Source organism: Acetobacter okinawensis JCM 25146 (assembly GCF_000613865.1).
Lineage (GTDB): Bacteria > Pseudomonadota > Alphaproteobacteria > Acetobacterales > Acetobacteraceae > Acetobacter > Acetobacter okinawensis.
Genome location: NZ_BAJU01000005.1, coordinates 57672 through 115342, shown reverse-complemented (window position 1 = coordinate 115342; position 57671 = coordinate 57672). Strand labels below are relative to the sequence as shown.

The 57671-nt window shown below is 58.9% G+C and carries 36 protein-coding genes, 2 tRNA genes and 11 pseudogenes (2 of these 49 cut by a window edge); 10 read left to right on the top strand and 39 right to left on the bottom strand.

What is annotated here, in order from left to right; all coding sequences use genetic code 11:
* From JCM25146_RS04445 to JCM25146_RS17160, 23 genes and pseudogenes are all read right to left on the bottom strand, one after another.
* On the bottom strand, positions 1–711 hold the 5' portion of the coding sequence (locus JCM25146_RS04445; protein WP_025826178.1) for a type III pantothenate kinase. The gene continues 102 nt to the left of window position 1, outside the view; 711 of the gene's 813 nt are visible here — the first part of the coding sequence; the start codon lies at positions 709–711; the stop codon falls past the left edge of the window.
* Positions 712–713: 2 nt separating this feature from the next.
* Positions 714–1463, bottom strand: a complete 750-nt coding sequence (locus JCM25146_RS04440; RefSeq protein WP_025826176.1) for a biotin--[acetyl-CoA-carboxylase] ligase — start codon at positions 1461–1463, stop codon at positions 714–716.
* Positions 1460–2902, bottom strand: a complete 1443-nt coding sequence (gene nuoN, locus JCM25146_RS04435; protein WP_025826174.1) for an NADH-quinone oxidoreductase subunit NuoN — start codon at positions 2900–2902, stop codon at positions 1460–1462. The genes JCM25146_RS04440 and nuoN overlap by 4 nt, the downstream gene beginning before the upstream one ends.
* Before the next feature lie 65 nt (positions 2903–2967).
* A complete protein-coding gene (gene nuoL, locus JCM25146_RS04430) occupies positions 2968–4908 on the bottom strand; it encodes an NADH-quinone oxidoreductase subunit L (RefSeq protein WP_025826172.1) in 1941 nt (646 codons plus the stop codon).
* A gap of 8 nt (positions 4909–4916) precedes the next feature.
* Entirely contained in the window at positions 4917–5240 is a 324-nt protein-coding gene (gene nuoK / locus JCM25146_RS04425) for an NADH-quinone oxidoreductase subunit NuoK (protein ID WP_035371974.1), read from the bottom strand.
* Entirely contained in the window at positions 5237–5950 is a 714-nt protein-coding gene (locus tag JCM25146_RS04420) for an NADH-quinone oxidoreductase subunit J (protein WP_025826168.1), read from the bottom strand. The genes nuoK and JCM25146_RS04420 overlap by 4 nt, the downstream gene beginning before the upstream one ends.
* A gap of 36 nt (positions 5951–5986) precedes the next feature.
* Positions 5987–6475, bottom strand: coding sequence for an NADH-quinone oxidoreductase subunit NuoI (nuoI, locus tag JCM25146_RS04415; RefSeq protein ID WP_025826166.1), 489 nt, complete (start codon positions 6473–6475; stop codon positions 5987–5989).
* Positions 6472–7502 (bottom strand): annotated as a pseudogene (gene nuoH / locus JCM25146_RS17180) (NADH-quinone oxidoreductase subunit NuoH). The gene nuoI and the pseudogene nuoH overlap by 4 nt, the downstream one beginning before the upstream one ends.
* 5 nt (positions 7503–7507) lie before the next feature.
* The gene (gene nuoG, locus JCM25146_RS04405; protein WP_025826164.1) at positions 7508–9589 is read right to left on the bottom strand and encodes an NADH-quinone oxidoreductase subunit NuoG; all 2082 of its coding nucleotides are present in this window, start codon (positions 9587–9589) and stop codon (positions 7508–7510) included.
* Positions 9590–9594: 5 nt separating this feature from the next.
* Positions 9595–10923 (bottom strand): NADH-quinone oxidoreductase subunit NuoF, encoded by a 1329-nt coding sequence (nuoF, locus tag JCM25146_RS04400; RefSeq protein ID WP_025826163.1) that lies wholly within the window; start codon positions 10921–10923, stop codon positions 9595–9597.
* 11 nt (positions 10924–10934) lie between these two features.
* Positions 10935–11570, bottom strand: coding sequence for a complex I 24 kDa subunit family protein (locus JCM25146_RS04395; RefSeq protein ID WP_025826161.1), 636 nt, complete (start codon positions 11568–11570; stop codon positions 10935–10937).
* Positions 11567–12849, bottom strand: a pseudogene (locus JCM25146_RS17175) (NADH-quinone oxidoreductase subunit D). Before JCM25146_RS17175 ends, JCM25146_RS04395 begins: the two are co-directional and overlap by 4 nt.
* Positions 12849–13508, bottom strand: coding sequence for an NADH-quinone oxidoreductase subunit C (locus JCM25146_RS04385; protein ID WP_025826159.1), 660 nt, complete (start codon positions 13506–13508; stop codon positions 12849–12851). Before JCM25146_RS04385 ends, JCM25146_RS17175 begins: the two are co-directional and overlap by 1 nt.
* The gene (locus JCM25146_RS04380; protein ID WP_025826157.1) at positions 13501–14064 is read right to left on the bottom strand and encodes a NuoB/complex I 20 kDa subunit family protein; all 564 of its coding nucleotides are present in this window, start codon (positions 14062–14064) and stop codon (positions 13501–13503) included. The genes JCM25146_RS04385 and JCM25146_RS04380 overlap by 8 nt, the downstream gene beginning before the upstream one ends.
* Positions 14065–14076: 12 nt before the next feature.
* Positions 14077–14459: pseudogene (gene ndhC, locus JCM25146_RS17170) on the bottom strand (NADH-quinone oxidoreductase subunit A).
* A gap of 197 nt (positions 14460–14656) precedes the next feature.
* Positions 14657–14731 (bottom strand) — tRNA-Val (locus JCM25146_RS04370).
* Between the two features lie 88 nt (positions 14732–14819).
* Positions 14820–15106, bottom strand: a pseudogene (locus JCM25146_RS17165) (HU family DNA-binding protein).
* A 141-nt stretch (positions 15107–15247) separates the two neighbouring features.
* Positions 15248–17749 carry an endopeptidase La gene (lon, locus tag JCM25146_RS04360; RefSeq protein ID WP_025826155.1) on the bottom strand — a complete coding sequence of 834 codons (2502 nt, stop codon included), beginning with the start codon at positions 17747–17749 and terminating at the stop codon, positions 15248–15250.
* 202 nt (positions 17750–17951) lie between these two features.
* A complete protein-coding gene (clpX, locus tag JCM25146_RS04355) occupies positions 17952–19217 on the bottom strand; it encodes an ATP-dependent Clp protease ATP-binding subunit ClpX (RefSeq protein ID WP_025826153.1) in 1266 nt (421 codons plus the stop codon).
* A 120-nt stretch (positions 19218–19337) separates the two neighbouring features.
* Entirely contained in the window at positions 19338–20000 is a 663-nt protein-coding gene (locus JCM25146_RS04350; RefSeq protein WP_025826151.1) for an ATP-dependent Clp protease proteolytic subunit, read from the bottom strand.
* A gap of 171 nt (positions 20001–20171) precedes the next feature.
* Positions 20172–21506, bottom strand: a complete 1335-nt coding sequence (gene tig, locus JCM25146_RS04345; protein ID WP_025826149.1) for a trigger factor — start codon at positions 21504–21506, stop codon at positions 20172–20174.
* A 97-nt stretch (positions 21507–21603) separates the two neighbouring features.
* Positions 21604–21688: transfer RNA gene (locus JCM25146_RS04340), tRNA-Leu, on the bottom strand.
* Between the two features lie 95 nt (positions 21689–21783).
* A pseudogene (locus JCM25146_RS17160) lies at positions 21784–23215 on the bottom strand (NAD(P)H-hydrate dehydratase).
* Positions 23216–23376: 161 nt separating this feature from the next.
* Between JCM25146_RS17160 and JCM25146_RS04330 the strand changes: the two are divergent.
* The 4 genes and pseudogenes from JCM25146_RS04330 to JCM25146_RS23450 all read left to right on the top strand — a co-directional run.
* The gene (locus JCM25146_RS04330; RefSeq protein ID WP_025826147.1) at positions 23377–23832 is read left to right on the top strand and encodes a membrane protein; all 456 of its coding nucleotides are present in this window, start codon (positions 23377–23379) and stop codon (positions 23830–23832) included.
* A 171-nt stretch (positions 23833–24003) separates the two neighbouring features.
* Positions 24004–24237 carry a hypothetical protein gene (locus JCM25146_RS21235; protein ID WP_035371973.1) on the top strand — a complete coding sequence of 78 codons (234 nt, stop codon included), beginning with the start codon at positions 24004–24006 and terminating at the stop codon, positions 24235–24237.
* A gap of 200 nt (positions 24238–24437) precedes the next feature.
* Positions 24438–26015, top strand: a complete 1578-nt coding sequence (locus JCM25146_RS17150) for a DEAD/DEAH box helicase (RefSeq protein WP_081774755.1) — start codon at positions 24438–24440, stop codon at positions 26013–26015.
* Between the two features lie 14 nt (positions 26016–26029).
* Positions 26030–26101 (top strand): annotated as a pseudogene (locus JCM25146_RS23450) (hypothetical protein); the annotation flags it as partial.
* A 1176-nt stretch (positions 26102–27277) separates the two neighbouring features.
* Here JCM25146_RS23450 and JCM25146_RS04315 read toward each other — a convergent pair.
* The 9 genes and pseudogenes from JCM25146_RS04315 to JCM25146_RS04275 form a co-directional block, all read right to left on the bottom strand.
* A complete protein-coding gene (locus tag JCM25146_RS04315) occupies positions 27278–27646 on the bottom strand; it encodes a HesB/IscA family protein (RefSeq protein WP_025826145.1) in 369 nt (122 codons plus the stop codon).
* Between the two features lie 18 nt (positions 27647–27664).
* Positions 27665–28165: an SUF system Fe-S cluster assembly protein gene (locus tag JCM25146_RS17140; protein WP_199897701.1), complete on the bottom strand. Its 501-nt coding sequence runs from the start codon at positions 28163–28165 to the stop codon at positions 27665–27667.
* The gene (gene sufU, locus JCM25146_RS04305) at positions 28152–28610 is read right to left on the bottom strand and encodes a Fe-S cluster assembly sulfur transfer protein SufU (protein WP_025826141.1); all 459 of its coding nucleotides are present in this window, start codon (positions 28608–28610) and stop codon (positions 28152–28154) included. The genes JCM25146_RS17140 and sufU overlap by 14 nt, the downstream gene beginning before the upstream one ends.
* Entirely contained in the window at positions 28607–29854 is a 1248-nt protein-coding gene (locus JCM25146_RS04300) for an aminotransferase class V-fold PLP-dependent enzyme (RefSeq protein WP_025826140.1), read from the bottom strand. Before JCM25146_RS04300 ends, sufU begins: the two co-directional genes overlap by 4 nt.
* Complete coding sequence (gene sufD / locus JCM25146_RS04295) at positions 29851–31110, bottom strand: Fe-S cluster assembly protein SufD (protein WP_051544008.1); 1260 nt, start codon at positions 31108–31110, stop codon at positions 29851–29853. The genes JCM25146_RS04300 and sufD overlap by 4 nt, the downstream gene beginning before the upstream one ends.
* A 17-nt stretch (positions 31111–31127) precedes the next feature.
* Positions 31128–31898: a Fe-S cluster assembly ATPase SufC gene (sufC, locus tag JCM25146_RS04290; RefSeq protein ID WP_025826137.1), complete on the bottom strand. Its 771-nt coding sequence runs from the start codon at positions 31896–31898 to the stop codon at positions 31128–31130.
* 13 nt (positions 31899–31911) lie between these two features.
* Positions 31912–33393, bottom strand: a pseudogene (gene sufB / locus JCM25146_RS17135) (Fe-S cluster assembly protein SufB).
* Positions 33394–33396: 3 nt separating this feature from the next.
* Positions 33397–33861 carry an SUF system Fe-S cluster assembly regulator gene (locus JCM25146_RS04280; RefSeq protein WP_025826135.1) on the bottom strand — a complete coding sequence of 155 codons (465 nt, stop codon included), beginning with the start codon at positions 33859–33861 and terminating at the stop codon, positions 33397–33399.
* Positions 33862–34123: 262 nt separating this feature from the next.
* Positions 34124–35422 carry a DUF445 domain-containing protein gene (locus JCM25146_RS04275; RefSeq protein WP_025826133.1) on the bottom strand — a complete coding sequence of 433 codons (1299 nt, stop codon included), beginning with the start codon at positions 35420–35422 and terminating at the stop codon, positions 34124–34126.
* Positions 35423–35577: 155 nt separating this feature from the next.
* Here JCM25146_RS04275 and JCM25146_RS17130 point away from each other — a divergent pair.
* Positions 35578–38368, top strand: a pseudogene (locus JCM25146_RS17130) (phosphoenolpyruvate carboxylase).
* 239 nt (positions 38369–38607) lie between these two features.
* Here the strand turns inward: JCM25146_RS17130 and fusA are convergent.
* From fusA to JCM25146_RS04250, 4 genes are all read right to left on the bottom strand, one after another.
* Positions 38608–40695, bottom strand: a complete 2088-nt coding sequence (fusA, locus tag JCM25146_RS04265) for an elongation factor G (protein ID WP_025826131.1) — start codon at positions 40693–40695, stop codon at positions 38608–38610.
* Positions 40696–40922: 227 nt separating this feature from the next.
* Positions 40923–41228 (bottom strand): 50S ribosomal protein L28, encoded by a 306-nt coding sequence (rpmB, locus tag JCM25146_RS04260; RefSeq protein WP_025826129.1) that lies wholly within the window; start codon positions 41226–41228, stop codon positions 40923–40925.
* 119 nt (positions 41229–41347) lie between these two features.
* A complete protein-coding gene (locus JCM25146_RS04255) occupies positions 41348–41662 on the bottom strand; it encodes a hypothetical protein (RefSeq protein ID WP_025826127.1) in 315 nt (104 codons plus the stop codon).
* Between the two features lie 64 nt (positions 41663–41726).
* Positions 41727–43469: an ABCB family ABC transporter ATP-binding protein/permease gene (locus JCM25146_RS04250; protein WP_025826125.1), complete on the bottom strand. Its 1743-nt coding sequence runs from the start codon at positions 43467–43469 to the stop codon at positions 41727–41729.
* Positions 43470–43651: 182 nt separating this feature from the next.
* Here JCM25146_RS04250 and JCM25146_RS04245 point away from each other — a divergent pair, with 182 nt between their 5' ends.
* A complete protein-coding gene (locus tag JCM25146_RS04245; RefSeq protein WP_025826123.1) occupies positions 43652–44530 on the top strand; it encodes an NUDIX hydrolase in 879 nt (292 codons plus the stop codon).
* On the opposite strand, the pseudogene JCM25146_RS17125 reads toward JCM25146_RS04245, so the two are convergent.
* From JCM25146_RS17125 to JCM25146_RS04230, 3 genes and pseudogenes are all read right to left on the bottom strand, one after another.
* Positions 44518–47508: pseudogene (locus JCM25146_RS17125) on the bottom strand ([protein-PII] uridylyltransferase). The gene JCM25146_RS04245 and the pseudogene JCM25146_RS17125 overlap by 13 nt on opposite strands.
* Positions 47509–50178: a DNA mismatch repair protein MutS gene (mutS, locus tag JCM25146_RS04235; RefSeq protein ID WP_025826120.1), complete on the bottom strand. Its 2670-nt coding sequence runs from the start codon at positions 50176–50178 to the stop codon at positions 47509–47511.
* Positions 50179–50193: 15 nt separating this feature from the next.
* Positions 50194–52011 carry a tetratricopeptide repeat protein gene (locus JCM25146_RS04230; RefSeq protein WP_025826118.1) on the bottom strand — a complete coding sequence of 606 codons (1818 nt, stop codon included), beginning with the start codon at positions 52009–52011 and terminating at the stop codon, positions 50194–50196.
* A 204-nt stretch (positions 52012–52215) separates the two neighbouring features.
* Here JCM25146_RS04230 and JCM25146_RS17120 point away from each other — a divergent pair.
* The 4 genes and pseudogenes from JCM25146_RS17120 to JCM25146_RS04195 all read left to right on the top strand — a co-directional run.
* Positions 52216–53720: pseudogene (locus tag JCM25146_RS17120) on the top strand (carboxypeptidase M32).
* 159 nt (positions 53721–53879) lie between these two features.
* Positions 53880–55030 (top strand): annotated as a pseudogene (locus tag JCM25146_RS25120) (L-dopachrome tautomerase-related protein).
* A 65-nt stretch (positions 55031–55095) separates the two neighbouring features.
* Positions 55096–56496: a threonine synthase gene (gene thrC / locus JCM25146_RS04200; RefSeq protein WP_025826110.1), complete on the top strand. Its 1401-nt coding sequence runs from the start codon at positions 55096–55098 to the stop codon at positions 56494–56496.
* 63 nt (positions 56497–56559) lie between these two features.
* Positions 56560–57671, top strand: partial view of a M16 family metallopeptidase gene (locus tag JCM25146_RS04195; protein WP_025826109.1) — the 5' portion only. The gene runs 154 nt beyond the window's last position; only the first 1112 of its 1266 coding nucleotides appear in the window; the start codon lies at positions 56560–56562; its stop codon lies beyond the right edge, outside the window.

Genomic DNA, 57671 nt, shown 5'->3' with positions numbered 1-57671 from the left:
GTCAAAAACCGTCGTCCCTTCCGAGAAGAGCGGAGCCAGACCGCCAGTTGCAAGCACCTTCATGGAAGGCCCCACTTCACGGCGGATCCTCTCAACGATCCCCTCGATCAACCCTACATACCCCCAGAACACACCTGAGCGCATGGCAGCAACCGTATTCCGCCCGATGGCGGATTCCCCCACCGGACGGCCAATGCCAATACGTGGAAGCCTTGCTGCTGCCTGATGCAATGCCTCGACCGACAGGTTAATGCCGGGCGCAATAACACCCCCGCAGTAGCTTCCCTCCTGATCCACCACATCAAACGTGGTGGCCGTTCCAAAATCAATCACCGTCAGCGGGCCACCATAGGTGTAATGCGCGGCAAGCCCGTTGAGCAGACGGTCCACCCCGACTTCATCAGGGTTGTCCATCTTGATGGCGAACCCCCAGTCCAGCCGGGCCGAGGCAAGCAGAGGTTCCACCGCAAACCACTGACGGCACAATGTGCGTAGATGGTACAACGCGGCAGGCACCACCGTGCCAATGACCGCTCCCTCAACATCATCCGGCGTCAGACCCTGCGTTCTGAGCAGCGCCTGCAACCACACACCATATTCATCCGACGTGCGCTGGGCCTGCATGGTAATACGCCAGACACCACGCCACTTCTCACCATCATGCACGGCAAACACAACATTGGTATTCCCTGCGTCAATGACAAGTAGCACTCCTAAGCGCCCTTTTCCATAAGCAGAATATCCCCTGTTGCGATTGTCTTCATTCCACGTTCCGTATCCAGCAGCAGGCGCCCATCCTCGGCCAGCCCAGCAAACAGCCCCTTCTCATAAGTATTCCCGCCCTGAACGACAAGGGGGGTCCCCAAAGGATGCGCCCTTTCCAGCCACGCAGCCCGGATGGAAGCAAACCCTTTTTGTCGCCATTGCCTGCACCACAGGGCCAGCCCATCGAGCACGTGGTGGGCCACAGTCTCCACATCCGGGACCATGCCACACTGCGCCAGACAGGCTACTGGCCGCTCCAGCTGACTTTGCTGGGGAGCCGTTGCCAGATTGGCCCCAAGCCCCACAAGAACATAATCACCTTCCCGCTCAATGAGGATTCCCCCCATTTTCCGCCCATCCAGCAGAATATCGTTAGGCCATTTGATCATCAGGTGGCCCTGTGCTGCGGGAACAGCGCGTAACAGCCCTTCGTAAAAACCCAGAGAGGCGACAAAGGGCCAGCCCCCCAGAGCGTCCGGCCCAGCCTGGGCCGCAGCCTGCACAACGCTCAGCGCAAGCCCCTGCCCTCCGTCCAGCCAGCTACGGCCCCGGCTGCCGCGCCCTTTGGTCTGGCGGCGGGCCAGCACAGCAAGCCCAGTAACATCTTCCTCCGTGCGGCAAGCATTCAGGCAGTAATCGGAGGTCGATGGCAGCTCGTCAAAACAGGTCAGCCGCCATGCGTCACTTTGCCCGCTCATCCCGCCAGAGCTAGGGCAGCCTGATGCGCAACCGACATAAGCGGGCCAAGCACGATGGCAAAAACAACAGTGGCAACACCCATCCCGCCCGACACAAACAGCAGACTGGGGGCCGGGCGGTCCAGCGTAGGAGCTGGCGCATCAAAATACATAACTTTCACAACCCGCAGATAATAATAAGCACCGACTATGCTGGACAATGCGCCAATGCTGACCAGCGCGTAAAGACCAGATTGCCAGGCGGCTGCAAAAACCATGAACTTGCCAAAAAAACCGGCAAGTGGTGGTGCTCCCACCATGCTGAACATGAAAATAGCCAGAGCAAGCGCCATACCCGGATCAGTGCGGCCAAGCCCGGCAAGGTCTGCAATGGAATTGACCTCCCGCCCGTTCCGCCGCATGGCCGTAATGCCTGCAAAAACACCTGCATTCATCACAAAATAGGCGGCAAGATAAATCAGGGTAGCCTGTGTGCCTGCGGTGCTGGCCGCGGCAAGCCCCATCATGGCGTACCCCATATGCCCGATGGAGGAATAGGCCATCAGTCGCTTGATGTTGGTCTGCGGGATTGCAGCAAAAGCGCCATAGACCATGGACAGCACAGATACAGCCTCAATCAGTATCTGCCAGCGCGGAGCAACCGAACCGAACGGCCCTGCCATAACGCGCAGGAATAGTGCAAATGCCGCAAACTTGGGTGCACCGGCCATGTAAGCTGTAACCGGTGTGGGAGCACCCTGATAAACATCGGGCGTCCACATATGGAACGGCACAGCGGAAAGCTTGAAGCACAGCCCCACCACAACAAACACAATACCAACAACCAGCCCCATGGGGGGCAGCCCGGAAGCACGCACGGCCTCAACCAGTCCGCCATACTCCATGGTTCCCGCATACCCGTAAACGAGCGAAATACCATAAAGCAGCAGGCCAGATGCCAAAGAGCCCAGAATAAAATACTTCATCCCCGCCTCGGAGGAGAGGACATTGTCCCGCTCCACCGCACACAGGATGTAAATGGAGAGGGAAGATAGTTCCAGCCCGACAAACAGTGTCATCAAATTGGCAGAAGACGCCATAAGCATGGCCCCGAGCGTGGAAAACAGCATGAGCACCGGTGTCTCAAACGGCAGGGACTGCCGCTCAGGCGTGCGGTAACTCACACTCAGGGCGACAGCCACAAACCCGCCCGCCAGAATAAGCTCCTTCATGAACCGGGCAAAACCGTCATTCACAAATGTTGCGGCATACCCTGCCCCTGAAGGCGCAAGCACAACCAGAAAGCCACAGAGCACAAACGCAGCAAGACTGAGTATGGCAGCGAGGAAAAAACCTTCCCCCTTTTTGCAGAGCACACCAGCTACAAGAATGATGATACCCGATACAGCAAGAACAATTTCGGGCAGGGCCACAGCCCAGTTGAACACTGTCACACTCATCGCGCGGCACTCCGCTGAGGATAGAAAGAGAACAAGGTCGGAATGGTGGCGTTGGTCATGTTAGATCACCCGCACAGCGCAACAGTCAGCAGCACCACAAGCCCTGCCAGCATGGTAAAGGCGTAAATGGCAATGGAGCCGCTCTGGAGCCTGACAGCCTGCAACGCGCTGTCATGCGTGGCACGCACGATGTCCAGCGGCAGACCTTCCACAACACCTTCGTCCGCCCCTTTCCACAGCACACGTGCCAGCGCTGCATAGGGACGCACGAAAATCCTGTCGTACAGCTCATCAAAATACCATTTATTGAGCAGGAACCGGTAGATTGGCCCAAAGCTGCGGGCGAGTGCCGCTGGCACCTGCGGCGCACGCACATACAGGACAAAAGCCAGCGCAATCCCCGCGAGCCCGGCAATGCTGGGCAACAGGGCAATCAGGGACGGCACGTGCTCAAACGCTTCCATGATATGGTTAGTCGGCGCATTTACGATAGCGCCGTTCCAGAAAGCACCCTGATGTGCGCCAATGTAGAATGGTGCCAGCACCGCGCCAGCCACAACCGCCCCCACTGACAGAACCAGCAACGGCACAGTCATGACTGCCGGGCTTTCATGCGCGCCATCATGCGCATGGGCGTCATGCGGTGTGCCATGAAAAACCAGAAACAGCAGTCTCCAGCTATAAAACGCTGTCAGAAAAGCCGTAATACTGCCCAAGGCCCATGCATAATGGCTGTAGGAGGCATCGGACGCCCACAGCGTGTTAAGAATGGCATCTTTGGACCAGTATCCGGCAAACGGATAAACCCCGGCCAGCGCCAGACTGCCCAGCCACATAACCACATAGGTTACGGGCAGTTTTTTCCATAAGCCCCCCATGCGGAACATGTTCTGCTCGTCGTGCATGGCATGAATCACGGAGCCTGCGGCCAAAAACAGAAGTGCCTTGAAAAAAGCATGCGTAGTCAGGTGGAAGACAGCAGCCTGATACGCCCCCACCCCAACGGCTGCAAACATATAGCCAAGCTGCGAGCAGGTGGAGTAGGCAATGGTCCGCTTGATGTCTGGCTGCACCATGCCAACGGTTGCTGCAAAAAAGCAGGTTGTTGCACCAATCAGAATAACAAAGCAGCGTGTGCCGGGGGCAAACTCCAGCAAGGGAGACATGCGCGCCATCAAAAACACACCTGCGGTTACCATGGTTGCAGCGTGGATCAGAGCCGATACAGGCGTTGGCCCTTCCATCGCATCCGGTAGCCATGTGTGCAGGAACAACTGGGCCGACTTGCCCATAGCGCCCACAAATAGCAGGAAGCAGATGACCTCCAGCATACGGATGGATACGCCACATATGGTATAAGGCACGTTCAGCACATCTGGCACGGCTGCAAACACGGCATCATACTGCACTGTGTGGAACAGGACGTAGATCAGCCCGATACCGACAATAAAAAACAGATCCGCCACGCGGTTGACCACAAATGCCTTGATAGCCGCTGTCGTGGCCGCCGGGCGGTCATACCAGTAACCGATCAGCAGATAACTGGCCAGGCCCACACCTTCCCAGCCAAAAAAGAGCTGGATCAGGTCATTGGAAGAAACCAGCATAAGCATGGCAAAAGTAAACAGCGACAGATAGGAGAAGAACCGATAGGTCGGCATGCTCTCATGGCTCATGTAACCAATGCTGTAGCAATGCACGAGCAGGGACACCACAAGCACCATGGCCACCATGGTGACGGAGAGCGTGTCAAACCGCAGGGTCCATGTGGCGTCAAACCCACCAGCGTGCACCCATTGCGCCAATGGCACGCTGGTGTGTGGAAAACCACTCTGCCACGCACCGCACAGAGCCCCCACACCACATAGGGCTGCAACAGCCATACAGGCTATGGTCACGACCTTGGCGAGGGTATCGCCCATGAACCGCCCGCCAAGCCCCGCGACAACAGCCCCCGCCATGGGAGCAAGCACGGCAACGGAAAACAGGTTGAGTTCTGTTTGCATAACGCTGCTCATCCCTTCATCATCGTCACGTCTTCGACCTGGATGGAGCCGCGGTTACGGAAGTAGACCGTAACAATAGCAAGCCCGATGGCCGCTTCTGCCGCTGCAATGGTCAGTACGAACAGCACCATGACCTGCCCCGACAGGTCCCCGTGAGCCGAGGAAAATGCCACCAGATTAAGGTTGGCCGAAAGCAGGATCAGTTCCATGGACATGAGCAGAACAATAATGTTCTTACGGTTCAGAAAAATGCCAAACACCCCCAGAACCAGAAGTGCAGCACTGACAAACAGGTAAGGTCCAAGCCCCACAGACGCGATTGCCGGGTTCATGCGCCCTTCTCCTCGGTTTCCGTCTTATCCGGCTCACCCGCGCCATAAGAGCCGGGAGCCGCAATTTCGTAATAGGAGCCTTTGGGGCGCAGGAAACCGCCCTGTTCAAACACATTTTCGCCAAGTGGTAGATTAACCAGCTCCAGCGTTTCTTCACGTGTGCGTGCATGCTGCCGACCAATGTTCTGGCGGCGGCCAGTTGCGGTGCTGCGCAGCGTCAGCACGATCGCCCCGATCATGGCGACCAGCAGGACAAGCCCGCAGGCCTGAAAAAGCAACACATAATGCGTGTAAATAACCGTACCCAGAGCGGCTGTATTGGTCAGCGCCGGGTCCACCGTCAAAGGTGCGACCACACCCGCAGGCGCCATGCGCCAGTTGCTGAAGGCCATGAGCAGTTCAGCCAGCAGCACGCCCCCGATGCACAGGCCCAGAGGCGCATAACGCTGGAACCCCTCGCGCAGGCGGCTGAAGTCTATATCCAGCATCATCACCACAAACAGGAAGAGAACCGCTACCGCCCCGACGTAAACAATGACCAGAAGCATGGCCAAAAACTCGGCACCCGCGACCAGAAACAGTCCCGCAGCATTAAAAAAGCCCAGAATGAGGAACAAAACCGCATGAACGGGATTGCGGGCACTAATGACCATGGCGGCCGAAAGCAGCAGCACTGCCGCAAAAACATAAAAAACGAGCTGTGCCATCATTGGCCAACCTCCTGCCCTGACGTGGTCTGCATCTGCTCAGCGATACGGCGCATCAAGTTCGAGCCTCCGTGCCAGCAGAGACTCCCAGCGGTCTCCGTTCGCAAGGAGCTTGCCTTTGTCGTACATCAGCTCTTCGCGGGTTTCCGTAGCAAATTCGTAGTTGGGGCCTTCAACAATTGCATCTACCGGGCAGGCTTCCTCGCACAGTCCACAATAGATGCATTTGGTCATGTCAATGTCATACCGCGTGGTGCGGCGCGACCCGTCATCACGCTCTTCGGCCTCAATGGTAATGGCCTCTGCCGGGCATGTTGCCTCGCACAGTTTGCAGGCAATGCAGCGCTCCTCCCCGTTAGGGTAGCGTCGCAGAGCGTGCTCCCCCCTGAACCGGTGGGACAACGGACCTTTCTCATACGGATAGTTCAGCGTGACCTTGGGCTTGAACATCATACGGAATGTGGAAACCATGCCCGCCGCCAGTTCCTTAAGCAGGAAAGACCGCAATGTGGTGCCAAGAGCGCTCATGAATTCACCCCTCCCATATGGGGCAGCAGACCTGTTGCCATAAGAAAGCCAGCCGTACCGATCATCCACAGTAAAGAGAACGGCAAGAACACCTTCCATCCAAGCCGCATCAACTGGTCGTATCGGTAACGCGGGAACGTCGCGCGCACCCAGATAAAGACAAACAGACAGAACAGGATTTTAAAAATCAGCCACAGCGGGCCGGGCACCCATGTCAGTGGCGCAATACCCAGCGGGGGCAACCACCCACCAAGGAACAGAATGCTGACCATGGAGGACATGAGGATCATGTTTGCGTATTCGCCCAGAAAGAACAGGCCGAAAGCGAGCGATGAATATTCTACAAAAAAGCCTGCAACCAGTTCACTTTCCCCTTCGGGCAAGTCAAACGGGGCACGGTTGGTTTCCGCCAGTGCGGAGATAAAAAACACGATGAACATCGGGAACATCGGCACACAGAACCATATGTGCCGTTGCGCCAGCACAATATCGTTCAGGTTAAGGCTACCAACAGCGAGCAGGACCGACACGATCACCAACCCGATGGACACCTCGTAAGAGACCATCTGAGCTGCCGAGCGCAGACCGCCCAAAAACGCATAACGTGAATTGGACGCCCAGCCCGCAATGAGCATGCCATAAACCCCAAGGGAAGACATGGCGAGCAGGTAGAGAATACCAACATTGATGTTGGCCACCGCCAGCCCGTTACCCGTTGGAATAACTGCCCAAGCTGCCATGGCGAGCGAAAAGGTCAAAAACGGTGCGAACAGGAACAAGGCCCGGTTGGCCCCTGCTGGAATAACCGTTTCCTTCACAATCATCTTGATCGCGTCTGCAAAGGCCTGCAACAGACCGAACGGTCCATTCACATTGGGGCCGCGCCGTTGCTGCATGGCCGCCATGACCTTGCGTTCCATCAGGGTCAGGTAGCAACGCCAATCAACAAGGGTACCAGCACCGCCAGTGTTTCCAGCAGCATCAGCAGTATCTGGCCCGCAAGGGTTTGGTAGAAAAAATATGCCATTGCCCTTACTCCGCCGCCACCGCAGGTGCCTTGCCATAAACCCTTGAGCACTCAGCCATGGTCTGGCTGGCACGGCTTATGGTGTTGGTCTGGTAATAGTCCTGAACAACAGGGCGCAAAGGTGTGGCCATAAGCGTGCCATCGCGCACACTGGCAGGTGTTGCCCCACTTTCCTGCTCACCGACCAGAGACGGAACAGCCGTGTTGCCATAAGCAAAAACAGGATTGATCTGCGCCATGTGTGCACGCAGTTCTTCCAGCGTGTCATACGGCAGGGTATGGCCTACCACCTCGGAAAAAGCCCGGATAATCCGCCAGTCTTCCCGCGCTTCCCCCGGAGCGAACACGGCACGGAATGCGCGCTGCACCCGCCCTGCGGTGTTGACGTATGTTCCCGCTTTTTCGGTATAGGCCGCACCGGGGAGGATAATATCTGCCCGCTTGGCCGCTGCATCCCCATGGTGGCCCAGATACACCACAAATGTTTCCGGCGGAATGCGGTCCAGCTGCACCTCATCTGCCCCCAGCAACCACAGGATTTCCACCCCGCCACGGAGCATACTGGCCGCATCACACCCATGGGGGCCGGGCACAAACCCAAGGTCCAGCGCCCCAACGCGTGACGCTGCCGTGTGCAGGATGTTCAAACCCTGCCACTGCGGCGTTATGGCACCACAGGCATGGGCAAGATCACGGCAGGCAGCATAAATGGCTGGAGCATCCCGCCGGGTCAGGGCTGCATGGCCCAGAATAATCATGGGCTTTTTGGCGTTTTTCAAAACCTCGGCAAACGCATGTTGCCCGTCCAGCAGGTCAGCCAGTGTATCCGGCCCGCTGCCTAGCACACTCACATCATAGGTCATATCCGCTGTTGGCGTGCCGATCATGCCAATGGGGAAGCCCCCCCGCCCTGCCTCGACAAACCGTTTGCGGATACGCGCATTAAGCACCGGCGCTTCATGCCGGGGCATAGTGCCAACCAGCAACAGCGCATCGGCCTGATCAATCCCGCTTATATCGCTGTTGAACAGATAGCCAGAGCGGCTTGATGTATCATACCACGCACCGTCCTGCCGACAGTCCAAATTGGATGACCCCATACCTTGCAAAAGGTCTTTTATTGCACACAGGCTTTCTGCATCACATAAATCACCTGCTATAGCCCCAACCTTATCACCCGGCACACCGTCAAACCGACGGGCCAGAGCGATCAGCGCATCTTTCCATGATACGGAAGACAGTTTTCCATGCACCCTGACCCACGGCCTATCCAGCCGCTTACGCTTGAGTCCATCAATGGAAAAACGTCCTTTATCAGACAGCCATTCTTCATTGACCTCATCATTCACGCGGGGGACAATCCGCATGACTTCCCCCCCGCGGGCCTGAACCTGAATATTGGTGCCCAGCGCGTCCATGACATCAATGCTGTCGGTCTTTTTATATTCCCATGACCGGGCATGAAACGCAGCAGGCTTAGCTGTGAGAGCGCCAACGGGGCAGACATCAATCAGATTGCCCGAAAGTTCGGACGTTAGGGCTTTTTCCACATAGGTGGTGATTTCAGCATTTTCCCCGCGGGAGACAAGCCCCAACTCGGGTGTGCCGGCCACTTCCGTGCTAAAACGCACACACCGCGTGCACTGGATGCAGCGCGTCATAACCGTTTTGACCAGTGGCCCCAGATCCTTGTCCGTGACCGCCCGTTTATCTTCCTTGTAGCGCGAAATACCAGACCCATACCCATAGGCCTGATCCTGCAGGTCGCACTCCCCACCCTGATCGCAGATCGGGCAATCCAGCGGGTGGTTGATCAGCAGGAATTCCATAACAGCCCGGCGGGCGCGGCGCACCACCTCGGTGTCCGTAAAAATCTGCATACCATCAGCCACAGGAAAACCGCAGGAGGCAACAGGCTTGGGTGCACGCGCCACTTCCACCAGACACATGCGGCAGTTCCCCGCAACGGACAGGCGCTCGTGGTAACAAAAGCGCGGAATTTCCTTGCCTGCAGCCTCGCAGGCCTGCAACGCGCTGGAACCGGGAGGAACGTCTACTGGCGTGCCGTCAACTATTACCCTCACCATTGCCGTTACTCCACTGCTGCCGGAGCGCCACCGGCGGGCACCTGCACCAGCCCGGTGCTGCCATATGCCGCCTTGTACTGGCGGATACGTGCTTCCATTTCTGGGCGAAAATGCCGGATAAGCCCCTGTATGGGCCATGCTGCTGCATCCCCCAGCGCACAGATCGTATGCCCTTCCACCTGCCGGGTAACCTGCTCCAGCAAATCTATTTCCTCAATATCCGCGCGGCCCTGAACCATGCGGTCCATCATGCGCATCATCCAGCCTGTTCCTTCGCGGCAGGGGGTACACTGCCCACAGCTTTCATGCTTGAAAAACTTTGAGAACCGGGCAATCGCTTTTATAATATCGGTCGACCTGTCCATAACAATCATGCAGGCAGTACCAAGGCCGGAGCGTTCCGCGCGCAGACTGTCATAATCCATGAGAACAGTCTCGCACACAGCTTTTGGCAATAGTGGTACGGAACAACCACCGGGAATAACCGCCAGCAGGTTATCCCACCCGCCGCGTACACCACCACCATGTTTTTCAATAATATCCCTGAGCGGCACGCCCAATTCTTCCTCAAACACACAGGGTGTGTTGACATGGCCCGATATGGCCATGAGCTTGGAGCCCGCATTGTTGGGGCGACCAAGCCCCGCAAACCACTCGGCTCCACGCCGCAAAATGGTGGACGTAACGGCAATGCTCTCCACATTATTTACAGTTGTGGGGCACCCATAAAGCCCTACCCCGGCAGGGAATGGCGGCTTCATGCGGGGCTGGCCTTTTTTACCTTCAAGACTTTCCAGCAAGGCCGTTTCTTCACCGCAGATATAGGCACCCGCGCCCCGGTGGATGCGAAAATCAAAATCCCATCCGCTGCCAGCTGCATTTTTCCCGAGCAGACCTGCTGCATAAGCCTCGTCAATAGCCGCCTGCAAACGCTCGGATTCCCGGCAGAACTCCCCGCGAATATAGATATAGGATGCATGAGCCCCCATCGCAAAAGATGCGATCAGCGCACTTTCTATCAGCTTGTGCGGCTCATGGCGCATGACCTCGCGGTCCTTGCAGGTGCCGGGCTCGGACTCATCCCCGTTGATCACCAGATAATGCGGCCGTCCATCGGACTGTTTGGGCATGAAGGACCACTTCAACCCGGTGGGGAAGCCCGCGCCACCTCGCCCACGCAGGCCAGAGGCCTTCATTTGTGCAATAATGGTATCCCGGCCTCTGGCAAGAATTTCTGCCGTGTTGCTCCAGTCACCCCGCTTACGTGCGGCCTCCAGCCGCCAGTCATTCTGACCATACAGATTGGTGAAGATCCGGTCCTTGTCAGCCAGCATGGCCGTCTCTCCTATTCCTGTTCCACCGTGGAAGATGGCAGCAATGTCTTGCGCCCGCCCAGAGGAGCCGAAACACTGCGGTTAACAGTCGGTCCGGGCTCTGGCCGCCGCCCTGCCCTCAACTCGGCTATAACGGCCTGCGTGCGTTCGGCATTCATATCTTCATAGTAATCATCATCAACTTGCAGGATTGGTGCATTAGCGCAGGCCCCAAGGCATTCCACCTCTGTCATGGTAAAAAGGCCATCGGCACTGGTGCCACCAAAATGCTGGATACCTGTCGCTTTCTGGCAGGCCTCCACCACATCATCAGACCCGCGCAGCCAGCATGGCGTAGTGGTGCAAACCTGCAAATGGTAACGCCCAATGGGGCGCGTGTTGAACATGGTGTAAAACGACGCGACCTCATAAACCCGCATGACCGCCATATCCAGGCGCTGGGCAATAACATCCATAGCCACTACGGGCACCCAGGCGCTCCCCGTTACACGCCCCATCTGGCGTTGCGCGATATACAGCAGTGGCATAACCGCACTTGCCTTGCGCTCTTGCGGATATTTGCTGAGAACACCAGCAATTTCCTCTTCCGATGCGGCATCGAATACAAAGCTGTCCGGCTGTTCTGCCGGGGTCCAGGCTGTGCTCATCGATCGACTTCCCCAAACACAAGATCAAGCGACCCGATAATAGCCACCATGTCGGCCAGCATACCGCGCCGCGAAAGCTCATCTATGGCCTGTAGATGTGCAAACCCCGTTGGACGGATTTTGCAGCGATACGGCCTGTTGCTGCCATCGGCCACAAGATAGACGCCAAATTCTCCCTTAGGACTTTCCACCGCCGTGTAGGTTGAGCCCGCAGGAACGTGATAACCCTCGCTAAAAAGCTTGAAGTGATGGATCAGCGCTTCCATGGACCGCTTCATTTCCGCTCTGGACGGCGGGCTGAACTTGGGGTCCTGTACCTTGATATCACCCGGCTGCATCTGGCTCAGGCATTGCTCAATAATCCTGACACTTTCACGCATTTCCGCAACACGGATCAGATAACGATCGTAGGAGTCACCCTGACGTGTGACTGGCACCTTAAAATCAACCTTATGATAATTATCATATGGCTGGTTGCGCCTTAAATCCCATGGAACGCCAGAAGCGCGCAGGCAGGGGCCACTAAACCCCCATGCCAGAGCCTGTTCGGTTGTAAAAACACCAATACCAACCGTGCGCTGTTTCCATATCCTGTTTTCGGTCAGCAGACCCTCAAGCTCATCAATCCACGATGGAAACTCCTTGGCCCACACCCCAATCCTGTCTTCCAGACTGGCAGGAATGTCACGTGCAACACCACCGGGGCGAAAATAGTTGGCATGGAAGCGCGCACCGGATGCGGCTTCATAAAACTCCAGAAGTTTTTCGCGCTCTTCATAGCCCCATAAAGCTGGCGTTACCGCGCCACAATCAAGCCCCATGCAGTCAGATTGAGAATATGGTTAAGAATACGGGTAATTTCCGCAAACATAACGCGCAGCCATTTGGCACGCTCTGGAATATCAATCCCCAGAAGTTTTTCCGTGGCCAGAGCAAAAGCCTGCTCCTCACACATTGGGGAGACATAATCCAGACGGTCAAAATACGGTAGGGCTTTCTGATACGTCTTGTATTCAATAAGCTTTTCAGTACCCCGGTGCAAAAGTCCTATATGGGGCACGGCACGTGCAACAAGCTCCCCTTCCATCTCAAGCACCAGACGCAGCACACCATGCGCTGAGGGGTGCTGAGGCCCAAAATTAAGAGCATGGGAGTCAATTTCGACAACCCTGTTTTCAATTTCAAGCGCCTGCTGCTCTGGCAAAAGACTTTGAGGAATATCGTCTTGCAGTACAGTCTGGGCAAAAGCGAGGGATGGTGTATTTTTCTGCTCGGTCATCAGCCCGACCTCTTCATACCCTGCCGGACCTCGTGTGCTTTTTCGTCTCCCGGCAGGGTCAACATGCCCTCCCACGGGGAAACAAAATCAAAATCACGAAAATCCTGTGTTAATGAAACGGGTTCCTTAACAACCTGCCTACGCTCCACGTCGTAGCGAACCTCCTCATACCCGGTCAGCGGGAAGTCCTTGCGCAGCGGATGCCCTTCAAACCCGTTATCAGTCAGGATACGCCGCAGGTCAGGCTGGCCGGAGAACAGAACCCCGAACAGGTCGTAACATTCCCGCTCCCACCAGGTCGCACAGGGCCACAGATGATGCACCGAAGGCACCGCACCATACTCATCCGTAGTGACCACCACGCGGATACGCCGGTTATAGGTCACCGAAAGCAGGTTATAGACCACATCAAACCGCTCTGCGCGGGCGGGAAAATCCACACCACACAGATCCATCAACTGCTCAAACCGATAACGCGGGTCATCACGCAAAAGGGTCAGGAATGCCAGAAGATGCGCACGTGTTGTGTGCACCACCAGTTCCCCCTTCTCCACCGCTGCGTAAGAGACATGCGATTGGGTTGAGAGGAATGTAAACGCCAAAGAGCATAACTGCCCTTCGAGCCTAGCCTGCATTGGATTTACAGAAATATCAGCCACGGAGAATGGTCCCTGTCCGGCGAATTTTTTTCTGGAGCAGCATAATGCCGTAGATTAGCGCTTCTGCAGTAGGTGGGCAGCCGGGCACGTACACATCCACCGGCACAATACGGTCACACCCACGCACAACAGAGTAGGAGTAATGGTAATACCCCCCACCATTGGCACAAGACCCCATGGAAATAACCCAACGCGGCTCTGCCATCTGCTCATACAAACGACGCAAAACCGGGGCCATTTTATTGGTGAGCGTACCCGCCACAATCATGACATCTGACTGGCGGGGCGATCCACGGGGGATAATGCCCATACGGTCCAGATCATAGCGCGGCATGTAAGCGTGAATCATTTCCACAGCACAGCATGCCAGCCCGAACGACATGGGCCACAGGCTACCCGTACGCCCCCAGTTAACCAGCTTATCCAGGCTTGCAACCACAAACCCTTTTTCTGCCAGAACACCTGTAATGCCACGAACAACTGCGTCCTGCTCAGGGCCGGGTGGCAAAGCCTCCCGGTTCCACATAATGGCGTTTTCATCGTGATGTGTGGTCATGCTGGCCTCTCCTCAATCCCAGTCCAGCGCGCCTTTGCGCCATTCATACAAAAAGCCGATCCCCAACACGGCCAGAAAACCAAGCATGGATAAAAAACCAAACAGCCCGATCCGTCCCAGACTGATGGCCCACGGGAACAGAAAAGCGACTTCCAGATCGAAAATAATGAAAAGAATGGCGACCAGATAAAAGCGCACGTCAAAACGGCGCCTGGTGTCATCAAACGGTCCAAACCCGCACTCGTAAGCTGTGAGTTTTCGGGGTATGGCTTCTGGTGCCCGCAGAGCAGGGCCATACCCAGCATTGCGGCCGCGATAACGACCGAAATACAACCAAAAATCAGGACCGGGGCATAATCGCTAGAACAGACTGCATGGAAAATTCCCGCACGCATGAAAAGCTTGTAACAAGCTGTTTGATGCATTCACCCTAGACCCGCAGCATGCAGACGACCATGCACGAACGCGTTTGGTTGCGGCCACTTTGTTGTGAGTAACAATTTTTGATGAAAAAATGGCACCATGCTTTTGCACGCACGGAGCCAAAAAGCAGAATTTTAAAATCCTGCGCCGCAACATAAAATGTTGGGAATGGTGGGCGATGACGGGATCGAACCGCCGACCCTCTCGGTGTAAACGAGATGCTCTACCGCTAAGCTAATCGCCCGCGCCCTATGTGTCACAAAACAAAACGGCCGGCAACCCCTTTTTTAAAGAAATTGCCGGCCGTTCTGAAATCAAAGTCTAAAGGCGGATTACTTGCTTACCGCGTCCTTCAGTGCCTTGCCCGGTTTGAAGCGGACAGAGGTAGAAGCCGGAATATCAATTTCCTCGCCGGTACGGGGGTTACGGCCTTTAGCGGCCTTGCGGGTTGCGGTCACAAATGTGCCAAAGCCCACCAGACGCACTTCCTGCTTTGTGGACAGAGCTTTTTCAATCGCACCGAATACGGCGTCGACCACTTCTCCGGCCTTAGCTTCGGCAGGTCAACGGCCTCTGCTACTGCTGAGACGAGCTCCTGCTTGTTAAGCGGCTTCTCCATCTTACGCCTTTCACTTTCTTTCAATTCATAGGAGCGGCGGGCGGGTTTCGTCCGCCTCTCCGCTGCCTGAACGCACTATGAAGCCGTTTTTTCTTACGTCAACCAAGCAAACGCAAACTTCGGTCTTCTCATGCATTTTGGTTAATGCGGCAGCACTGGAACGGCAGTCTGGGCACCGTTGGCAGGCACTGGATCCGGCACGTCTTCCCAGTGAATCGGCGTAGGCTGACTGACCAGCGCACGCGCCAAAACTTCGTCCACATGCGAAACGGGTACGATTTCCAGATTCTTCTTCACGCTGTCAGGAATTTCCGCCAGATCTTTCTCGTTTTCCTGCGGAATAAACACCGTGCGGATGCCAGAGCGAACAGCCGCCAGCAGCTTTTCCTTGAGCCCGCCAATCGCCAGCACACGCCCTCTGAGCGTGATTTCACCTGTCATGGCGACATCACGCCGGATGGGAATGCCCGTCAGAACACTTACCAGAGATGTCACCATAGCAACGCCCGCCGAAGGCCCATCTTTAGGAGTCGCACCTTCGGGGACATGCACATGAAAGCTACGCTTGTCGAAAATGGTGGGGACGATTCCAAAGCTGGCCGCCCGACTCCGCACAAACGAGAACGCCGCAGAGATGCTCTCCTTCATCACGTCGCCCAGCTTGCCGGTCTCCACGATTCCGCCCTTACCCGGCACCATAACGCTCTCAATGGTCAGGATTTCCCCGCCCACTTCGGTCCAGGCCAGACCGGTTACAACACCGACCATATCCTCAGCTTCGGTCTCACCGTAGCGGAAGCGCTGCACGCCTGCGTATTTTTCCAGATTACGGGCCGTGACCGATACCTTTTTGGCTTTACCAGTGACGATCTCCTTGACCGCCTTACGGGCCAGCTTAGCCAGTTCACGCTCAAGGTTACGCACACCCGCCTCACGCGTGTAGTAGCGAATCACATCACGCAGGGCTTCCTCATTGATCGACCACTCGCCCGGTTTGAGGTTATGCGCCTCCACCTGCTTGCTGATGAGGTGCCGCTTGGCAATCTCGACCTTTTCGTCCTCCGTGTAACCGGAAAGACGAATGACCTCCATGCGGTCCAGCAATGGCTGGGGCATATCCAGACTGTTCGCTGTTGTCACGAACATGACATCGGACAGGTCGTAATCAACTTCCAGATAATGGTCCGCGAACGTGCCGTTCTGCTCGGGGTCCAGAACCTCCAGCAGGGCCGATGCCGGGTCACCCCGCCAATCGGAGCCAAGCTTGTCAATTTCATCGAGCAGGAAAAGCGGGTTGGAAACCTTAGCCTTTTTCATGCCCTGAATGATCTTGCCCGGCATGGAGCCAATATAGGTGCGCCTGTGCCCACGGATTTCAGCTTCGTCCCGCACCCCGCCTAGGGACATGCGCACATAATGCCGCCCCGTGGCCTTTGCAATGGACCGTGCAAGGGAGGTTTTACCCACACCCGGTGGCCCAACAAGGCACAGAATCGGTCCCTTGAGCTTTTGGGCACGGCTCTGGACAGCCAGATATTCCAGAATGCGTTCCTTGACCTTTTCCAGACCGTAGTGGTCCGCGTCCAGAACACCTTCTGCTTCAGCCAGATCATGGCGCACTTTGGTCCGTTTTTTCCACGGAATGCTCAAAATCCAGTCCAGATAGTTCCGTACCACGCCGGACTCGGCAGACATCATGCTCATGCCGCGCAGCTTTTTCAGCTCGCTCAGGGCTTTTTCGCGCGCTTCCTTGGAGAGCTTGGTCTTGGCGATCCGCTCTTCAATTTCGGCAGTTTCGTCCTTACCGTCCTCGCCTTCGCCCAGTTCTTTCTGAATGGCTTTAAGCTGCTCGTTCAGATAGTACTCGCGCTGTGTCTTTTCCATCTGGCGTTTGACACGGTTGCGGATCTTCTTTTCGACCTGAAGCACGTCAATTTCCGCTTCAATGTGGCCAAAAACCTTTTCCAGCTGCCCCTGCACCGTTGGCGCTTCCAGAATTTCCTGCTTTTCGGAAATCTTGAGCGACAGATGGCTTGTCACCGTATCCGCCAGCTTGGACAGATCGTTAATCTGGTTCAGTGAGACCAGAACCTCGGACGCAATTTTCTTGTTGAGCTTCATATACTGCTCAAACTGCGACACGATGGAACGGCCCAGAGCTTCAGCCTCCGGCCCTACGGCCGCTTCGGCTGGCATTTCCTCAATATCCGCCTCGAAGTGACCATTCACTTCATGCAGCGCCTTAACGCGCACACGACGCACCCCTTCGACCAGCACTTTGACTGTGCCGTCGGGCAGCTTGAGCAACTGCAAAATGGTGGAGAGCGTACCAACCCGGTAGATGTCATCCGGTGTCGGGTCATCCTGCGCGGCATCTTTCTGGGCAACCAGCAGAATATGCCGGTCATCTTTGGTAACCGAGTCCAGCGCGCGCACGGACTTTTCCCGCCCGACAAACAGCGGCACAATCATGTGGGGAAAAACCACAATGTCGCGCAGTGGCAGCACGGCCACATGCGTGCTTTTGGGTTCGGTTTTTACTGCCGTTGCGTCAACCGCAGAAGCGGACTGCCCGGACACGACCGGTGCAACCTGATCGCTCTTGCGCCTGCGCCGTGGTGCCGGTTTTTCGTTATCAGCCATCGTCATGACCTCCCGATAAGGACGATCGGTGCCGGGGCACCCGTCTGACGGCATACCCCCGCACTGAAGAAGGTACCCACAAAGAGTACCCCTGTGTTTCTCTTATGTTGTTATGCCCACAGCCCGGAACAATAGGGCAGAGGCAAGAACAGCACGAACAGGTGACCCATTCGTGCTGCTTACTTCAAAACTCCAGCCTGCCTCAGGCAGACTGCTCTGCTGGCACGTCTTTTTTCTTGCCATAAACATAGACCGGGCTGGCTTTGCCGTCCGCCACATCGCGGTTGACGACAACCTCCTCGACCGTATCAAGTCCCGGCAGATCAAACATGGTGGACATGAGAATACTCTCCAGAATGGAGCGTAACCCACGGGCACCCGTCTTGCGCACGATTGCCCTGTCCGCAATGGCCTTGAGCGCATCCTCCGTGAAGGACAGCTCAACTTCTTCCATCTGGAACAAGCGCTGGTACTGTTTGACCAGAGCATTTTTGGGCTCGGTCAGGATTTTGATCAGAGCAGCCTCATCCAGATCACCCAGCGTTGCCAGCACAGGCAGACGCCCGATAAACTCGGGAATAAGGCCAAACTTCATCAGATCCTCAGGCTCGACATCGTGGAGGATTTCCCCCATCCGCCGGTCATCAAGGGAGCGAACATCGGCCCCAAAGCCAATACCTGTTCCCTTGCCACGTGCGGAAATAATCTTGTCCAGCCCTGCAAACGCACCACCGCAGATAAAGAGCATATTGGTCGTATCCACCTGCAGGAATTCCTGCTGCGGATGTTTACGCCCGCCCTGCGGAGGAACCGAGGCAACGGTACCTTCCATGAGCTTGAGCAGCGCCTGCTGCACGCCCTCACCACTTACGTCACGCGTAATGGAGGGGTTGTCTGACTTTTTGGAAATCTTGTCGATTTCGTCAATATAGACAATCCCGCGCTGCGCGCGTTCCACGTTGTAGTCAGAGGCCTGCAACAGCTTGAGGATGATGTTCTCGACATCTTCCCCCACATACCCTGCTTCCGTCAGGGTTGTGGCGTCCGCCATTGTAAAAGGCACATCCAGAATACGCGCCAGCGTCTGGGCCAGCAGCGTTTTACCCGAGCCTGTCGGCCCGATGAGCAGGATGTTTGATTTGGCGATTTCCACATCCCCAGCCTTGGTCACCTGCGACAGGCGCTTGTAGTGGTTGTGCACCGCTACAGAGAGCACCTTTTTGGCCTGCATCTGGCCAATAACGTAGTCGTCCAGAACCTTGCAGATTTCCTTGGGAGTAGGAACACCCTCGCGCGATTTGACCTGCATGGTCTTGTTCTCTTCACGGATGATATCCATGCAGAGCTCAACACATTCATCGCAGATAAACACGGTGGGGCCAGCAATAAGCTTGCGCACTTCGTGCTGTGACTTTCCACAGAACGAGCAATACAGCGTGTTCTTGGAATCTCCGGACTTTGCACTCATCAGCCCACTCCCCCGATCACCCCAGACACCACGGAACCGGACGCCAAGCCCCGGAGTTTTCCTGCATGCCTGAGGACAGACGGCCTCCTTATTGTAACAGGACGATTAAAGTATGCCAGATTAAGGATGACTTTTATCCTTTTTATCTGCTTCCGTCGCTTTGTGGTGGCTGATGACCTCATCCACAATACCAAAAGACTGGGCTTCAGCTGCGGACATGTAGCTGTCGCGCTCAAGCTTCTGCTCAATTTCTTCAAGTGTGCGACCTGTGTGCTCACGATAGATCTCGTTCAGGCGCTGACGGATAATCAGAATTTCCTTGGCCTGAATTTCGATGTCGCTGGCCTGCCCCTGCGCGCCGCCGGAAGGCTGGTGCACCATGACCCGCGCGTTAGGCAGAGCGAACCTGCGCCCTTTTTCACCACCTGCCAGCAGCAGAGAGCCCATGGAGGCTGCCTGACCGATGCATACCGTGCTGACCGGGCTGCGGATGTACTGCATGGTGTCGTAAATGGCCAGACCAGCCGATACAACGCCACCGGGACTATTGATGTAAAAGGAAATTTCCTTGGTCGGGTTCACACTTTCCAGATACAGAAGCTGCGCGGAAATAAGCGAAGCAACCTGATCATAGACAGGCCCGGTCAGGAAGATGATCCGTTCCTGCAAAAGGCGGGAATAGATATCAAAAGCCCGTTCACCGCGTGAGGTCTGTTCGACCACCATCGGCACCAGTGCATTGCTGAAAATCTCAACGGGATCACGATCCCTCATACCACTCATTCCCGTACAAAAAACTTAATCACCCCTCCCTGCCTCTGCCGTGGACAGAACCAGGGTCAGGCACACTGATTTCAAGATAGAGATAAAGTGGCAATATGCCACCCCAGAAACGAAAAACAGCTCCAAAAAGAATGTCCCGCCAGTTCACACTGGCGGGACAGAGCCGTTTTATCAGATATTAGCTGGGGGAATATCTGATAGTTCCTCCAAGCTCACATCCTTGTCCGTGACCTTGGCGAGTTCAATCAGATAATCGACAACCTTGTTTTCAAAAATCGGTCCGCGCAGGGACTCAGCAGCCTGCGGATTCTTCTGGAAGAATTCAAAGACCTCTTTTTCCTGACCGGAATAACGCATGGCTTCAGCACGCACCGCACGCCCCAGTTCTTCCGGGCTGACGGAAATGCCGTTCTTGCGGCCGATTTCGGCCAGCAGCAGACCAAGCCTTACACGACGTTCCGCAATTTTGCGGTAATCGGCACGCAGGGTGTCTTCGTCCTTGTCCTTGTCTTCCTCGTCAAGCTGACCAGCTTTGCGGTCGGCTTCCACCCGATTCCAGATCTGCTGGAACTCGGCTTCAACCATACCTTCAGGAGCAGGGAAGTCCGCTTTGCTGGAGAGAATGTCCAACAGGTCACGCTTGATACGCAGGCGCGACATCTGGTCGTATTCGCCCTCGATCTGCTTGCGCACCAGATCCTTGAGCTGCTCAAGGCTTTCAAAGCCCATGTTTTTGGCCAGCTCTTCGTCAACCGGGGCGTCCACAGCTTTTTTAAGCTGCTTTACCTTGATGTCGAAGGTCGCTTCCTTGCCTGCCAGCTCTTCTGCGCCGTAATCTTCGGGGAAGGTCACGGTGATGACTTTTTCTTCGCCCGGCTGCATGCCTTCGATCTGTTCGGCAAAGCCCGGAATAAAGCCTTCACCACCGATCTCGACATTCACGTCTTCAGCCGTGCCGCCGTCAAAGGCAACGCCGTTCTGCTTACCCACAAAGTCAATAGCGACAACATCGCCCTTGGCTGCGGGGCGGACTTCCTCGATCACCTCAAAGGTACGGCCACGCTTGGCAATATCTTCAAGCACCTTGTTGATGGCTTCGTCAGCAACAGGGGTCTTCAGGCGTGTCAGAGCAAGGTCGGAAAGGTCCGGCACGGTGATTTCTGGCAGAATTTCGCTTTCCACCTTAAATTCCAGATCGCCGCCCTTGTCATCCTGACCCGAGATCAGGTCCACCTTGGGCTGACCAGCTGGGCGCAGGCCGCGCTCTTCAAACACGGTACGGATAGCATCGGAGACAGCCTGCTCAAGCACTTCGCCCCAGACAGCCTCACCATAGCGCTGGCGCGCCAGAGAAACAGGCACCTTGCCCGGACGGAAGCCCGGCAGGTTCAGATTGCCAGCGACTTCCTTAAGGCGCGCATCACGCTTAGCCTCAAGTTCCGTAGCCGGAACCGTAACTGTGAAACCACGCTTCAGCCCTTCAGAAAGGGTCTCGGTAACCTGCATCGGCCAGGCCTTCCTCTCGGTACAAAAAATCACTCACCCGCTGCAATAACGCCCAAAGGGCGGCGGCGGACTGCGGACGGGAGCATGAAAATTCATTTGGTACGGGCGGAGGGACTTGAACCCCCACAACTTGCGTCACCAGAACCTAAATCTGGCGTGTCTACCAATTCCACCACGCCCGCGCACACTCGTTACTCACCGTCGGCAAGATGCGTGGACTTAGCTTAAAGTGCCGGACACGGCAAGACACCGCGTATGGATTTATGCGTAACACCCGTTACCCTTGCATCTGCTCGGCCTTTTGCCGGGCCAACCCCAGGTAACGGTCCAGGCCTTCGGCCACGGGCCATGGCCCAGCCTGCTGCCCCGCTTCCCCATGCAGCCACACACCGGCACATGCCGCCTCCCACGCAGGCATGCCCGCCGCCAGCAGGGCAGCAATGACGCCCGACAGCGTATCCCCAGATCCGGCGGTACCCAGTGCAGCAGTAGCATGGGTGTTGATAGCGAGCCGCCCATCGGGGGCAGCAATCAGTGTGGACGCGCCCTTGAGCACCACAACTGCACCCGTCTCCCCTGCTGCATGGCGCACCTGTTCGGGCGGGTTACATCCTACTGCACCAAATACGCGCGCAAACTCACCAGTGTGTGGCGTTATAACCGATACACCACGCAATCTGGCGGGCTGACCGGCGCAGGCGGTTAACGCCCCGGCATCGGCCAGCACCGTGCGCCCCGAGTCCACCAACGCAGGCAGGGCATCCTCCACCTCTACCTCGGTCAGCCCCGGGCCGCAGACCCAGACATGCCTGCGCGCGTCCTCCAACAAGGTGGCCAACGGTGCGTCATCCACTATCAATCCGGGCTGACCAAGCCTGTAGGCCGGAGCGGCCGCACCCGCGGCCACCCGCACCAGCCCCGCCCCCACAGCCCCGTGCCCCAGAGGCACAAAGCCGCGTGGCACCGGGCATGGACTGCCCTGCGCAAATACTGACCACACCGCGCGTATATTTATTGCTCTGCGCACCCAGCACTGGCAGCTTCCATAAACCCGGCTCATTCTGCCATGTATTGGCTGGCACCGCCGCAAGCACGGAATCGGGCACACCGATATCAGCCAGAATAAGACGCCCCAGCATAGCCCGCGCTGGATAAAGCAGATGTCCGGGCTTAAGGCGGCAGAACGTCACGGTCATAACCGCCTGCGGCGCGTAACCGCGCACCTGCCCCGTTGCCCCGTCCAGACCTGAAGGAATGTCCACAGCCACAACCCTGCGGGCCGCACGCAGCGTTTCGGCCACAAGGCCACCCACATCCCGACTCAGGCCCGCACCAAACACGGCATCAACGACCAGATCAGCCCGCGCCGCTTCCGCTGGTGCAAAAGGCACATATGGACCAGCATAGGCAGCACGGGCACGGCCCGCATCCGTCTCCACGCCTGGAGCTGTCAGTTCTGCAACACTGACCGGCCAGCCCATGGCGGCAAGGTGCCGGGCTGCCACATAGCCATCCCCTCCGTTATTGCCCGGCCCGCACAGCACCAGCACACGGGCGGGCCGCTCATGGCGGCGGATCGCCCGCGCGACCGCCCGTCCGGCATTTTCCATCAGGGTGGAAACGGGCACATGAGCAACACTCAACCTGTCCACCTCGCCCATTTGCGCGGGTGTATAAAGGCTCAGGGATGATGGGTAACAAGACTGCATGTATGGCTCCGCACAGTGTGTGTGAATGACATCAGGCAACAATAGCCCCTTGCACCCGCCCCGTCCCCTTGGCAATCAGTCAGGCAGCTACGCACCGGGCATGACGCTTTGCAAAACAGGCTTTGCCCCCCCCAGCCCCAACCGTACCAAGCGGAGACAGCATGCCACATTCCATTTTCTGGAGCCTTGTGCTCACCCTCCACCTCGTCAGCATCATCATGTGGGTGGGTGGGGGTGCCTATGCAGCTGTTGTGCTGCGCCCGAGCCTGAGCCTGCTGGACCAGACGCAGCGCAACTCCGTGCACCTGCAAACCATGGCGCGCTTTTTCAAGGGGTTGACCCACGCCATCCCCACAACCCTCATTACCGGGTGGCTGCTTATTCTGCACGAAGGTGGCTTTGCCAACGCGCCGTGGACCACCAACGCCATGCAGCTTCTGGGCCTGGTTATGGCCATACTGTTCGCACGGATGTACATGGGCACATACCAGAAGCTCCGCCGCGCCATCCGCCCGCAGGCATCCGGCTTCGACTCGGTTCGTAAGCAGGTGCTGATTATTGTGGCACTGGGAATCCTTGCCGTGCTCTGCGCCAGCCTTGGACATCCTTTTGTGTGAAGAATGCAAGTATTCCTGCCAAAAACTTGATTTTAAGCACAAAGACCTTTATCGGGACTAGCGCCTGAGTGGCTTTGCAATACCTTGGACACACGGCAAGCGGTCTTTGCCGGTCCATGAACAAAGCCACCAGTCAAGCTAAGCAACGACAGACCTAGTTCCGAGAGCATATTGACAGCCACAACAACCGCCCGCCCCCGCAAGACGACAACTCGCAGCCGGAAAAAGGCGGCGGTTCCCGCCAGTTCAATCGCATTGGACAGTCAGGAAGCAGAGGTGGAGAGCACCGTGCCCGCCGTTGAGGCTGAGGCCAAACCTGCTCCCAAAAAACGCGCGCCCCGCCGCCGCACGGTACCCAAGCTGAGGCCGACTCTGCCAATGCCAAATCGCCTGTTGAGCCTGTAGGCGAGCAGGACGAACCTGCTGTAAAAGCAGCCCCCAAAGCAAAACGCGCCCCGGCCCGCCGCCGTACCAAGGCGGAACCCGTAGCCAAGACTGCAACCACACCTACCGTTGAGGCTGAAGTTGTGGTGGAGGCGGAGCAAAAAGCACCCTCCGCCCCAGTGACAGACGCAGCAGCCGCTGAACCCGCACAGGCGGAAGTGATGGGCGCGGAAAAAGTGACCGAAGAACCCGGCATAACCTTTGCCGACCTTGAACTTTCCAAACCCATTCTGCAGGCTATTGAGGAAATGGGGTACAAACACCCCACGCCCATTCAGGCGCAGGCCATTCCTGCCGTGCTCATGGCGCGCGATGTACTCGGGGTTGCACAGACCGGCACAGGCAAAACAGCCTCCTTTACCCTGCCCATGCTGGAAATTCTAAGCGATTCCCGCGCCCGTGCCCGTATGCCGCGTTCGCTCATTCTGGAACCCACGCGCGAACTGGCACTTCAGGTTGCCGAAAACTTTGTGCAGTACGGCAAGCACCTCAAGCTCAACCATGCCCTGCTGATTGGCGGCGAAAGCATGGCCGATCAGAAGGAAGTGCTCAACCGTGGCGTGGACGTGCTGATTGCAACGCCCGGACGGTTGCTGGACCTGTTTGAACGCGGCGGACTGCTGCTGAACCACACCAAAATTCTGGTTATTGATGAAGCCGACCGGATGCTGGACATGGGGTTCATCCCCGACATTGAAAAAATTGTCGGTCTGCTCCCGCCAACCCGTCAGACCCTCTTCTTTTCCGCCACCATGGCGCCGCCCATTCGCAAGCTGGCTGACGCGTTCCTGCATTCCCCCAAGGAAATTACGGTCGCACGCCAGTCCTCCGTAGCGTCAACCATCACAACCGGAATGGTCATTGTCGATGAGTTCAGCAAGCGCGAAACACTTCGCCTGCTGCTCAAGGACCCCGACCTCCAGAACGCCATCGTGTTTTGTAACCGTAAGCGTGATGTGGATGTCCTGACCAAATCGCTGACCAAACATGGCTTTTCTGTTGGTGCCCTGCACGGTGACCTGCCGCAGTCTGTCCGTTTTTCCACACTGGAAAAATTCAAGAATGGCGAACTCAAGGTGCTGGTCTGCTCGGACGTAGCCGCCCGCGGTATTGATATTGGCGGCCTGTCGCATGTGTTCAACTTCGACCTGCCATTCCATGCGGAAGACTACGTGCACCGCATCGGACGTACCGGGCGCGCTGGGCGGGAGGGTCATGCTTTCAGCATAGCCACGCCCTATGACAAAACACTGGCAGATGCCATTGAACAACTGACGGGCAAATCCATCCCGCGTCTTTCCATTGATGGTCTGCCGCAACTGGAATGGTCGGAAGAAAAGCGCCCGCGTGGTGCTTCCTCCAGAGGTGGCCAGAACCGCAAGGACAAGTCCGCACCCCAGCGTGGTGACCGCGAACCTGCCCGCACGACGACGCGTGAACCCACTGTGCGTGAGCAGGAGAAAACGCGCGAGCGTACTCCCGTGCGCGAACGCGACGTGCCGCGTCACGCTCAGTCTCAGCAGCCTTCCAGCAGCAACAGCCAGCCGCATAAGGGTGGCCGTAACCAGCGTGATGAAATTCCGCCCGCACCTGCTGGTGAATTTGCAGGCTTTGGGGACCAGACGCCTGCCTTCATGCTGCTGCCCCGCCGCAACTCCTCCCGCCCCGCAACACCGGGAGCGCAGGAACATGCAGAGACCGCGCAGGATACGCACCAAGTCCCTGACACGGCCCCCTGAGCCAAGGAAAATTTGTGTCTGACATTCTGGAAGTCACCATCTCCCATCTTGCAACTCAGGGGGATGGTGCAGCGCGCCTGCCAGACGGGCGCCCTGTTTTTATTGCCGGCACACTCCCCGGTGAGCAGGTCTCCATTCAACTCCAAGGCAATGGACGCGGCCAGTTGGTCGATATTCTGGCGCCATCTGCGCAGAGAACAACACCTCCATGCCCTTTGTTTGAACAGTGTGGCGGTTGCTCCTTGCAGTATATGGAGCTGCCTGCCCTGCTGGCGTGGAAAACCGGCCTTGTCAGCCATGCGCTGGAAAAGGCGGGGTTTAATGTTCCTTCCGACATAACCAGCTTTCAGGTTCCCCCCAACAGCCGCCGCAGAGCGGATCTGGCGGTAAGGCGGACCGAGCAGGGCATCATTATCGGCCTGCACGCCAAGGGGAGCCAGGACGTTACGGATATGACCAGCTGTGCAGTACTGCACCCGGCCATTGTCTCCTGCTTACCTGCATTGCGGACCACCCTACGCAGCCTGAACGCCGTGCACAAAACGGCTGACCTGCACATCAATCTGCTGGATTCGGGGCTGGATATTCTACTCAGCACCGATTCGCCGCTTATTGCCACAGACCGCCAGCGCCTGACAGCCTTGGCTGAAGAACTGGATATTCCACGCATAAGCTGGCAGCGGCTCAAAGCGGCTGGCCCGTATGAGACAGCCGTGCAACGTGCCCCTGTTTATCAGACCATTGCAGGGCATCAGCTCACGCCGCCGCCCGGTGCTTTTTTGCAGGCCACCGCCCAAAGCGAACATGCCATTCAGCAGGCTGTGCTGGACGCACTACCAGCCCGCCTTGGCAAACGCGCAACGCTGATCGAACTGTACGCCGGGTGTGGCACACTCAGCCTACCGTTGGGCGACCGTTGCCAGGTGCAGGCCTACGAGGGGTATGAACCCGCTCTGGCCGCCCTTAAATCCGTTGGCAAGTCACGCATTACCCCCACATGCCGCGACCTGAACCGACAGCCGATTATGGGCAAGGACCTTGGCAAGGCTGATGTGGTTGTACTGGACCCACCCCACGCGGGGGCCAAGCTACAAATGCGCCAGATCGCTCTGGGCAAGCCGGATTACGTAATTTACGTCAGCTGTAACCCGGCGGCTTTAAGCATGATGCCAGCATGCTGGCTACTGCCGGTTACAGGCTGGAGACGGTTTCGGTCATTGACCAGTTCCTCTGGTCGGCCGAAACCGAGGCCGTGTGCTGCTTTAAACGTGAAAGCTCTCGCCGCAGCCGCAACGCCCTTTCTCATTAGGGTTGATGAACACAAACCCTTCTTCCAGATCGGTCTCGCGGTAATCCATCTGCGTCCCGATCAGGAAGAGTGTGGCTTTGCGGTCCACCAGGAGGGTCAGGCCATGATCTTTTACAACCTCATCCCCCTCCCCGCTCTGCGCTACAAATTCCATATCATAGGCTTTGCCTGAACAGCCTTTGGTGGAAACCGAAATACGCAACAACTCGCCCGCATGGGCGGTGGCATACAGGTGCCGCAGGCGGGTCGCGGCTGTATCGGTCAGCCGCATGAGTGGCGGCAGTTCCTTTTTGGGTGATGAAATGGTCGCAGTTTGTGACATGTCACTCCATCCTTTCAGTCAAAACATATTCAGGGCCAGCCGGGCCTCATCGCTCATACGCGACATATCCCATGGCGGATCCCATACAACGTCCACTTCCGCAGATTTGACACCGGGTATTTTTTCCACCGCATCCTTGACCTGAATCGGCAGTTCCTGCGCACTCGGGCAGTTGGGGGCTGTCAGGGTCATCTCAATATGCACACGCCCATCGTCGTACAGATCAATCGCGTAGATCAGCCCCAGCTCGTAAATATTGACCGGAATTTCAGGGTCATGCACGGTGGCAATCGCCTCTATCACTGCATCTTCGGAGGCCGGGCCGACTGGCCCTTCGCCCTTTGGCGCTGCTGCTTCGGTCACGGTGGGCTCATCACCATCCGGGGTCCAGCCCTCCACTTTGGCAGCAGGGCCTTCCTCCGGAGTGTGCCCGGCGTGCAGCACGTCCTGCTCAGGCCGTTCCTGCGCAGGAATAGCCGCCTGTGTGTGCGCCTGAACGCCTTCTTCAACCATCGACATGAGAAAAAGCCTCCTTCAGCGCAATCCAAGGCAGTTCTGCGCAGCGTATTCGAGCTTTATGGGAGCGTAACGGAGCAAAAACCTCTAGCGCGCCCAATGGTGCAGGCTGGTCATCTGCCACCGCCAACGGCGATGTCCCGACCAGCATAGCCATAAACCGGTCCGACATACCCAGCGCCTGCGCTACGGTGCCACCCTGTACCTGCTCCGCCATAAGGTCGGCAGCAGCAGCACAGATAGCGCACCCACGTGTCTGGTGCCGGATGGCCTGAATATGGTGCCCATCAAGCACAATATCCAGATGTGTTTTATCCCCGCACAAAGGGTTGCGGCCATCGCCCTGTACGTCCGGCCTGTCCAGCCGTCCAGCATACTGGGGCGTGCGGGCACGCTCCACAATCAGCCGGTCATACAAAGCATCACGTTCTGCCGTGGCGGTCTTCACACAAAAAAGTCCCTGATCCGCACAAGCGTATCTGCCAGCACGTCAATTTCTTCCTTGAGGGTATAGATGCCAAAGCTGGCGCGGGCTGTTGCACTCAGGCCCAGACGACGCATGAGCGGTTCCGCACAATGGTGCCCCGCCCGTATGGCAATGCCGTTGCGGTCCAGCAGGGTTGCCATATCATGCGGGTGAACATCCGCCATGGTGAAGGAGACAACACCCCCGCGAACACGCGGATGCCCCACAATATTCAGCCCCGGCACTTCGGCCAGTCGTTGCAGGGCGTGAGCTGTCAGCTCCGCCTCATGCGCTGCAATTGCGTCAAACCCGATTTTGCCAACCCATTCGATTGCAGCACCCAGACCAATGGTTTCCACAATCGCGGGTGTGCCCGCCTCGAACTTGTGGGGAATATTGGCCCATGTGGAGCGATCGAAGGTAACTGTGGAGATCATATCCCCACCCCCCATAAAAGGCGGCATGTCTTCAAGTAACGTCCGGCGTGCCCATAACACGCCAATGCCGGTTGGCCCGTACAGCTTGTGGCCGGTAAAGGTATAAAAATCTGCACCGAGCGCCTGCACGTCCGTCCTGTGGTGGACCACGGACTGGCTGCCATCAAACAGCACCAAAGCCCCGGCAGCATGGGCCAACTCGGCTATCTGCTGCGCTGGCGTTATGGTGCCAAGCACGTTGGACATATGCGTTATGGCAACAAGGGCGACTTTGCCATCGGCCAGCAGGGCCTTGTACGCCTCCATGTCCAGATCACCCTCATCGGTAATCGGGGCTACGCGCAGTTCAATCCCTGCGCGGTCACGCAGCATCTGCCACGGGACAAGGTTGGCGTGGTGCTCCATCTGCGAGATCAGCACCGCCTGACCGGGCCGGAGCAATGCACCAAAGGAGTGGGCCACCAGATTGATGGCCTCCGTGCTATTGCGGGTGAACACAATTTCCTCGCGCGAAGGCGCGTTGAGAAAATCTGCCACAAGGTCCCGCACACCTTCATAGGCCTCGGTCGTGCGTTCGCTCATCCAGTGCAGGCCACGATGGATGTTGGCATACTGGTGGCGCATGGTGTTGGCCATGCTCTCGATCACCGCATCGGGTTTTTGAGCCGATGCTGCGCTGTCGAGAAAAACCAGCGGGCGGTCATGCACTTTTTCCCCAAGAATGGGGAACTGACGGCGAATGGCCTGCACATCCAGTTGTGAGGCGGGGCGGGTTGTGTGCGTGCTCATGCCACATCTCCCTTACCGGCAAACCGGGCAGCCAGAACCGCACGGCAGAAGGTCTGTGCAGTTGCGTCCGTTACAAGCGCTATGGTTTCGTCCAGAAATGCATCAATCAGAATCTGGCGTGCTTCATGCTCGGGTATGCCACGGCTGCGCAGGTAAAAAAGCTGCTCATCATCCAGCGCACCAACGGTCGCACCGTGGCTGCACCGTACGTCATCTGCATAGATTTCCAACTCAGGTTTGGCGTCTATCTCCGCATCCGCGGACAGAAGCAGGGCCTGGTTCATCTGGTAGCCGTCTGTCTTCTGGGCGACCCGCTCCACCAGCACCTTGCCCTGAAAAACCCCACGCGCATGGCCGTCAAGCACATTCCGCACCGTCTGACGCGATGTGCAGTCCGATGCTGCGTGGGTTATCACGCTGGTAATATCCCCAACCTGCTGCCCGGCCAGACGCTGTGCGCCATTGACATGCACCACACCACGGGTTGCTCCCAGACGGGCATGTACCTCGTGCCGCGCAAGCTGGCCACCAAGCCCCAGTACAAAGCTGTCATACACACTCTGGTGGCCCACATGCGCATACAGCGTACCAAGGCTGATGGCCTGCGCCGCCTCGGTCTGCACAGTCACATGTTCCAGCCTTGCGCCATCTTCCACCACAATATCCGTGACGGGGTTATGAAAATACGCCCCCTGCCCGGCCTGCACACAGATCAGACGCAGGTGCGCTTCCTTTTCCACCACCACCGTATGGCGTGGATGAAACGAGACAGGCTCCGCCCCCGCAACACCAAGGGAGACGAGCATAACATGCCCCCCATCCACCCCAGCGGGCACACGCAAGTACAGACCATCCTCCGCCAGAGCGGTGTTCAGGGCAACAAGCGGGTCACGGTCGGGGGCTGCCTGCAAGCCAAACCGGGGGGCCTGTGCAAAAAAAGCAAGGTCCACATCATCGGGCAGAGCGCTGAAGGCAGGCGCGTGGCGGCCATTGACAAACACAACACGCGGCAGCCCGGCCATGGCCGGATGCGCGCGCAAAACCTCATCAAGCAAGGCACGGACCGCACCGTCATCCACCTGAGCGGGAGGGGCCGCATAGTCCTGCTTGCCCAGAGCGCGCAGGGCCGTGTAGTGCCATGCCTCGGACTTGCGGTCAGGCAGACCTGTTCTGGCCAGAGCCCCGGCGGCGGCCTGCCGCTCCGGCCCGGCAAGGGTGTTCAGCCGGTTTGCAAACAGCGCCAACGGGCCGGACATATCTTTGCTGAGTGCGTTCACGCCACCTCCGCCAGAAACTTGGTGTAACCTTCCTGATCGATCTGGCGTGCAAGCTCTGGCCCACCGGACAGAATAATGCGCCCGCGCGCCATAACGTGGATACGATCGGGCACCAGATAATCCAGCAGCTTCTGATGGTGTGTAATGACCAGAGCGGAGAATGTGGGCGCACGCAGGCGGTTCACACCTTCTGCCACAATACGCAGGGCATCCACATCCAGCCCACTGTCTGTTTCGTCCAGAATGGCAAAGGTCGGCTGGAGCAGGGTCATCTGCAACACTTCGTTGCGCTTTTTCTCCCCGCCGGAAAAACCGACATTCACATTACGCTTGAGCATGTCCGGTGCCATGGACAGCGCCTTGGCTGCCTCACGCGCCATTTTAAGGAATGCTACGGCATCCAGCTCCTCCTGCCCGCGGGCACGCCGCACGGCATTGACTGCGGTACGCAGGAAGTTGGCGTTATTGACCCCCGGCAGTTCGATGGGAGACTGAAAAGCCAGAAACAGACCCGCCGCCGCACGCTCCTCCGGCTCCATGGCCAGCAGGTCCTGCCCGTGGAAGGTGGCAGTCCCTGCCGTGACCTCATAATCCTCGCGCCCGGCCAGCACGTAGGACAGTGTGGATTTACCAGAACCGTTTGGCCCCATGATCACATGGACCTCACCGGATGGAATGCTCAGGTCCACACCACGCAGAATCTGCTTTTCCTGTCCATCTGCATCAATCCGTGCGCACAGGCCGGAAATTTCCAAAAACTGGCTCATACTCTGCTCTCCCTTAACCCACGCTGCCTTCAAGGCTGATCTGCAACAGTTTTTGCGCTTCCACGGCAAATTCCATGGGCAGTTCCTTCAGAACATCACGGCAGAAACCATTGACGATCAGGCCGACGGCGTCTTCCTCGGACAGGCCACGCTGGCGGCAGTAAAACAGTTGGTCTTCTGAAATCTTGGATGTTGTCGCTTCGTGCTCGATGCGTGCGTTCATATTGCGGCTTTCAATGTAGGGCACGGTGTGTGCCCCGCACTGGTCGCCTATGAGCAGGCTGTCACACTGGGTAAAGTTACGCGCGCCCGACGCCTTGGGCTGCACCCGCACCAGCCCACGGTATGTGCTGTCCGAGCGGCCTGCGCTGATGGTTTTGGCAATAATGGTGGAACGCGTGTTGCGGCCAAGGTGGATCATCTTGGTGCCGGTATCGGCCTGCTGGTGGTTGTTGGTGACAGCTACGGAATAGAACTCCCCCACCGAGCCCTCACCTTGCAGAATGCACGATGGGTACTTCCACGTAATGGCGGACCCGGTTTCCACCTGTGTCCATGAAATTTTGGAGCGTGCGCCACGGCAGGCACCACGCTTGGTCACAAAATTGTAAATGCCGCCGCGCCCGTTCTCATCCCCCGGGTACCAGTTCTGCACCGTGGAATATTTGATCGAGGCATCATCCATAGCCACCAGTTCCACCACTGCCGCGTGGAGCTGGTTTTCATCACGCATGGGGGCCGTGCACCCTTCCAGATAGGAAACCGAGGCACCTTCTTCCACCACAATCAGGGTCCGCTCAAACTGTCCCGTATTTTTGGCATTGATGCGGAAGTAGGTGGACAACTCCATGGGGCAACGCACCCCTTTGGGTACGTAAACAAACGACCCATCCGTAAACACGGCGGAGTTCAGGGCAGAAAAGAAGTTGTCCCCCGCAGGCACAACCGTGCCCAGATACTTGCGCACCAGATCGGGGTGTTCCTTGACCGCCTCGGAGATCGGGCAGAAAATCACCCCGGCCTCCTCCAGCGTCTTGCGGAAGGTGGTGGCAACGGACACGCTGTCAAACACCGCGTCAACGGCAACGGGCATGCGCTCGCCCTCGGGCACTTCCACCCCGGCCAGCAGGGCCTGCTCATGCAGGGGAATACCCAGCTTTTCGTACGTACGCAGCAGTTCGGGGTCAACCTCGTCCAAGGACTTGGGACCGGGCTTTTTGCGCGGGGCCGCGTAGTAATGCGCATCCTGATAATCAATGGGAGGATAGGCGACCTTGGCCCATTTGGCTCGGTCATGGCCTGCCAAGTTTTATAGGCCGCCAAACGCCATTCCAGCATCCATTCCGGCTCTTCCTTACGGCTGGAAATCAGACGGATAATGTCCTCATTCAGCTTTGGGAGCCATATCCATTTCAATGTCGGTCTCAAAGCCCCATTTGTAGGTGGACTGGCCCAGCTTCTCTACGGCTTCGCGCGTTTGTGTGACTGCTGGCATTGTTCAGGCCCCTTCCCGTACTGTCTGGGTGGCGTTGAGCTTGTTGATCTGGGTAAGAACCGTGGAACATGCCTCCTTGGGGCGCATGCTCTCGAGCGAAATTCCTTCCAGCGTCGAGCGTATTGCCGTGTTGATAACGTCCCAGCTACCGCACAAACCGCACGACAGACCGGTGTCACACTCACGCCCACCCACGCAGGCGGTCAAAGCAATCTGGCCATCCACGGCGGCAATAACGCTGGCAACAGACATGTCTGCCAGTGAGCGGGCTAGACGATAACCCCCTTTTGCACCGCGCTGGGACAACACAAAACCATGCGCGGACAAAACCTTGAGCACCTTGGCCACCGTGGGTTCAGGCACCCCGGTAATGGCAGCAAGAGCTGGGGATGTGACCACGCCGTCCTGTTCTCCCAGTTTAACAAGGATGACGATCGCATAGTCCGCCAGACGGGAAAGTTTCAGCATAATCCGGCTTTCACCTAATTAAAGACCTGAATGGTCCTGTTTCGGATACATGGCGACAAGCGTTGCCAACGTCAACCCAAAACGTCCTGTTACCGGCGATCCATTCCGGCCTTTCAACGCATATGTGATCTGCGGCTCCCCGCATAACCGCCTCTGATGCAAGCTTACGCCCATCCCTGCGGTGCAAGCCTTTCCATATCCGCTCAAGTGCCATGCGAGTATAAAACGGCTCCCCGTTGAGCCGTTGGCATAACCAGAAAACCTACTGGGCGTTAATGCCAAAAGTCAGCCTGAGTGCTGCAAACAGCAGCGCACCGACGGCAAAGCCCACCAGTGTGCCGTTAAAGCGAATGAACTGGAGATCCTTGCCCACACGCAACTCCAGTTTTTCGGCAATTTCCACCGCGTTCCAGCCTGAAACCACCCGTGCAATAAATTCGGCCATCTGGTCACGCACAAATGGCAGGGCTTTACCAATTGTGCTGTCCACGCGCTCCACTATGCGCTGGCGCAACACATCATCCTGACGCAACTGCCCGGCCATGCGCGCCAGAGCATCGCGCAGGAGGCATGCCGTGCGCCCCTGCGGGTCCTCCACATCGGCCTCCACCATCCGGCGAAAACGCAGCCAGATGTCACCCCACCAACCCACCACACTCTCGTGCGACAGCACGGAAGTCACAGCCTGCGTAAATTCCCGTCCGCGCTCGGGGTCTGTCTCTATCCGGTCGATCTGGAGTCTGACCCAGCTTGTAAAGCCTTCCCGCAGGCTGGAGTTTTCGGGGTCGATTCGGTCCAGCTCCTGTGCTGCGGCTGTCAGCACCTTGGTGGCAATGGAGCCACCAATGGCCCAGCCCAGAATGCGCCCGCCCTGCTCACGCACGCGGTCCTCGATCATGTCACGCAGGGCACCTTCCTTGGCCTTTAGCCCATCCTTTAACTGACTGAGGAAGTAGGACAGCACCTCCTGATGCCGGTCATCATCCACCAGACTACGCAACGCTTTGGCAATAACGGGGGACAGGTCACTTCCCCCCAGCAGGCCGGGCATGATCCGACCGATGGCGTTGCTGGCACGGCCATCTTCCAGCCGGTCCAGCAGTTGGGGCATGGAGCGCGTCATGGCCCCTACGACCGCATCCTGTGTTGCCGGGTCTTCCAGCAGATTGGCAATGCAGCCCGGCACATCCACCTTGGAGAGGACACGCTCGACCTCTTTGGCCGTAAAGACCTGCGAGGCTACAAACCGCCCCAAAGCCCGAGCAAGGCGGTCCTTTTGTGCAGGCAGGATGGCGGTGTGCGGTATGGGCAGCCCCAGCGGATGGCGGAACAGGGCCACAACCGCAAACCAGTCGGCCACCCCACCCACAACACCCGCCCGCGCCCCGGCGCGAAACATCTCGACAAAAAAACTATCTTCAACCCAGCCCTCAGCAGGGGCTGCGTAGCCCAGAACAGTCAGCCCCCCCATCAGAACCAGCAACCCCGTGGCCGCATTCTGGTAGCGCCGGAGTGTCTGCCGGGCGGCGATGTCTGCTTCCGTGTCGGTATGCGCTGTCATGGGAGCATGAATAGCACTCCACCCGCGCCACCCAAGTGTGCGTGAAGCGGTTGCGCACATAAAGCAGACATGAAAAGCTGGGGGTATAAATTATTGCCCGACCGTTTTGTTTCTTTTCCGATTCAATCCGCAAGGATATAGAGCGCGCCATGAACATGGATTTTTCTGCCCTTCCCCCTCGCATCGGGAGCGTGCTCGCCTCCATTGCCAATACGTCCTCCACCGGCACCCCGGCGGAGGGCACCAACCTGTTATGGGCAACGCCCTGCGGCTGAGTGATGCACTGGAAAGTGGGGCAATCACGTTCGAGGATGTGACGCATCTGGTACGGACCCTGCGCGATCAGGCATTTTTAAGCCGCTCGCGCCGCCTGCACCGCTACGTGGGCGGGGCCGCACTGGATACCGCGCAGGAAAAACTGCGCCACGTTGCCGACCAGCTGTGCGCAAACTTGCCCGAGCCCTCCTTTGCCGCATACCGCGAGCTTGTATGCGCCACCCGTTTTGCCGCCGTGTTTACGGCCCACCCAACATTTGCACTGGCCAACCCGGTGTACGAGGCACTTGCCCAGAGCGCATCGCACGACGTACCGCCCGAAACAGCACCCTTTTTCAAAACACACCGCCGTAGCGTCCACCCAACACTGGAAGAAGAATTCACGCTTGCAGTGCAGGCCATCACCCGTGCGCGCGATGCCATAGACCAGTTGAATTCTGCCCTTCTCTCCACCGCAAAAAACACCTGGCCGGAGGAATGGAGCACGCTGTGCCCCGGCCCGGTCATTGCCACAAGCTGGGTCGGCTACGATACGGACGGCCGAACAGACATAGGGTGGTGGGACACGCTACGCCTGCGCCTGCGCATGAAGCTGTTCCAGCTTATGCGGCTGGAGCGCCAGATTGCGCATGAGGGTGTGCTGGCCCCAGAGCTGAGCGAAACGCTGCAAAAAGCCATAGACTGCGTAAAAGCGCAGATCAGCGCCGTGCCCAACGGGGCCACAGACGGGCAGGCCGTCGCCCGCTTTGCGGAACTGATGGTCAACGGGCGCACAACAGCGCTCACCGCAGCATCCGACCTGAACACCCTGCTGCAATCCGCCATAGAGGCGGCTCCGCCATCTGCGCAACTGCCACTGGCTGTGGCCCGTGCGGGGTTTATGGCCCACGGTCTGGGGCTGGCCCACACGCATGTGCGGCTTAACGCCAGCCAGATCCATAACTTTGTCCGCCAGAAGCTCAACCTGCTGGACGACCCGACCAACCCCGCCCAGCGCCGCGCCCTGCTCAACCGCGTGAACGACGCGCTGGATGGCGTAACCCCCGTACCCGTGGATTTTGGCGCCCTGCTGAGCGACCCCTCCTCGGCCGGGCGGCTGATGATGACAATTGCCCAGATTGTCAAATACGTGGATTCCGACACCCCCGTACGCTTCCTGATCGCGGAGACCGAAACAGGCTATACCCTGTTGAGCGCGCTCTGGATTGCCGCGTATTTTGGCGTTGCCGACCGCATTGAAATTTCTCCGCTGTTTGAAACCGAACACGCACTCGTCAAGGGCGAACATATTGTGGAGGAAGCGCTACGCTCCCCCGCATGGCGGGACTATGTGCGCCGTATGGGGCGGATATGCTTCCAGTTCGGTTATTCGGATTCGGGGCGCTACATTGGCCAGCTTGCGGCCTCCTACCAGATTGAGCGCCTGCGCCTGCATATTCATGACCTGCTGGTCCGCTGGGACCTGACCGATGTGGAAGTCGTGTTTTTTGATACGCACGGCGAAAGCATAGGCCGTGGTGCGCACCCCTTCCGCATGGCGGACCGGCTGGACTATCTCTCCCCCGCCCATGTGCGTAAACGCTTTGCCAGCAGCAACATTCACTGCCGCGAGGAAACCGCTTTTCAGGGCGGGGATGGCTACCTGCTTTTTGGCAGCCCTGAACTGGCCACAGCCACCATGGCCACCATTGCGGAAAACCTGTTCCTTAGCGACCAGCAAAACAGCGACCCGATTTACGATCACCCCGACTTTTCGGCCGATTTTTTCTCCAGCGTGATCGATAATATGAAAGGCTGGTCGCTGATCCCGGTTACGCTGCCCTGCTCGGCGCATTCGGCCCGGCACTTATCGACCGCACAGGCTCGCGCCCGCCAGCACGCCAGAGTGCGGAAGCCGCAACCCGCAGTCGCATTACCCACCCCGGCCAGTTGCGGGCAATCCCCAACAACGCCATTCTCCAGCAGCTTGGCTGGTGCGCCAACACGCTGCAAGGTCTTGGTGCCGCCGCCCAGCGCCACCCAGAAACGTTTGAAACACTCAATACCTCCAGCCCCCGCTTCCACCGCGCGCTGGATTTTGCACGCCATGCTCTGGCCAGTTCGGACGACAAGGTGCTCAAGAGCGTTGTGTGCATGCTCGACCCCGGATTCTGGCTGGACCGGGCGACGGAAGAGACATCCCCCAAGCGGCAAAAGGCTTTTCTGGCCCTTATGACCGGGCTGGAAGGGCTAAATCTGTCAGCTGAGCTGCACACCATGTTCCGCCGCATACAGGCCGACCATCTGGCCCTGCGTGAGGCATGGCAGCATGCCCCGCGCACCGAGCCGCGCATCCGCCTGCTGCATGCCATCCGGATCATGCTGATTGAGAGGATATGGCTGCTAGCCTGCCGTATTCCCTTCTTTATGCCTCGTGGCGGCTTTAACCATGAGATGATGATGCAGCATATCCTGTGCCTGGATATCCCGACCGTCCTCAAGGAAATGAAGCACATTTTCCCCACCGGCACGGGTCCATCCGAGCTTGATTTTCATGAACCACGCGGCCCGCGTGAAGAAGGGATTTACGTGCGCGAGCACCGCGACATCTTCACCCCCATGAGTGAGATGTTTGAACTCCTGCGTGAAATCAGCGTTGCACTGATGCACGACATTGGGGCGTTTGGCTAATACGCCCCCCCAACTGGCGGCAGACACACCACCGTTTGCCGCCAGACTGACGGGGCCATAGCACCCGCCTGAAAATATCAGGGCATCTCTGGCCCTCCCTCTCCTTCTTTCTCATTCTCAGCGTGGCCAGAGCAGATGCTGGCCCGCCCCTTACGTCTGCTTGAAAAAAGGCAACAAAAAAGCCGCTTCCCCGAAAGGAAGCGGCCTTGATGTCTGCTTTCAACCCGAAGGATGAAAACTTAGCGGGACTGCGCCATGATTTCGTCTGCCACGTTGCGCGGCACCGGATCATAGTGGTGGAACTGCATGGTAAAGGACGCACGGCCCTTGGTCATGGAGCGCAGATGAGAAATGTAGCCGAACATTTCCTTCAGCGGCACATGAGCACGCACCATAACCGTGGAACCCGAAGTTTCCTGGCTCTGGATCATACCACGGCGGCGGTTAAGATCGCCCACCACGTCACCAACGTGATCGTTCGGGGTGGTCACTTCCACGTCCATGATCGGTTCCAGAATAACCGGACCAGCGTTCTTCATGCCATCACGGAAGCAGGCCTTTGCCGCGATTTCGAACGCCAGAGCGGACGAGTCAACGTCATGGTACTTGCCGTCAAGCAGGGTGAACTTGAAGTCAACCGTGGGGAAGCCAGCCAGCACGCCCGTGGAGGCCTGCATGCGGATACCTTTTTCAACCGCAGGAATATATTCCTTCGGCACGGTACCACCGACAACCTTGTTTTCGAACGAGATACCTTCGTTGCGTTCAACCGGTTCAAAGGCAATCTTGACTTCAGCGAACTGACCCGAACCACCAGACTGCTTCTTGTGGGTATAGGTTTCCGTGTGCGGCTTGGAGATGGTTTCGCGGTATGCCACCTGCGGTGCACCCACGTTGGCATCCACACCATATTCACGACGCAGACGGTCGATGATGATGTCAAGGTGCAGTTCGCCCATGCCCGACAGAATAATCTGCCCGGTTTCCTGGTCGGTCTTGAGGTGCAAGGAGGGATCTTCACCAGCCAGCTTCTGCAGGGCCAGTGTCATCTTTTCCACTGCGTCCTTGGTTTTCGGTTCGACGGAGATGTCGATAACCGGAACCGGGAAGGACATACGTTCCAGAACCACCGGATCAGAGGCGTCTGCCAGCGTGTCACCCGTCTGGGAGTCTTTCAGACCCACGAACGCGGCAATATCACCGGCGTGCACTTCGCTCAGTTCCACGCGCTTGTCTGCGTGCATCTGGTAGATACGGCCGATACGTTCCTTGTGGCCCTTGGTGGTGTTCAGAACCGTATCACCGGTTTTGAGAACGCCACGGTAGACGCGCACAAAGGTCAGCGTGCCGTATTTGTCGTTGATGATCTTGAACGCAAGACCAGCGAACTTGCCGTTGGGGTCAACCGGCAGGATGGGCTGTGCGTTTTCGTTTTCTTCTTCACCTTCGGGCGGAGCGCAACGAATGCCTTCCACGTCGTTCGGTGCGGGCAGGTAGTCGACAATCCCGTCGAGCAGAGGCTGCACGCCCTTGTTCTTGAAGGCCGTACCGCACAGAACCGGACGGAATTCGCCCGAAATCGCACCTTTTTTGATGCAGCGCTTCAGGGTTTCGACGGAAACGTCGCCCTTTTCGAAGTATTCTTCCATGGCCGCTTCATCAACAGCCAGGGCGGTGTCCAGCAGGTTCTGGCGCGCTTCCGCTGCCTTTTCCTTCAGGTCGGCCGGGATTTCTTCGTCGTGGAACTTCGCGCCGAGTTCACCACCTTCCCAGATGATGGCCTTCATTTCCACCAGATCGACCACACCAAGGAACTGGTCTTCAGCACCGATGGGCAGCTGCAGCGGAATAGCCACGATGTCCAGCTTTTCCTTCAGCGTGTCGAATGCACGGTAGAAGTCTGCGCCGGTACGGTCGAGCTTGTTGATGAAGATGATGCGCGGAACGTTGTAGCGGTCAGCCAGACGCCAGTTGGTTTCGGACTGCGGCTGAACACCGGCAACACCTTCGATGATGAACACAGCACCATCGAGCACGCGCAGCGAGCGGTTCACTTCGATGTTGAAGTCGATGTGTCCGGGGGTGTCGATGATGTTGATCCGGTGATCTTTCCAGTCACAGGTCACGGCGGCGGAGGTGATGGTAATACCACGCTCACGTTCCTGCGCCATGTAGTCCGTGGTGGTGTTGCCTTCGTGCACTTCACCAATCTTATGGGACACGCCGGTGTAGTACAGAATGCGTTCGGTCGTGGTTGTCTTACCAGCGTCAATGTGCGCGGTGATACCGATATTACGGATCTTGGACAGATCAGTTGTGGCGGACACGAAAACCTCCAGAAAACAGGTAAGGCGCGACAGGAAAACCCTCGCGCCTGTGGCCGCCGAACGCCGTAAGTGCCACCTGAAAATATTTTTCTCAGGAAGCCGGCTGCCGGACACCGGCCGATAGACAAAAGCGCCTGACAAGGAGTGGCAGACGCCTGAACCGCAGAAACCGGGTTCTACCCCCTAAGTGGCAGCCCCCGGCCCATACGGATGAACAAAGCCCTGAATCAGGCGCCAGCGGCGGCCTGTTTCTTGGCCTGCACGCGCAGTACGCGGCGCTTGATAACCTGCGCTTCCGTGGGGAGCTTGCGGTTAGGCGTGCTCAGCAGGAAGGAATCCAGGCCACCATTGTGTTCAATGGTACGCAGGCCGCGCGTGCTGACACGCATACGGACGGCGGAACCCAGGATTTCAGACGTCAGGGATGCTTCCTGCAGGTTAGGCAGAAAACGACGACGGGACTTGTTGTTGGCATGACTGACGTTATTTCCGGTCAGCACGCCTTTGCCGGTGATCTGGCAACGACGGGACATTGTCTCATCCTTGTCTTAAACAAAAAAGGAACTTGAGGGCCGAGACAAACGCCCGGCGACCACATTCAGGATTGGCGCGGCTTATGACTGAGCCATCGCCTCCAGTCAAGGGTTGAAGCTCAGGCTTTGTCGCTTTCATCGCCCGCATCGGCCATGACAGAGGCATGAACATCCCCCAGACGCACGCTTTGCGCGGCTGAGTCGAGAATGCGCAGAATGGTTTCCTTGTCCATGCTGCGCGCCATTACACCCAGCGATCCACCAAGCAATGCCGAGGCCACAGCCACAGGCGGGAACTTTTCGTTCCGCAGGTGGTCAATGGCATGTTCGACCACCATGGCGCAGCGCGCAAGGTCTTCGGGCACATCCATGTGCTGTCCGGCACCGGCTGCATTTTCTGGCTCTGTCGTGGCGTGTGCGTGGGTATCCGCCATGTTTATGCTCCTTACGTTTTGTGCAGCATCGACCGGATTCGGCGCGATGGCAACGGCCTGTGGGTCAGGCCTCCCCCGTGGCCTGCGCAGCCCACATGGCCGCATACTGGCCCTGTGCGGCCAGCAGTTGCGCATGTGTGCCACGCTCCACAACCAGCCCCTGCCCCATGACCAGAATTTCGTCTGCATCCACAATGGTGGAGAGCCGGTGGGCGATCACAAGGGTTGTCCGGCGGGCCGAAACGGTTTTGAGGGCAGCCTGAATTTCTTTTTCCGTATGTGTGTCCAACGCACTGGTAGCCTCGTCAAGCACAAGAACGCGTGGGTCTTTTAAAATCGTGCGGGCAATGGCGACACGCTGTTTTTCGCCCCCCGAGAGCTTGAGCCCCCGCTCGCCCACCTGTGTTTCGTACCCCTCGGGCAGGGTCATGATAAAATCGTGGATCTGGGCCAGACGGGCCGCCTCCTCCACCTGCGCGGGGGTCGCCCCCAGCCGCCCGTAGGCTATGTTGTAGCCTATGCTGTCATTGAACAGCACGGTGTCCTGCGGCACAACGCCTATGGTGGCCCGCAGGTCCGCCTGACGGTAGCAGCGCACGTCATGCCCATCCACCAGCACCGCGCCGGACCATGTATCGTAAAAACGGAACAGGAGGCGGCTTATGGTTGATTTGCCCGCCCCTGTACTGCCCACAATGGCAACCTTGTGTCCCGGCAGGGCATCAAAACTGACGCCGTGCAGAATTTCACGCTCAGGGCGGTAGCCAAAATGCACGTCGCGGAACTGCACATGCGCAGGAGCCGCATCCGCCAGCCGTGTGGCAATGGGGAGAGGTGTTGCGGGGTCGGCAACCTCGACCGCCTCCTCTGTCAGGCCCAGCATATGCTCCAGATCAACCAGTGCTGTGCGGATACCCGAATACACGGACCCCAGAAAGTTAAGCGGGCCATAAAGCTGGAGCAGGTAGGTGTTGACCATAACAAACTCACCCACCGTAATGTGCCCGCTCTCCACATCATGCCCGCCCAGCAGCATGACTGCGGCAAGGGATATGGCAATAATGGCTGCCTGACCAAAGTTGAGCAGCCCCAGAGAATACTGGGTTTTCATGGCGGCTTTTTCGTAGCGGGCCTGTGCGTTGTCGTAGCGTCTGGCCTCGTGCTCCTCATTGCCAAAATATTTTACGGTTTCGTAATTCAGCAGGCTGTCCAACGCTCGGCCTGCGGCCTCGCTGTTCGTATCGTTCATGCGACGGCGGATACCCAGCCGCCATGAGGTAAAGCGCACCGTAAAGACAATGTAGCTCACAATCATGGCCGCGATCATGGCAACATAGGACCAGTTGAACAGCCGCCAGATCACACACATGACCAGCAGCGCCTGCAACAGCGTGGGGGAGAGGGACATCAGCATCCGCAGCAGTGTCTCCACTGCCTCCGTGCCACGCTCTATGGCCCGCGTAACGCCACCTGTACGCCTGTCCAGATGAAAGCGCAGGGAGAGCCTGTGCATATGCACAAAGCTGCGATAGGCGGCCTGCCGCGCCACACGGAAGCGCACCGGAGCAAACAGGGAATCCCGCAGGTTGGTCAGTGCGCCAGATACAAGACGCACAAGCCCATACCCCACAATCAGCAATGCCGGAGCCATACCCAGACTGTTGGGGTGCACGAACCTGTCAATGACCTTGCTGTACACAATCGGCACGGCAAGTGTTGCCAGCTCCCCAGCCACAAGAACCACCAGCACCAGCGCAACACGCCAGCGCAGCGCCCTGTTTTCTTGCGGCCAGAGGTACGGCAACAAACGGGAAAAAGTATGGGAAACCGGCCTGTTCAGTGGGCCAGACACTGCTCTACGGGGGGACATGCCCACGGATGTGGCACGTTGGGCGGTTTTTGCAACCCCCCGGCACCTTGCCATGCCCGTTTTATGCCCCGATAACAGCAGTCGTGTTTTGGCACAAAAAGAACTGGACCTTTGCCCCCATGCCCTCCGATGCAAGCCCGTTCCTGAGGCACCTGACAGACTGCAACACCGCCAGCCCCGAGGGAAAACGCAGCCCCCTGAGCCTTGGCGGCGTCCCTTCGGGCTGGCTGGCCCCCGAGTTGTTCACCCGCATGGAAGCCGCAGGCTTTGGCACGCGCGACAAGGGGTTTAACGTGCCCCACCCCGCAAAGCTGGAAGCACTGGGGGAAACTCTGGCGGAGGAAGGTTTTTACAAATCCCACCACGAACTGTTTGACGTCTGCACGGACATGGACCAGCCGATTGTGGGCCGCATTGACCGCGGCGCACTCCCCCTGTTCGGGTTTGTGGCAACCGGGGTGCACATGAATGGTCTGGTCCGCAAGGCAGACGGGCTTTACCTGTGGACAGGCCGACGGGCCGCCAACAAAAGGCTGGACCCCTCCAAACTGGACCATCTGGTGGCAGGGGGCATGCCCGCAGGCCACACCCCGCGTGAAGCACTGGTCAAGGAAGCCGCCGAGGAAGCCAGCATTCCCGCAGCACTGGCGGAACAGGCTGTGCAGGCCGGGCGGCTTGTGTATGCGCTGGACCGCCCCGAGGGGCTGCGCCGCGATATTTTATACTGCTATGACCTGTACCTGCCCGAAAGCTTTGAACCCAGTGCGGCTGATGGCGAGGTGGAATCCTTCGCGCTCCTCCCGCTGAGCGAAGCGTACCGCATTGTGCGCGACACCGATGCATTCAAGTTCAACGTCAACCTTGTGCTGATCGACCTCTTCCTGCGCACCGGGCTGATTGACCCGCGCAGCACGCAGGGCATGGCGCTGCGCACCGGGCTGGATAGGGGGTTATCCCCCGTCAGCCCGGGGCAGAGTGTTATTCTTCAGGCTGAGTAACGGGCATTGGCACAGGCGGATGCCTCGGCTTCCGCCTCTTTCAGCCCGGCCAGCAGCCGCTCGCGAATTTCCTCCAGCCGCTTTTTGTCGGTAATTTTGAGGCCGAACAGGTCTTTGACGTAAAATACGTCCACCGCCCGCACGCCATAGGTTGTAATATGGGCGGAGGCGATCTGGAGGTTCTCCCGGCTCATGGCGGCGGTTACGTCATGCAGCAGGCCGGGGCGGTCACGACCATTGATTTCAATCACCGTGTAGGTGTTGGACACGCCATTATCCACCACCACACGGGGTGGTACGTGGATGGCGCGCATGCGCAGCGGCATGTGGCCAAAGCCCGCACGGGCTATTTCAGCCCCAATATCAAGCTGCCCACTCAGACCCTGCTCAATGAGTGATGTCAGGCGCGCAAGGCGGTGTGTCTCCTCGTACGCCTGACCCGATGTATCCTGAATCCAGAACGTATCCAGCGCCATGCCGTGAGTCATGGTATGGATGCGCGCATCCACAATGGAGGCCCCGGCCAGCGCCAGTGCGCCTGCAATTTTGGAAAACAGGCCCGGCACGTCCACCGTATAGACGGTCACTTCCGTAACGCCACGCGCTGGCAGGGGCAGCACCTCAACCGTAAGAGGAGAGCCACGGGAATCTGCCTCGCGGATCAGGCGTGCGTGGCGGCTATGCGTCTCATAATCAAACGACAGCCAGTACCCTGCGTAACCCAACCCGAGGAAGTGCTCGATATCGCGCTGGGGAACACCTTCCTCGCCCAGAATTTCTGCCGTTACATCCTTGGCATGGCGCACACGCACGTCGCGCTCCGTGGTGGACAGGCCGCCAGCCAGCACTTCTGCTACCCGCATGTACAGCTCACGCAGGAGCGTCGCTTTCCATGCGTTCCACACGCGCGAACTGACGGCGCGCATGTCCACAATAGTCAGCAGCAGCAAAAGGCGCAGCCGCTCGGGCGACTGGACAATATCCGCCACATCCAGAATGGTTTTGGGGTCGTCAATATCACGCTGGAAAGCCGTGTGGCTGAGCAGAAGATGGTGCAGCACCAGCCAGGAGACTGTCTCCGTCTCTTCTCCCGACATGCCAAGGCGTGGGCACAGCTCGGCAGCGATTTCCGACCCGATTTCCGAATGGTCCCCCCCACGACCCTTGGCCACGTCATGCAAAAGCACGGCCATGTAGAGCGCACGGCGCGAGTGCAGGCCACGGATCAGCTCATAGGCAATGGGAATTTCATCCGCCATGCGTCCCGCAGCCACTTCGTCCAGAATGCGAATGGCCTCTACCGTGTGCTCATCCACGGTGAACACGTGGTACGTATCAAACTGCATCTGCCGACAATGCGCGCCCAGTCGGGTATAAGACGACCGAAAATCCCTGTCTCGTTAAGGATATGCAGCCAGTAGGAATGGCCCGATGGCGGATGGCTGCCATAGGCTGCCGAATAAACGGGGCTGTTCTCTTCCGCGCTGGGGGGCGGCAGCGCTGCACCACGCCTGCGAGGGCGCTCCTCCTCGGTGGTATCTCCACACAGCAGATCAAGGAAGATGCGGGCGGCCTCAGGGTTGTCACGCAGGGTGGTGGCCCTGCGCTCCCAGCGGATAAGCTGGTGCCGCGCGAGTGGGTGCAGTGGACGGCGGCGCAGGCGCGCCCAGTCCAGAATCTGCATCATTTTAATGGGGTCCTGATCGAAGGAGACACCCCGGTCGGGCAATATCTGCCCATCCAGCAGGGTAAAGCCTGCCTCCCGCATGGCCTCATCCGGCTTGGCGGCGTTGGCGACCGGACCCTGTGCCTGCCGCAGCACAGCAGGTTCGAGCACATGGGTCAGACGCATGACTTCCCGCGCGGTCAGGAAGTAGTGGCGCATAAAGCGCTCCACCCCGTTCTGGCGGCCATGGCGGGTGTAGCCCATGCGCGCGCCAATAACGGGCTGCATGTCAAACGTCAGCCGCTCCTCCGCCCGCCCGGCCACGTAGTGCAGATGCAGGCGTACAGTCCACAAAAAGTCCCACGAGCGACGTGCGCGCGCTGCTTCCTGCTCTGTCAGCAGGCCCATCCATATAAACTCGGGGGCCAGCAGGTCGCTTACATGGCGGGTGCCAAAGGTGTTGCGGCACATCCAGTAAAGGGTTTGCAGGTCCCGCAGGCCGCCGCGGCCTTCCTTGATGTTGGGCTCGACCAGATACGGGCTATCCCCAAAACGGCGGTGCCGCTCCAGCCGCTCGCGCCGCTTGTCATGAATAAAGCCCGCAGCCCCCGCCTCCACACAGGAGAGGATGTAGCGGGCCTCAAACATGGCGAACAGTGCCGTATCCCCATCCAGCAGACGGGCATCGAGCAGGGCCGTGCGGACTGTTGTGTCCTTGGCTGCCTCGGCAATACATTCATCAATCGTACGGGTGGCGTGGCCGACCTTGACCCCCAGATCCCACAGAAAATACAGAACATATTCAACCACAGGGTGCGCGCGCTCGCCGGCCCCCTGCGCAATAAGGAACAGCAGGTCAATATCGCTAAATGGTGCCAGAAGCCCCCGCCCGTAGCCCCCTGTTGCCGCTACGGCAAAACCGGCACGGGCCCCCATGGCCAGCGGCTCGCTTGGCGTCGTTGCCCGCACGGCCAGATCCACAATGGCGCGCAGCATAACATCGGCAAAAGAGGCCAGCGTCTTAGCGGCGGCGGCCCCTTTAAGCTCGTAACTTTCAAACCGCTTGCGAATATCAGCCTGATACCGGCCCAGATGCCGCCGGAAAATGGCCACGGCCTCATCCCGCGGGGGAATGGCCGCGTCATCGGGTGTGGCATCCCTCAACTCCCGCGTCAGGCACGCGGCAAGGGATTCTGGCGTCAGGGTCGCCAGAACGGACATGTCGGTCTGCTGCCCGGCGGCAGCCTGTGCGGAAGAGGTGGGCATAGGGGTACGGGTTCTGCTCCTGAAAACGGTCGGGGGAAAAGGGGATTCAGTCGTCAGTGGGCGCTGCGGCATCCTGCACGGCCTGCCTGCGCAGGTCATACAGCATATCCAGTGCGGCTCGCGGGGTCAGACTGTCCGGATCAATCTCCATCAATCGTTTACTTAACGTATTTTCGCATGGTGGGGGTAATGTCTTCTGTGTGTCAAAAAGCGGTAAGGGTTCGGGTATGGTATTTTCAGCACGTTCGAGTTCACGCAGCAGCCGCCCTGCCCGCTCCACCACATTGACCGGCACACCAGCCAGACGTGCTACATGCACACCCCAGCTTTTTTTTGCTGATCCTGCAAGCACTTCGTGTAAAAAAACGATCTGCCCACGCCACTCCCGCACAGCCATTGTATGCAGGCACAGACGTGGCAGCGTATCCACAAGGCGTGACAGTTCGTGGAAGTGGGTTGCAAAAATTGCACGACAGCGCACCGTTGAATGCAGGGCCTCCAGCACGGACCATGCAATGGCCAGCCCGTCCAGCGTTGCCGTACCCCGCCCGATCTCGTCCACCACCACAAGCGAGCGTGGGCCGGCCTGATTGAGAATGGCGGCTGTTTCGGTCATTTCCACCATAAAGGTGGAGCGCCCGCGCGCTAGGTCGTCCGATGCCCCCACGCGGGAGAACAACTGGTCCACAACACCAATACGCGCACTGTCTGCCGCAACGGGAAAGCCCCCTTGCGCCAGAATAACGGCCAGTGCGGTCTGGCGCAGGAATGTTGACTTACCGGCCATGTTGGGGCCGGTCAGCAACATAACGCGCCGCTCGGGGGCCAGTACGCAGCCATTGGGCGTAAAGCGCGTACCCGGCGGCAGAGCTGCCTCCACCACAGGATGGCGGCAGCCTTGCAGGTCAAACGCCGTGTCCTCGCTGACTTCTGGCCGGCACCATGTGCCCCCTGCCGCCAGCGCCGCGCAGGACTGCAACACATCGAGCACCGCAAGGGCCTGCGCGAGCCGGGGCAGGTCACGCTCGGCCAGCACTTTGGCTGTAAGTTCCGCAAACACTGCTTTTTCACGCTGGGCAGCTTTTTCCGCCGCCTCGGTAATGCGCACGTTCAGGCTGGCCAGTTCTTCCGTCGCAAAGCGTGCAGTGCTGGCCGTACCCTGACGCAGAATAAGGTCTGCATTATCCTTGAGCCGCGCACTCGCCCCCACGGGTACTTCCATCACATAACCAAGCTGTGCGTGATGGCGGATTTTGAGGTTGGAGACACCAAAGCGGGTTGCGTACTCAGCCTGCAAGGCGGCAATCAGACGGCGCGAGTTATCACGCAAAGTCCGGTGCTCATCCAGCGCGCTGTCATAGCCTGTGGCAATAACCCCACCATCATCCAGCCGGGCGGGCAGTTCTTCCGCCAGCGCCACGCGCAGTTCGGCCTCCAACGGCTGTGCAGCCCCAAGCCATGCAAAGGCATCGGCCAGAATAACCGGCAGCCCGGCAGACTGTGCGGCATCGCCCTGCCCCAGCAGAATACGGGCCGCCTCACGCGCAGCGCTCAGCCCGTCCCTGACCCCTGACATATCGCGTGGCAACCCACGCCCGAGAGAAAGGCGGCCCAATGCACGGGCAATATCGGGCGCACGTTTGAGCGCATCACGCAGGGCCGTGCTGCGGGCGGCATGTTCCTTGAGCCACCACCAACCACTCTGGCGCGCGGCAATAGCCTCCACCTGCGTAAGGGGGGAGGCCAGCCACTCGGCCAGCATACGCGCACCTGCCGCACTGACCGTGCGGTTCATGGCGGCAAACAGCGTGTGCTCCCCGCCCCCATCGCGCGCGCGCAGAATATCCAGACTGGCGCGGGTCGCAGGGTCAATGCCCAGCACGCCACTCTGGCTTTGCGGAATGGGGTGCGTCAGGCGTGGCAATCTGCCTGCCTGCGAGCGGCGGACATAGTCCACCGCCATGGCCGCGGCCATGCTTTCCTCATCCGAGAAAGTCCCGAACGCCTCAATACTCGCCACGTCAAAAGCTGCCGCCAGACGCTGGCGTGCACTAGCTGCGGCAGGCAATGTGGCCTCGGGGGCGCGTCGGGCGTCATAATCCCCCAGATCCACCCCCGCAGTGGCCAGAATTTCCGCCGGGTCCAAGCGACCCAGCAGGGCTGGCAGTGCTGCTACAGGCAGATTTGCGGTCTCAAACAGGCCGGTGGACACATCAATCCACGCAGCCCCAAGCTGGTCTGCATCCTGTGGCGCGCTCTCTTTACTGCGTTTGCCTCTGGCAGCCTCTTCGGGGCGGACCAGAGCGAGCAACAGGTTGGAGCGCCCGGGCTCCAGCAGTTCATCCTCGGTCAGGGTTCCGGGGGTGACAACCCGCACAATCGCACGGGCAAGCGGCCCCTTGCTGGCCGGGCGCCCCTTGTGTGGCACCTCTGTCTGCTCAGCCACAGCCACCCGAAAGCCACGACGAATCAGGCGGGACAGATAAGCCGGAGCCGCACCAACTGGCACACCGCACATGGCTATGGGTTCACCCCCATGGTTGCCTCTGGCGGTCAGAGCAATGTCCAGCGCGGCAGCGGCGGCCATGGCGTCATCAAAAAACAGCTCGTAAAAATCACCCATCCTGAAAAACAGAAGAGCTTCGGGGTTTTCTGCCTTGAGGGCGAACCATTGCGCCATAGCTGGCGTAGCGCCATCGGGAGAGATACGTGTCATGCCTGCATCATAAAGCTAGATCTGGTCGGGGCAACCACCCTGCGCCATCTGCGCCAGCCACTCTGCCGCAACAGCGAGTGGCTGATGCCAACTGGCCACCCCCTCCGAAAAAGCAGGCTGGCGGGTGATCCGCACCGAAGGGTACCACAGACTGCGCGCAAACGCACCGCCTTGCGTGGCAGCCTGCCCGGGGGAATCTGGCACCACAACAGAGCCCGCGCCCCAGCGCCAGTCCCCACCAAAGCGGTCCAGTAGCAAGGTTGGTTTACCAAGCAGGCCTGCCAGATGAACAATCATGGTATCCACGCTCACAACCACATCCAGACCGGCCACAAGCTGTGCAGTGGCCAGCAGGTCCCCTTCGGGCAGGGGGGCGAGCGGCAAGGGAAAGCTGGCAAAACCATCATTCGGTTGCAGGGCCTGAAAACACAGCCCGTCCACACCAGCCAGTTGCGCCAGCAAAGAGGGGTCAAGAGAGCGCCGCCGGTCAAACTGATACGCAGGATTGCCCGACCAACACAACCCGACATACAGCCCCTTGCGTTCGCGCACAGCACCAGCCCCGCCAAAACAGGCAGGCTCAGGCTGCCAGGCAAATGGTGCTGCCACGCCAAGGCGGTGGGGCAGGCTTAAGAGGCTACAGCGGGCATTTGCCCCGCCTGCCTGCGCGGGGGAGACTAGGTGCACACGCCCTTTCCATCGGGGGAGCAGGCAGGCTGCAAACCGCTGCATGCTTTGGGGGAGCATAAGGCATATCCGCGCCCTGCTGACCGCCTGCTCCACGTAACGCAGGAACTGTAGCGTGTCGCCCAGCCCCTGCTCGGCATACAGCAGCACGGTTTTGTCCGTGGCCTTACCGTCCCACTCCGGCAATGCGGCAGTGCCTGTGGGCGGCGCAAGCAGGTCCCTACGAGCCTCCCACAACGCCCAGCCCTGCGCAAAGCGGCCAGTTGCAAGGTACAGCCCACCCAGATCAAGCGCAGCCCGCGCCCGGTCCTCCACAGTGGTCGCATGCTCCATGGCGTAGGCGAACATATCCTGTGCCGCCTGATTACGGCCAAGGTCCATCAACACCGAGCCATAGTTCAGCGCCAGACGGGCATCATGCGTGCGTAGCCTGTAGGCTGCCTCCAGTTCCTGCACGGCCATATGCAGCCTGCCCTGCGCCATATGGACAAGCCCGAGATTGGTGCGGGTTTCCGCCACATTGGGGGCTAAAGCTGCCGCGCGTTGCAGTGTCTGCTCCGCCTCCTCGTATCTGTGCCGGGCAAACAGTGCCGCACCGTGGTTGGCCAGCGCCTGCGGGTTATCCGGCATGGCATGGGCAACGGCGGCAAAATGGGGCTCGGCCTGCGCCATACGCCCATCGCGCTCAAGCGCCATGGCGTGCAGGTTATGGGCGAGCACCTCCTCCCCCTCCAGTGCAAGGGCGCGGGCCGATACGGCTACAGCCTCCGCCCCCCGCCCGCAACGGGCCAGAAAAGCGGCAAGTGCCATGTGCCGCTCCTGCTCCAGAGGGCGGAGGGAGAGCGCTTTTTGCAGCGCCCGCTCGGCATCGGGCAAACGCCCGGCAGCCTCCATAACCCGGGCCATGGCATCATGCGCACGGGGGTCCGCCGGTGTGGACATAACCGCCACATTGACTGCCGCACGCGCCGGTTCCACGTGCCCCTGCTCCAGCAGGGCCAGCCCAAGCGTGATATAAAAAAACGGTTCAGCAGCAAGCTCCACAGCCTTGCCTGCAAGGGCTATGGCGGCGGCGGCATTACCCCCCGCCCGCGCAACACAGGCCATGGCGTGCCAGCCCTGCGCATCTGCCGGGTAAGAGCGCAAATGCTCGCGCAGGAGGGATTCGGCCTGCTCCGCATCCCCCCGTGCCAGACAGGCCAGCGCCTGTCTGCTACCGACTGCGGGGGCAAAGCCTGCGCTTTTTTACCACCCATGCTGGCCCCACCTCCACGCCTTGCGCCCCGGTCACGCACAAGAGGTGCTGACGCATGGTTTCGCTCACCTGCATGATGCTGTACCATGGGCTGCATGAATAAAGCCTATCTTTCCCTCGAACGCCACTTTGCGCGCCTTTCCTCCCTCAATGATGCTCTGGGCATTCTGGGGTGGGACAAGGAGGTCATGATGCCCTCGGGCGCTGCCGAGAGACGGGCGGAAAATCTGGCCATGCTCGAAGGCCTGCGCCACGAAATCCTGACCGCACCCATTATGGCCGACCTGCTGGGGGAAGCCGACGCGGGGGATGACGTCTGGCGCGCCGCCAATCTGGAGCAGATGCGCAGGCAGCATGCGCAGGCAACCGCCCTGCCGGGGGATCTGGTGGAAGCCAGCGCACAGGCAACCGCTCGCTGTGAAATGGCATGGCGCACCGCGCGGGAGGAAAGTGACTTCAAAAGCCTTGAGCCCCATCTGGCCGAAGTGCTGCGCCTGACAAGGGAGAGCGCCCGCGCCACGGGTGAGGCCATGGGCCTGAACATGTATGATGCCCTGCTGGACAGCTTTGACCCCGGCACACGGCAGACGGATATAGACCCCATCTTCACCTCTCTGGCCGCCAGCCTGCCCGAGCTGATTGGCGCCGTGCTGGAGCGGCAGAAAAGCCTGCCTGCGGTTTTATCCCCCACCGGCCCCTTCCCCGTTGCGCAACAGGAGGCACTCGGCCGCCGCCTGATGCAGCGCATGGGGTTTGATGCAACACGCGGCAGGCTGGACGTTAGTGCTCACCCCTTTTGTGGCGGGGCCACGCATGATGTCCGCCTGACCACCCGCTACGTGGAATCGGACTTTATTCCCGCACTGATGGGTGTGCTGCACGAAACCGGGCACGCCCTGTACGAGCTGGGGCTGCCCGCCCAATGGGCCAGCCAGCCCGTAGGCCAGTCCGGCGGCATGACCCTGCATGAAAGCCAGTCCCTGCTGATGGAAATGCAGTTCTGCCGCTCTGCCGCCTTTGCAGGCTGGCTGGCTCCACAGGTCCGTGCAGGCTTTGGTGTTGCGGATGATGCCGCAGGATGGGACGCTACCAGCCTGCACCGCCACTTAACGCATGTTGAACCCGGCTTTATCCGTGTTGATGCGGATGAGGTTACATATCCTGCCCATATTCTTGTGCGCTATGAGCTGGAAAAAGCCCTGATCTCGGGCGATCTGGCGCTGGCTGACCTGCCTGCGGCCTTTAATACCCGCCTGCACGCCCTGCTGGGCCTGCACGTGCAGATGACCGACGCGGCTGCCTGCAGGACATCCACTGGCCTGCAGGGCTGTTTGGTTACTTCCCCTGCTACGCCCTTGGCGCCATGACTGCAGCCCAGTTGCGCAATGCGGCCTGCACCGCCAACCCCGCCATTCTGCCTGCCATTGGTCAGGGCGATTTTGCACCACTGCTGGCATGGCTGCGCCAGAACGTGCATGGCCGCGCACGCAGCGCTAGCATGGCCCAGATTGTGAACGATGCCACCGGCAAACCACTGGATGCCTCGGCATATCTGAACCACATCCGCCGCCGCTACGTGGACCGCGCGCCGGATGCATAATCGACCCGCTCCTGCGCCCTGCCAGCGTAGTCCCCGCCTACTGCCGGCATTCGGGCGCATCCGCCCTGCGCATAAGGCGTTTGCATGGCAGGCGCATGGAGCGGACACTCATGCCCATGTTTGTATGCCTGACGTTTTACTGACCGGATGCCCGCGCGCATGACCACTTCCTCCCCCCGCCTTACTCCCCGCTCCCGCCGCGCAGTTTTTGGCCTGCTGACAGCCATGCTGGCCCTACCCCTGGGCGGCTCACCCGCATGGGCGTTGCATATGCCAAGGTGGCGGAACTGCCTGCCAGCGCGCTCCAGCCTTTCATGCAGTCCAGCAGCCAGATATGGGACGCCATTGTCCCCCTGCCGGACGGCCGCATGCTGCTGGAAGCCCCGGCATGGGTTGGCAATACTGGCCCCCAGCTTTTTGTGCGCAATACAGACGGACAACTGGCGGCGTGGCCCAATGCCGCGTGGAACGCAACACAGGGCGCACCAGACCAGCGCTTTGTTGCCCTTGGCGGGCTGACCCGAACGGCTGATGGGCATATATGGGTGCTCGACAGCGGTGTGCCCAACCGCAAAAACCCCGCCGCACGCCCCCCCCAAACTGATAGAAATTGACCCCGCAGCCAACGCGGTGCTCCGTACTGTGCATGTGGACCCCAATGCCCTGCGGCCCGGCAGCATTCTGTCCGGCATTGCAGTCCATGGCAGCACGGCCTATGTGCCGGATTCAGGCGTTGCCGGTCTACTGGTGATCGACACAGCCTCCGCCACAACAAAACGCTTTTTAGACCACCACCCGGACCTGGTCGCCAGCCGCCCAATTGTCACACCCAACGGCCCGGTGCGGGACAGCACGGGCCACTACGCAGCTGTGGACGCCAGCATGATCGCGGTCAGCCCGGACGGGTCCTGGCTTGTGCTGCAAGCACCCGGGCAATACCTCTCCCGCGTGTCCACCGCCATTTTTACCGACCCGGACATAACGCCCGCAGCGTTTGAGGAAAGTGTGACACAGTGTTCAAGACCCCCTCGCTCGGCGGGCTGACCATTGATGATGACGGAACGCTCTACTGGTCCGACATCACAACATCGAGCATCCTCAGCTACACCACCGGGCGGGTGCCGCGCAGGCTGGTCACCGACCCACGCCTGCAATGGCCCACAACGCCGGGGCTGGACGGGCACGGCCACCTGTATGTCTCAGCCAGCCAGCTTGACCACAGCACGGCCTTTGGCGCGCCCTCGGCCTCCATCTCATGGCCGATCACCATTTACAGGCTGACCTTGCCCACAACGCCCCCGCCGGGCTAGGCACACCCGAATATATCGTACAAGACCACTTCGCGGCATCCGTCATTCAGGATATAATCGCCCTCATGCGCTACATTTCCACACGCGGGAATGCTCCCGTTCTCTCGTTTTCCGATGTTCTGCTGACCGGCCTTGCCGAAGATGGCGGGCTATACCTGCCGCAAACATGGCCCGAGTTCTCGCTGGCGGACTGGCAGGCCATGCGCGCCCTGCCCTACCCGGAGCTGGCGGCACGCATTCTGGCCCGCTTTACCGGCTCCGACATTGATGAAGACACGCTCAAAACCCTGTGTGCAAAAGCCTATGCAGGCTTTGACCACCCGGCCATTGTGCCGCTGACGCAGGTTGAAGACGGGCTGTTTGTGCAGGAACTGTTCCACGGCCCGACCCTTGCCTTCAAGGACATGGCCATGCAGGTGCTTGGCCAGCTTTTTGAGCATGTGCTGACCCAGCGTGACGACCATGTGACCATTGTAGGGGCCACCTCGGGCGATACGGGTTCCGCCGCTATTGAGGCCTGCCGTGGCCGCAAGCGCCTGTCCGTTATTATTCTGCACCCCAAGGGCCGTACATCCGAAGTGCAGCGCAGGCAGATGACCACCGTGCGCGAGCCCAACGTGACCAACCTTGCGGTTGAAGGCACGTTTGATGACTGTCAGGACCTGGTCAAAAGCCTGTTTGCGGACCTGCCCTTCCGGCGCGAGATGCACCTCTCCGCTGTCAACTCCATCAACTGGGCGCGTATTGCTGCGCAAATTCCCTATTATGTACATGCAGCCCTTGCACTGGGTGCGCCCGAGCGTGAGGTCTCCTTTGCCGTGCCTACGGGCAACTTCGGCAATATTCTGGCAGCATGGGCTGCACGCAAGATGGGCCTGCCCATCCGCCAGCTTTGCGTGGGTTCCAACCGCAACGATATTCTGACCCGCTTCCTCAATGCCAATGACATGACCATCAAAGGGGTGGTGCCCAGCCTCTCCCCCTCCATGGACATTCAGGTCTCCTCCAACTTCGAGCGGCTTTTGTTTGAACTGCTCGGGCGCGACGCCACCGCCTGTGCACGCATCATGACCGGCTTCCGCAGCACGGGGCACATGGATGTGCCGCCAGAAGTGTGGGAGAACGCGCGCACCCTCTTCTCCGGTCTGGCGCTGGATGACAGCCAGACCGAGGCCGAGATCCGCGCCCTGCACCAGCGCTCGGACTATATGGCCGACCCGCACTCCGCCATTGGTATTGCCGCTGGCCGCCGCTTCCGCCAGCCGGGCATACCCATGGTGGCCGAGGCCACGGCTCACCCGGCCAAATTCCCCGACGCCATGGTGGCCGCCACGGGTATTCATCCGGCACTCCCCGTACATCTGGCCGACCTGTTCGAGCGTGAGGAGCGTTACCGCGCAGTCCCCGCGACCGAAAACGCTATCAAAGACGCGGTGCGCGCAGCAGTCCTCTCCAACGCTGGCTAACCAGCCCACTCCCCCAAGCGCAGGGCTGCCCATGTGGCGGCCCTGCTGTTCCTCAGGACAAGAATGACAGACCCCATCCAGCTGACCCGCCTGCCCTCCGGCCTGACCGTTGTGACCGAACGCATGGACCGGGTGGAAACCGTTTCCTTCGGGGCCTATATTTCCGCTGGGACCCGCAATGAAACTGCGGCGGAAAATGGCGTATCCCATTTTCTTGAGCACATGGCCTTCAAGGGCACCACCAGCCGCTCCGCCCTGCGTATTGCCGAAGAAATTGAGAACGTGGGCGGGCACATCAATGCCTACACCGCCCGCGAGCAGACGGTGTTCTACGTCAAGCTTCTCAAGGAAAACCTTGATCTTGGGATCGACATTATTGGCGATATCCTGACCCATTCCACGTTTGACGCCGCCGAGCTGGAACGCGAACGTGGCGTGATTTTGCAAGAAATCGGTCAGGCGAACGACACACCCGATGACGTGGTGTTTGACCATTTCCAGGAAACCGCATTCCCCAACCAGCCCATGGGCCGCCCCATTCTGGGTACGGAAAGCCTGATCCAGACCATGCAGCGTGAGACGCTCATGTCCTACATGGGAACGCACTATAACCCGTCGAACATGATTGTCGCAGCCGCTGGCAATCTGGAGCATGCGGCGGTCGTCGCGCAGGTAGAACGCCATTTTGCCGACCTGCCCACCACAACAGCCCCTGCAATGGACAACGCCCTTTACACAGGGGGTGAGTTCCGTCAGGTCAAGGAGCTGGATCAGGCGCATATTGTGCTTGGCTTCCCCTCCACCGGCTACCATGACCCCGACTATTACGCAGCACTCCTGCTTTCCACCTTGCTGGGTGGCGGTATGTCCTCACGTCTGTTTCAGGAAATCCGGGAAAAACGCGGGCTGGTCTATTCGGTTTACTCCTTCAATGCTCCGTATGAAGGCGGCGGCGTGTTCGGCATTTATGCTGGCACGGGGGAAAAGGAATGTGCAGAGCTTATTCCCGTAACTCTGGAAGAACTGCGCAAGGTCCAACTTGGCGTTACATCGGACGAGCTGGTCCGTGCGCGTGCGCAGCTTAAATCCTCCCTGCTCATGTCGCTTGAAAGCACGGGCAGCCGGTGCGAGCAGATTGCCCGGCAGCTCCAGATTTTTGGCCGCGTCATTCCCAC

What these genes read in the sequence shown, in the direction of transcription:
- nuoK (WP_035371974.1), bottom strand. Translation starts at nt 5,240, where the DNA reads ATGAACCCGGCAATCGCGTCTGTGGGGCTTGGACCTTACCTGTTTGTC.
- thrC (WP_025826110.1), top strand. Translation starts at nt 55,096, where the DNA reads ATGCGCTACATTTCCACACGCGGGAATGCTCCCGTTCTCTCGTTTTCC.
- nuoI (WP_025826166.1), bottom strand. Translation starts at nt 6,475, where the DNA reads ATGAGCGCTCTTGGCACCACATTGCGGTCTTTCCTGCTTAAGGAACTG.
- tig (WP_025826149.1), bottom strand. Translation starts at nt 21,506, where the DNA reads ATGCAGGTTACCGAGACCCTTTCTGAAGGGCTGAAGCGTGGTTTCACA.
- JCM25146_RS04380 (WP_025826157.1), bottom strand. Translation starts at nt 14,064, where the DNA reads ATGACCACACATCACGATGAAAACGCCATTATGTGGAACCGGGAGGCT.
- JCM25146_RS04420 (WP_025826168.1), bottom strand. Translation starts at nt 5,950, where the DNA reads ATGATGGCACAGCTCGTTTTTTATGTTTTTGCGGCAGTGCTGCTGCTT.
- JCM25146_RS04395 (WP_025826161.1), bottom strand. Translation starts at nt 11,570, where the DNA reads ATGAGCACAGCCTGGACCCCGGCAGAACAGCCGGACAGCTTTGTATTC.
- nuoL (WP_025826172.1), bottom strand. Translation starts at nt 4,908, where the DNA reads ATGCAAACAGAACTCAACCTGTTTTCCGTTGCCGTGCTTGCTCCCATG.
- lon (WP_025826155.1), bottom strand. Translation starts at nt 17,749, where the DNA reads ATGGCTGATAACGAAAAACCGGCACCACGGCGCAGGCGCAAGAGCGAT.
- JCM25146_RS04280 (WP_025826135.1), bottom strand. Translation starts at nt 33,861, where the DNA reads ATGCTGAAACTTTCCCGTCTGGCGGACTATGCGATCGTCATCCTTGTT.
- JCM25146_RS04245 (WP_025826123.1), top strand. Translation starts at nt 43,652, where the DNA reads ATGCCCTCCGATGCAAGCCCGTTCCTGAGGCACCTGACAGACTGCAAC.
- JCM25146_RS04350 (WP_025826151.1), bottom strand. Translation starts at nt 20,000, where the DNA reads ATGAGTGGTATGAGGGATCGTGATCCCGTTGAGATTTTCAGCAATGCA.
- nuoN (WP_025826174.1), bottom strand. Translation starts at nt 2,902, where the DNA reads ATGAGTGTGACAGTGTTCAACTGGGCTGTGGCCCTGCCCGAAATTGTT.
- clpX (WP_025826153.1), bottom strand. Translation starts at nt 19,217, where the DNA reads ATGAGTGCAAAGTCCGGAGATTCCAAGAACACGCTGTATTGCTCGTTC.
- sufD (WP_051544008.1), bottom strand. Translation starts at nt 31,110, where the DNA reads ATGTCCGGCCCGTTGGCGCTGTTTGCAAACCGGCTGAACACCCTTGCC.
- JCM25146_RS04330 (WP_025826147.1), top strand. Translation starts at nt 23,377, where the DNA reads ATGCCACATTCCATTTTCTGGAGCCTTGTGCTCACCCTCCACCTCGTC.
- JCM25146_RS04255 (WP_025826127.1), bottom strand. Translation starts at nt 41,662, where the DNA reads ATGGCGGATACCCACGCACACGCCACGACAGAGCCAGAAAATGCAGCC.
- JCM25146_RS04315 (WP_025826145.1), bottom strand. Translation starts at nt 27,646, where the DNA reads ATGTCACAAACTGCGACCATTTCATCACCCAAAAAGGAACTGCCGCCA.
- mutS (WP_025826120.1), bottom strand. Translation starts at nt 50,178, where the DNA reads ATGACACGTATCTCTCCCGATGGCGCTACGCCAGCTATGGCGCAATGG.
- JCM25146_RS04440 (WP_025826176.1), bottom strand. Translation starts at nt 1,463, where the DNA reads ATGAGCGGGCAAAGTGACGCATGGCGGCTGACCTGTTTTGACGAGCTG.
- nuoF (WP_025826163.1), bottom strand. Translation starts at nt 10,923, where the DNA reads ATGCTGGCTGACAAGGACCGGATCTTCACCAATCTGTATGGTCAGAAT.
- JCM25146_RS04300 (WP_025826140.1), bottom strand. Translation starts at nt 29,854, where the DNA reads ATGAGCACGCACACAACCCGCCCCGCCTCACAACTGGATGTGCAGGCC.
- nuoG (WP_025826164.1), bottom strand. Translation starts at nt 9,589, where the DNA reads ATGGTGAGGGTAATAGTTGACGGCACGCCAGTAGACGTTCCTCCCGGT.
- JCM25146_RS04275 (WP_025826133.1), bottom strand. Translation starts at nt 35,422, where the DNA reads ATGACAGCGCATACCGACACGGAAGCAGACATCGCCGCCCGGCAGACA.
- rpmB (WP_025826129.1), bottom strand. Translation starts at nt 41,228, where the DNA reads ATGTCCCGTCGTTGCCAGATCACCGGCAAAGGCGTGCTGACCGGAAAT.
- JCM25146_RS17150 (WP_081774755.1), top strand. Translation starts at nt 24,438, where the DNA reads ATGGGCGCGGAAAAAGTGACCGAAGAACCCGGCATAACCTTTGCCGAC.
- JCM25146_RS17140 (WP_199897701.1), bottom strand. Translation starts at nt 28,165, where the DNA reads ATGTCGATGGTTGAAGAAGGCGTTCAGGCGCACACACAGGCGGCTATT.
- sufC (WP_025826137.1), bottom strand. Translation starts at nt 31,898, where the DNA reads ATGAGCCAGTTTTTGGAAATTTCCGGCCTGTGCGCACGGATTGATGCA.